Genomic DNA, 56,756 nt, shown 5'->3' on the forward strand with positions numbered 1-56,756 from the left:
GCTGGCCCAGCCGACCCGGGAGGCGGCCCGTACGGGCTTCGTCACCACGTTCGCCAGCCTCTACCTCACCTGGAACCTGACCACGCTGGCCGGCGCCTACGGCGCGTCGTTCCTGGGCGACCCCGGCGTGCTGGGGCTGGACGTGGTGGGCCCGGCGGCGTTCCTGGCCATCCTGTGGCCCCGCCTGACGGCCAGTGCCGAGCTGCGCTGGCTGGCCGGCGCCGCGGCGGCGATCGCCCTGTGCGCCACCCCGCTCCTGCCGCCCGGCGTCCCCGTGCTGCTGTCGGCCCTGCCGGTGCTCGGCGTGGTGCTGGTGGTGAACGCCCGATGACGCTGTGGTGGGCCATCGCCGCGGTCTGCGCGGGCTGCTACGCGCTCAAGCTGGCCGGGCTGGCGGCGCCGCGCCGGGTGCTGGAGCATCCGGCGATCCGCAGGTTCGCCGAACTCGTGCCGGTGACGCTGCTGGCGGCCCTGATCGCGGTGCAGGTGTTCACGGAGGAGGGCGGGCTGCGCTTCGACCCGGCGCGCACGGCCGGGCTGGGCGCCGCAGTCGTCGCGCTGCTGTTGCGGGCGCCGTTCCTGGTCGTCCTGGCCTCGGCGGCCGTCGTCACCGCGCTTGCCCGGTGGTTTCTCGGGTAGTCGCCGTGCATGTCCGATTCAGCGGGGATGGTCGGTGGGCGTTACCGGCTGCTCAGGACGATCGGCCGGGGCGGGATGGGCACCGTATGGCAGGCCCATGACGAGGTCCTGGGGCGGGACGTGGCGGTCAAGGAGATCCTGCCGCCGCCCGATCTGACGGATCCCGAACGCGAGGTGTTCGGCGTACGCACGCTCAGGGAGGCCAGGGCGGCCGGCCGGGTGGCGCATCCGGGCGTGGCCACCGTGTACGACGTCCTGGAGGAGCACGGTCACCCCTGGATCGTCATGCAGCTCGTACACTCTCGCACCTTGGGCGAGCTGGTCCGCGAGGACGGCCCCATGTCCCCGTGGAAGGCCGCGAAGATCGGGCTGCAGCTCCTCGAGGCGCTGCGCGCGGCGCACGCGGCGGGCGTGCTGCACCGGGACGTCAAACCGGACAACGTGCTGCTGGCCGAGGACGGCCGGGCGGTGCTCACCGACTTCGGCATCGCCACGACGGAGAACGAGGCGCCCGTGACGACCACGGGCGTCCTGCTCGGCACCCCCGCGTTCATGGCGCCGGAACGCGCGGCGGGCGGCCAGGCCAGGCCCGCCTCCGACCTGTGGTCGCTGGGCGTGACGCTCTACCTGGCGGTCGAGGGGCGCTCGCCCTTCCAGCGGGACAACGCCCTGGCCACGCTGGGCGCGGTCCTGCACGCCGAACCGGAGCCGCCGGCCCGCGCGGGCGTGCTCGGCCCCGTACTGCTCGGTCTGCTGCGCAAGAACCCGGCCGAGCGCATGTCGCTGGAGGAGGCCGAGCGGCGGCTGGCCGCGATCCTGACCGGCGGCGCCCCCGAGCGGACGGGACCCGTCACCGAGCCGGCCGCGGCTCCCCCGCGGCGACGGCGACGGCGCGCGCCGCCCCTGGCCGTGATCGCGGGCGGCGCCCTGGTCGTCGCGATCGTCACGGGCGGGGCGGCCTGGTGGGCCGGCCGGGCGCGCGACCTGCCCCGCGACCCCGGCCCGGCCCCGGCCGTCGTGACGGCCTCCACCTCGGTCGCTTCCTCTTCCACTGTGCCGTCCTCCGTCGCGCCCTCCCCTGTCACGCCCTCCTCGGTCGCCCCCCGGCCGTCCCCCGCGTCCTCCCCGCCCGCCGGGGAGGACCGGCGCGGGACGCCGTCCGCCGACCGCAAGAACCCCAGCCGGACGCCGGCCCCGAGCGAGAGCGGCACGAAGGACCGGGACAACATCCCCTCCCGCACCCCGGGCTCGGTCGAGCCGTCGGACCAGGGGCGCTGATCGCGCGACCCCCGTGGCGTCCGTCGCCGGTCAACGGCCGGCCCGCGATCCGGCGCAGGCGGCAGGCGGGGGCGTTCAGGACTCGGCGCGGACGATGTCCAGCGCCTTCTGCAGGTCGTGCGGATAGTCCGTGCTGAACGACATCCAGTCCCCCGTGGTGGGGTGCTCGAACCCGAGCGCCACCGCGTGCAGCCACTGCCGCGTGACCCCCAGCCGGGCCGCCAGCGTCGGGTCCGCGCCGTAGAGCAGGTCCCCGACGCAGGGGTGGCGCAGCGCCGCCATGTGCACCCGGATCTGGTGCGTACGCCCGGTCTCCAGCTTGATGTCCAGCAGCGAGGCCGCGCGGAACGCCTCGACGGTGTCGTAGTGGGTGACCGACGGCTTCCCCCCGGCCACCACCGCGAAGCGCCCGTCGCCGGACGGGTGGCGGTCGATGGGCGCGTCCACCGTGCCCCTGAACGGGTCGGGATGCCCCTGCACCAGCGCGTGGTAGCGCTTGTCGACCGTGCGCTCCTTGAAGGCCCGCTTGAGCCGCGAGTACGCGATCTCGCTCTTGGCCACCACCATCGCCCCCGTGGTGTTGGCGTCGAGGCGGTGCACGATGCCCTGGCGCTCGGCCGCCCCGCTGGTGGCGATCGTGTGGCCGGCCCCGAGCAGCCCGCCGATCACGGTCGGCCCGGTCCAGCCGACGGTCGGGTGGGCGGCCACGCCGATCGGCTTGTTGATCACGACGATGTCGTCGTCCTCGTACACGATCGTCATGCCCGGCACCGGCTCGGCGACCGGCATCGGCGTGGTGACCGGCGGCGGCATCGTCACGTCGAGCCACGCGCCCGCGTGCACCCGGTCGGACTTGGCCGGCTGGCGCCCGTCGACCAGCACCTCGCCCGCGCCGATCAGCTCGGCCGCGCGGGTGCGGGAGAAGCCGAACAGCCGCGAGAGGGCGGCGTCGAGCCGCTCGCCCTCCAGCCCGTCGGGAACGGGCAGGCTCCGCTGCTCAGTCATCTTCACGCGCCTCCTTGGCCCCCTTGGTCTCCGGGATCTCCTTGGAGCCGTCGATCTGCACGTTGCGCCAGGCCAGGAGCACCGCCAGGATGCCGCCGCAGACGATGGCGGAGTCGGCGATGTTGAACACGGGGAAGTAGTCGATGATGGGGAAATGCCCGGGGAGCACCTCGATGAAGTCGACGACGTGCCCCTGGAGCTGCGTGGAGCGCCCGATCCCCGAGGGATAGCGCAGCAGCCGGTCGGTCAGGTTGCCGAGCGCGCCGCCGAGCAGCAGCCCGAGCGTGACCGCCCAGGCCCGGCTGCCGAGCTTGCGGGCGGTGCGCACGATGGCGACGACCACGCCCGCGGCGATGAAGGTGAAGATGAACGTCATTCCGGTGCCGATGCTGAACGCGGCACCGGAATTGAAGATCACCCGGAACTGCAGGACGTCCGGGATCACGACGAGTGGCGCCCGGCCCTCAAGTGTGCGCAACACCACCGTCTTGGTGATGAGGTCGGCCGTGTAGATCACGGCCGCCAGCACGACGAGGACGGCGAACAGGCGCCCGCGGGGGCCGCCTACCGACGCTCCTCCTTCTGCTTGCAGGCCACGCACAGCGTCGCCCTCGGGAACGCCTGAAGGCGTTCCTTGCCGATCGGCTTGTGGCACGATTCGCACACTCCATAGGTCCCTGCGTCGATCCTGGCGATCGCACGTTCGTTCTGCGCGACCAGATCGCGCGCATTCAGGGTAAGGGCGATCTCGCGTTCGCGCTCGTACGTCTTCGCGCCCGCGTCCGCCTGGTCGTCTCCCGCCCCCTGGGTGACGTCTCCAGAGGCTATCTCCGTCTCGTGGCGGAGGATGTCCGCGTTGAGCTGGTCGATCTCGCTCTGGAGCCTGCCGCGTACCTCGGCCAGCTCCTCTTGCGACCACATCGAAGGTGTAGCGGTCTGCGTGACTGCCGCCATGGCTGCCTCCATTGCTGATCAAGGCCGTGAATGGTGCGGGCAGCTTAGGATCCACATAACGGAACGGCAAACGACCCGCCGGACGGTTTACCTCCCCCGTACTATCCCGCCTCGCGGATTAAACTCCCCCACAGGGGCGTCCATTCCCACAACTTTGTCGGCCGCGTACCAACGGCGCCGCGGCCGGCCGCCCTGGGAAACCAGGAAGCCTTCTGCTCCACTCTGCGTTATGGTTTGAGACTGCAAGGCGCTGATGGGGCCCGACTGTGAGGGATATCACCCCGGAGCCGCCGGAAGAACGGCTCGTCAGAGCTCATTAGACCCGGCAGCAGCAAATGAAGAGGGCCTCGCCTCTGTGCGAGGTCAAGAAGGGTGGTACCGCGGGGCCGCATGGCTTCGTCCCTTCACGCTCGCCCTACCGGCCGATGAAGCGTGGAGGTCACGCCCGAAATGTCTTCCCCATCTTTCCGCTCTCTTCCCGCGCAGGTCGACCTGCCCGCGCTCGAGCGCGAGGTCCTCGACCGCTGGCGGGACGGGAAGATCTTCGAGCGGTCCGTGGAGCAGAACTCCGGAAACCCGTCCTGGGTCTTCTACGAGGGTCCGCCCACCGCGAACGGCCTGCCCGGCGTGCACCACGTCGAAGCCCGGGTGTTCAAGGACCTGTTCCCGCGCTACAAGTCGATGCGCGGATTCAGCGTCCCGCGTAAGGCCGGATGGGACTGCCACGGCCTGCCCGTCGAGGTCGGCGTGGAGCGCGAGCTGGGCCTGACCGGCAAGAAGGACATCGAGGAATACGGCATCGCCGAGTTCAACGCCAAGTGCCGCGATTCGGTGCTGCGCCACGTCGACGCCTTCGAGCAGCTGACCGAGCGCATGGGCTACTGGATCGACCTGTCCCAGGCGTACCGGACGATGGACCCGTCCTACATCGAGTCGGTGTGGTGGTCGCTGAAGGTCGTGTGGGACAAGGGGCTGCTGTTCCGCGACTTCCGCATCACGCCGTACTGCCCGCGCTGCGGCACCGGGCTGTCCGACCACGAGCTGGGCCAGCCCGGCGGCTACGAGACCGTCTCCAGCCCGTCGGTCTACGTCCGCATGCCGGTGACCTCCGGGCCGCTGGCGGAGCTGGGCGCCGCGCTGCTGGTGTGGACGACCACGCCGTGGACCCTCGTGTCCAACACGGCCGTCGCCGTGCACCCCGACGTCACGTACGTCGCGGCCCGCACCGCCGACGGCGAGGTCCTGGTGGTCGCCGAGCCGCTGCTGTCGGTCCTCGGCGAGGGCGCGACCGAGGTGGCCCGCTACACCGGGCGCGAGCTGGAGCACGCCGCGTACGCCCGCCCGTTCGACCTGGTCGACATCCCCGGCGCGCACTACGTCGTGCTCGGCGACTACGTCACCGTCGAGGACGGCACCGGCCTGGTCCACCAGGCCCCGGCCTTCGGCGCCGACGACATGGCCGTGACCAAGCGGTACGACATGCCCGTCGTCAACCCGATCGGCCCCGACGGCCGCTTCCTCGACGACGTGCCCATGGTCGGCGGCCGGTTCTTCAAGGACGCCGACGAGGAGCTGACCGACGACCTGCGCGCCCGCGGGCTGCTGTTCCGCGGCGGCCACTTCGAGCACAGCTACCCCCACTGCTGGCGCTGCCACACCCCGCTGCTCTACTACGCGCTCCCGTCGTGGTACATCCGCACCACCGCGGTCAAGGACAAGATGCTGGCGGAGAACGCCGGCACCAACTGGTACCCCGAGACGATCAAGTGGGGCCGGTTCGGCGAGTGGCTGCGCAACAACGTCGACTGGTCGCTGTCGCGCTCGCGCTACTGGGGCACGCCGCTGCCGCTGTGGGTGTGCTCGGCGGACGAGTCCCACGTGACCTGCGTCGGCTCACTGGAAGAGCTGGGCCGGCTGGCGGGCCGGGACATCTCGGCCCTCGACCCGCACCGCCCGTACGTGGACGACGTGACCTTCGACTGCCCGTCGTGCGGCGCCCTCGCCCGCCGCGTGCCGGACGTCATCGACGCCTGGTACGACTCCGGCTCCATGCCGTTCGCCCAGTGGGGCGAGCGCGGCAAGCCGGAGGGCGTCTACCCGGCGCAGTTCATCTGCGAGGCCACCGACCAGACGCGCGGCTGGTTCTACTCGCTGATGGCCGTCGGCACGCTGGTCTTCGGCCAGTCCTCCTACGAGAACGTCCTGTGCCTCGGCCTCATCCTGGCCGAGGACGGCCGCAAGATGAGCAAGCACCTGGGCAACATCCTCGAGCCGATCCCGCTCATGGACCAGCACGGGGCCGACGCCCTGCGGTGGTTCATGGCCTGCTCGGGCTCGCCCTGGGCGTCCCGCCGGGTGGGGCACAACACCCTCGAGGAGATCGTCCGCAAGGTCCTGCTGACCCTCTGGAACACCTCCTCGTTCTTCACCCTCTACGCCAACGCCGAGTCCTGGTCGCCCGCCAAGCTCGCGGAGGCCACGCCGGCCGCCGAGCGCCCGCTGCTCGACCGCTGGGTGCTGGCCGAGCTGCACAGGACGGTGGCCGAGGTCACGGCGTCGCTGGACGAGTACGACACCCAGCGGGCCGGGCGCCGCCTGGCGGACTTCCTCGACGACCTGTCCAACTGGTACGTGCGCCGCTCGCGCCGCCGGTTCTGGCAGGGGTCGCCGGAGGCGTTCGCGACGCTCTACGAGTGCCTGGAGACGGTGACGCGGCTGATGGCCCCCGTCACGCCGTTCATCACCGACTACCTCTGGGACGTCCTGCGCTCCTCCGAGGCGCCCTCCTCGGTGCACCTGGCCCCCTGGCCGGGGGTGCGCGAGGACCTGCTGAACCCGGTGCTGTCCGACCAGATGGCCCTCGTGCGCCGTCTGGTGGAGCTGGGCCGCTCGGCCCGCGCCTCGTCGGGCGTCAAGACCCGCCAGCCGCTCCGCCGCGCGCTGGTGGGGGCGCACGGCTGGCCGGCGCTGCCCGGGGAGCTCCGGGGGCTGGTGGCGGACGAGCTGAACGTCCACACCCTGGAAGACATGTCCGGATTTAGCGCCGATCTCGTGACTTATTCGGTGAAGCCCAACTTCCGGGCCCTGGGCAAGCGCTTCGGCTCCCAGACCAAGCTCGTGGCCGCCGCGGTGGCCGCCGCCGACGCCACCCGCGTGGCCCGCGCCCTCCGCTCGGGATCCACGGTCATGGTGGAGGCGGACGAGCTGGGCGAGATCATGCTCGGCCCGGACGACGTGATCGTCAACGAGCAGCCCCGCTCGGGCTGGGCGGTGGAGACGGGTGCCATCGGCACCGGCACCGGCGAGACGGTGGCCCTGGACCTGGAGCTCACCGACGAGCTGCGCCGGGCCGGCCTCCTGCGCGAGGTCATCCGCCTGGTCCAGGACGCCCGCAAGTCGACCGGCCTGTCGATCACGGACCGCATCGACCTGTGGTGGACCACGTCCTCCCCCGAGCTCGCCGCGGCCCTGCGCACCGAGGGGCACGTGGTGGCGGAGGAGGTCCTGGCGACGACGGTCACGGAGGGCACGGCGCCGGACCTCCCGTCCCACACGGACGAGGACCTGTCCCTGACCTTCCAGCTCCGCCGCGCCTGACGACGTCTCCCGGTGGGGCGCGCCACTCAAGGCCCGCCCCACCACCCTCCCCTCGAACCACCCTCTTCGACCTCCACCCCAACGGAGCCGAAGACCACCGGCACCCAACCCGGTAGAGCCACACCACCAACGGCCGACGCCGTAAACGCTCGCCACCAACGGCCCACATCGCAGAGCCACACGGCCAACGGCCGGCACCGCAAAGGCTCGCCACCAACCCGACGCCGCAGGGCCACACCGCCAACCCCCGACATCACATGGCCGCACACCACCCCCGACGCCACAGAGGCTCGCCACCAACGGCCGACGCCATAAGGGGTGCCACTACGGCCAACGCCACAGAGCCGCACCACCAGCGCCTGACGTAGCGGGGCCCGCTGCCCATCTGGGGGAGCGTGCAGCCCCGTGGAATGCGCCGCTAAAGGGGGCGCACCGCGCGACACCGGGGGCGGTGTGGCGCATCACCCGGGGCCGGACCGCCAATTGCCGTAGACGCGCAGGGGCACAGCCACGGGCCGGACCGGCAACCGCCTCAAACGCGCAGAGCGCATTGCCCGGGTCGTTGTGGCAGGTGTCGAGGCGGCCCGCAGGGTCTTGCTCGGGTCAGGCCGGGAGGTGGTGGGCGCTCAGCTCACCGTCTCGCGATCGTGCTGGCACACCGAGCAGCTCGTCAGCCCGGCCGCCTCGGCCGCGGCGAGCGTCATCGTCTCCACGCCCGAATCCCCCGCACCCCGGATCAACGGGCAGGCGGTGCTGTGGTAGCGGCGGGTGCCGATGATGACCTTCACCGTGCCGGTGCCCTCGCCCTTGCCCTCAGCGCCGCCACCCGACGAATCGGACCCCGTGGAGCCGGACTTGGCCGCGCCGGCAGTCTCGAACGTGGTGGTCTTGGACGCCGCGCCCGCGTCTCCCTTGGGAGCACCAGGCTTGGTGGAAGCGGCCTCGCCCTTGGAGCCCGGAGAGCCTGGGGAGCCCGTGCCGGAGGACCCCGGCGTCGAGCCCGCGCCGGGCGTGCCGGGCTTCGTACCCGAGCCGGCAGGCCCGCCGGAGGTCCCGGGCTTCGGGCTCGCACCGCCGGAAGCGCCCGGCTTGGCCGTGGCGGACGGACGCTCGGAGCCGGCTGTGGCGGACGGGCGTTCAGAGGCCGCCGTGGCAGGCGGGCGTTCAGAGGCCGCCGGAGTGGACGGGCGTTCGGGGCCGGGCTTTCCCGTCGTCGAAGGCTTGGCGGCCGGACCCGTGCCCGAGGGGCGTGCGGCGCTCGCGCCGGGGCCAGGGGGCAGCGGGCCCTTGGGCTTGGCCTCCGACTCGGCGGAGGACGCGGGCCGCTCCGGCACCGTCGCGCCCTCCCCCGCCGTGGCAGGCGTCTTGGCGGCCCCAGAAGGACGCTGTGACGGCCCGGAAGCCCCACCCGAGGCTCCTGGGCGGGCCGGCGCCGCCGACGAGGGCACGCGCGGCTGCGGCGCCGTGGCAGGACCCGAGGAGTCGTCCTCGTCGGTCACGCTCGAAGACGGCCCGGCGGCGGACTGCCCGGGCCGGACACCGGCCGATCCCGGCTTGCCACCCGACGACGCGCCACCGGACTGGCCGGGCTTGGCGCCGGGCTGACCGGGCTTCGACTCGGACGGCCGGGACGCGCCGCTCGGCTGACCGGGCTTCGACTCGGACGAGGACGCGCCACCGGACTGACCCGGCCCGGACTGGCCGGGCTTGGTGCCGAGCCGGCCGGGCTCCGACGTCTGGGACGTGCCGGCGGGCCGGGCGGACTTGGTGCCGGGCTGCTCGGGCGTGCCCGTGCGCTGCGAAGGCTTGCCCGCGGGCGCTCCTGCCTTGCCCGGGGCCCCCGTGGCGGACCCTGCGGAGGGCGCGGCGGGCGAGGGTGTGCCGGCCCCGGAGGCGCTGGGCGCGGAAGCACTGGGTCCGGACGTGGTGGGCCTGCGCGCGGAAGACGGCGGCCGGAAATATGAGGTCTCCGCGTCCGCCTGATCGTCATCCGAATCGGCGGAGGAGGCGGAGGAAGCAGAGGGGCTGCCGAACCACCCGGCGGCGCCTTCCTCGCGGGAGGCGGCGGACTCCGAGGTGGGGGTGGAAGCCTTCGCTGCAGGCTTCGGCGGGACGACCGGCGGACGTACGTCGCGGGTCTCCGCGGAGTCTTCGGCCCGGCTCACCGCCGTGACGGCGGCACCGGGGGCGACGACGGGCTCGGGGTCGGCGGCAGGCGGCAGCTGCCGTCCGCCGAGCGCGGCGTCAGGCAGGCACGTCGTGCAGGGCGTGAAGCCCTCCTCGCGTGCCTCCTCGTACGTGAGCTCCTCGTTGTCCCGGCCGCCCAGCTGCCGGCACCCGGGCGCGTGGTAGCGCTTGCGTCCCGGGACCACCAGCACGATCGCATCCGGCGAGATACCGCTCGCCGCGGGGCGGCGGGGTGCGGCGGCGGGTGCGGTCGCCGTCCGCTGCGGAGTCTGCGGATGCGGTTGGGGCCGGGGTGGGGGCTGGTGACCCATGGGGCCGGTCTGGTTGTACGGCGTGCCGGGCCCTGGCGGCATGAGCCCTTTCGGGGGGGTGGCCGGCGCAGCGGCCTGCCCACCACCGGGAAAAAGCTCGTTTCGCCGCAGGAATGCCCCGATCACGAGGAACAGCGCGGACAACACGCTGACCACGATGGACCACATGATCAGGAACGGCTTGGCCAGTACGAAGCCCGCGATCAGCAACACGACTGCCGCGAGCACCAAACCAGCGCTGATAAGGATCACAGGGGGCTCTTTCGAGTGACAGGTCCTAGTGACCCGCTACTTTACCGGCGGTCGTTGTGAGGACCGTCAGCGCCGGGGAAAACGCCCTGCGGAGCCTCGCCGCCGACACCGAACGGGCTGGGACCACCGGGGAGAGGCGGCTGGCCCTGCGACACGGCGTGCGACATGGCGGGAGCCTGACCCGACGGACCACCGGACATCACCGGGAACCCACCGCTGCCCTCGGCGGAGACGTTGAGCTCGGCGAGCTGGTTTTCCAGGTAGAGCTTGAGCCTGCTGCGGTATTCGCGCTCGAAGCTGCGCAGCTCCTCGACCTTGCGCTCGAGCTCGTCGCGGGTCTGCACCAGCGAGCCCATCGCCTGGCGGTGGCGCTCCTGCGCGTCGCGCTCGAGCGTCTCAGCGCGGGCGCGGGCGTCGCCGATGACCTGCTCGGCCTGGCGGCGCGCCTTGGTGAGGATCTCGTCGGCCTCGCGGCGGGCGCGGGTGACCGTCTCGTCCGCCTCCCGGCGGGCGTCGGAGATCGCCTGGTCGGCGGTCTGCTGGGCGAGCGCGAGCACGCGGGCCGCGGTGTCCATGTTGTCCTCGGGGGGAGGCATGCTCATGGCGACGGGGACCGGCTGCTGCACAGGCGGCGGCTCGGGGGCGCGCATGGGCTCCGGCTGGGGCGGCGGAGCCATCATCTCGGGCTTGGGCTGCTCCTGGACCGGGGCGGAGGCCATGGGCATGTTCATGCCGCCCGGCACCTTCCCACGCAGGCACTCGGCCAGCTTGGCGCGGAGCTCCTCGTTCTCTTGGATCAGACGGTCGAGCTCAGCCTCCACCTCGTCGAGGAAGGCGTCGACCTCTTCCTCGTCGTAGCCCGGCCGCAGCCGGGTGGTACTGAACTGCTTGTTCCGCACATCAGCGGGCGTCAGCGGCATTTTTTGGTCTCCTTGGCGCGCTTTGGAGTCTGTCCGGAGGGACGGTAACCCGAATCACTTCAGCGCGGACACGAGTTGGATCACGACCTGCGCCACACTGCCCCCGTCATCGCAGCATCCCCACGATCTGGATCAGCAGCAGCACGGCGATGAACAGGACAGTGAAGCTTAGGTCAAAGGCCACCGTACCCAACCGGAGCGGGGGAATGAAACGGCGGAGGAACTTGAGGGGTGGGTCAGTTGCGGTGTAAGTGGCCTCGGCCAGCACCAGGACGATGCCGGACGGGTGCCACTGACGGGCGAAAGACTGCACCATCTCGAAGATCATTCTGCCGATGAGCAGCACCAGATAGAGGGACAGAACGATGACCAAGATCTGACTGACGATCCCCACGGCCCGGCCGCGCCTCCACTTCTGATGCGCCCACCCGGTCTCTGCGAGACCCGGTTGGGAGCGATAGACATACAGAGACTCTAACTCTGGTTGAAGAACCCGCGTTCCGCGATTCGGGCCTTGTCCTCGGCGGTCACCTCGACATTGGCAGGGGACAACAGGAACACCTTGTTGGTAACACGTTCAATGCTGCCATGTAGCCCAAAGACCAGACCTGCCGCGAAATCGACAAGACGCTTGGCGTCGCTGTCAACCATCTCCGTCAGGTTCATGATGACCGGGGTGCCGTCACGGAAGTGCTCTCCGATGGTACGCGCCTCGTTGTACGTCCGGGGGTGAAGCGTCGTGATGCGGGCCAGATCCGTCGTGCGGCGCTCCAGGATCGTCGTGGCGGGCCTGGGCGCGGGCACCCCCGTCTCGGGTTCCTCGTCGCGCTCCTGGACCGCTACGGGCCGCTCGTCACCGGTACGCTGCACCTCGTCGTCGTAGGCGTAGTCGTCCGGGTAGGTTTCGTACCTCTCGTAGCGGTCGTCCTCCACGAGACCGAGGTAGACCGCCATCTTGCGCATCGCGCCGGCCATCGCTACGTCGTCCTCCTGCTCATGGTCGCACTCGCTCGAGCCCGTCGCCGGATCCCGAGGCGGTAGCCGTACCCCCCTGGAGCTCACCGCTGATCGACCTCTACTTGGTCATGGGCCTGGAGACCCACTTGAGGGGACATTACCTGACGAAGGGCTTGCGACGACCGAGCAACGCCGTACCGACGCGCACGTGTGTCGCGCCGTACGCGATGGCCTCCGCGAGGTCCTCGCTCATGCCGGCCGAGATCATCGTGGCGCGCGGGTGCTGCTCCTCCAGGCGCGTGGCCACCTCGCGCAACCTGGCGAACGCCTTGGCGGGCTCCTCCCCCAGCGGCGCCACGGCCATGACGCCGCCCAGCCACAGCCCCTCGGCCAGCGCCACCTCGTCGGCCAGCTCCGGCACGTCCGCGGCGCGGGCGCCGCCCCTTTCCGGGTCGTCGTCGAGCGCGACCTGGATGAGACAGCCGACCCTGCGGCCCTGGCGCACGGCCTCCTTGCTGATCGCCTCCACCAGCCGGAGCCGGTCGACGGAGTGGATCACGTCGGCGTACGAGACGACGGAGCGGACCTTGTTCGTCTGGAGCTGGCCGACGAAATGCCACGTCAGCGGCAGGTCGGCGAGCTCGTGCGCCTTGGGCGCGGCCTCCTGGTCCCGGTTCTCGCCGACGTCGCGCACGCCCAGCTCGGCCAGGATCCGCACGTCCTCGGCCGGGCGGGTCTTGGTGACGGCGACCAGCGTGACCTCGCCCCGGTCGCGCCCAACCGCGCGGCAGGCCGCCGCGACGCGCGTGTCGACCTCGGCGAGCCCGGCCGCGATCTCGTCCCGTCTCACGTCGCTCTCCCTTTCACTACACGCCCGTGCGGTACGCCCAGCGCACGACGGCGCCGCTCCCGGACCCCTGCCGGGGAGCGGCGTCAGGCTACCCGGGCTATTTGAGGAAATCGGGGACGTCGAGTTCCTCTTCCTGCTCCTCGAAGATCACCCGAGGACGTTTGGCGGGCTCCGACATGCGGGAGGTGATGGGCGTGGGCGGGTTGGCGGGCTCGGGCGTGGGCCGGGGAATGGAGACGGGGCCGGACGGCTCGTCGGCCAGCGGCTCGTCGTCGACGGGCCCGAGGGCCTGCGCCGGCTCCACCGGGCGCACCGGCTCGGGGCGCGGCGGCTCGGGGCGGAGCTCGGGCCGGGGATCGGCCCTGAACTCCGAGCGGGGCGGCTCGGCCCTGAACTCGGCCCGCGGCTCCGGACGGGGCTCAGGACGGAATTCGGGACGCGCCTCGGGGCGGAAGTCGCCACGAGGCTCCGGACGCACCTCAGCGCGCGGCTCAGGGCGCAGCGCGGGCTGCTCCGACTTCACGCTCGGGGACGCCATGCTCGGCCGCACAGGCGACGACACGGGCGGCGCGGGCGGCGGGGCGGCGGGGCGGCTCGCCGGGCGCGGCAGCGGCTTCTCCACCGGCGGCGGCACGTCGTCGAAGCCGGCCGCGATCACCGTCACGCGGACCTCGTCGCCGAGCGCGTCGTCGATGACCGTACCGAAGATGATGTTGGCGTCGGGCGCGGCCGCCATGGAGACGAGCTGCGCGGCCTCGTTGATCTCGAACAGACCGAGGTCCGAGCCGCCCGCGATCGACAGCAGCACGCCGTGGGCGCCGTCGATGCTGGCCTCCAGCAGCGGGCTGGAGACCGCCATCTCGGCCGCCGCCACCGAACGGTCGTCGCCGCGGGCGTGGCCGATGCCCATGAGGGCCGAACCGGCGCCCGACATGACCGACTTGACGTCGGCGAAGTCGAGGTTGATCAGACCGGGGGTGGTGATCAGGTCGGTGATGCCCTGGACACCCGACAGCAGCACCTGGTCCGCCGCCTTGAACGCGTCGAGCACGCTCACCTGCCGGTCGGAGATCGACAGGAGCCGGTCGTTGGGGATCACGATCAGCGTGTCGACCTCGTCGCGCAGCGTCTCGATGCCGGCCTCGGCCTGCATGGCCCTGCGCCGTCCCTCGAAGCTGAACGGTCTGGTCACGACACCGATGGTGAGCGCGCCGAGCGACCGGGCGATGTTCGCCACGACGGGCGCGCCGCCCGTGCCGGTGCCGCCACCCTCGCCGGCCGTGACGAAGACCATGTCGGCCCCCTTGAGGACCTCCTCGATCTCCTCGCGGTGGTCCTCGGCCGCCTTGCGCCCCACGTCGGGGTTGGCGCCCGCGCCCAGTCCGCGCGTGAGCTCACGGCCCACGTCGAGTTTCACATCGGCGTCACTCATCAGCAGCGCCTGGGCGTCGGTGTTTATGGCGATGAACTCGACGCCCTTGAGTCCCTCCTCGATCATCCGGTTGACGGCGTTTACTCCGCCGCCGCCGATGCCGACGACCTTGATGACCGCGAGGTAGTTCTGCGGTGCTGCCACGACGAGGGGCCTTTCCGCTCGTTGACTTGCCATTTCGGTGCGGATTGTCTCCGCTTTTTGTCACTTCGGGTAACTCTCAACCTCAGGTTGAGATTTAGATTTATGTCAACCTGAGGATTGATACGGACAGTAGGAGTCCCCTACCTGGCGGGTCAACTAACCGCGCCGCAAGCACGTCCGGCGTGTCGCGGGCTGTCCGTTTCGCTCCGAAGTCGTGCCTGGTCGGGGGCTCCTCTTCCCGACGTACGACTTAAGGCTCTCACGCCGCGACCCCCACCTCGCACAAGCTGGGCGATGCCGTTGCCGCGCACTTGCCCAGTCTTGATCACTTCAGCGTCACCACGTCGGGCGAGCTGACGTCGTACACCGTCGCCTTTTCACGCTTGAGCAGCGATGTGAGGATGCGCGCCTTTTCTTTGGGCCGGTCGGCACCGCCCCAAATGACGGTCCGCCCGTCGGACAGCAGCAGGGTCACGCCCTCGGCCGTGCCCGCGCGCACTTCCCGCACCTTGGGCGCCAGTACGTCCGGGACCGCCTGGATGACCTGCAGCGCCGCCGTCATGGCCGGGTCGCCGACGGCGGGGTTGTCGACCTTGAGCACCGGCAGCATGGGCGGCGCCGCGGACTTGACCTCGATCACCACGCCCTGCTTGTCGACGATCGCCACCTTGCCGCCCGCGGGGATCGCGGCGACGGGCTCGCGCTCGACCACTTCGATCTTGAGCGTGCCCGGCCAGATCCGGTCCACCTTCGCCTTGGCGAGCTGTCTGATGCCCAGGACGCGGCCCTCGACGTCGGCGAGGTTCACGGTGGCGAGCGGATGGAGGTCCGGCACGCCGGCCTGCTGCTTGATACGCTCGCTCGGCACTGTGAGATTTCCCACGATCTCGATCGAACGCACGCCCAGCACGGGCGAGAAGAACACCAGCCACGCGGCCGTGCCCACCACTCCCGCCGTGAGCAGCACCAGGAACGCGGTTCTCGCCTTCATCGCCCTCCCCATGTCGGCCGCCCATATCGGCCACGGATGCCGGCCGCGAGCGTCGGCACAGAACCTACGCCGACGGGCGCCCCGGCACCGCGCGCCACGCCCAAAGGCCGCCACTCCGACGTTCCGCACTTCCCAGACGCGCGGTCGCTCCCCGAGGGGCCCGCCCCGGCGCGCCGTCAGACGTCACGTTCCTCCTGGAGAAGCGGCCGGACGCTCAGGAGAGGCGGGCCACGATCTGCGGGCCGAGCTCCGTGACGTCGCCCGCGCCCATGGTGAGCACGATGTCGCCGGGCCGCGCCCGTTCGGCCACCATCGCGGGCACCAGGGCCCGGTCGGGCGCGTACGCGACCCGCTCCGGAGGCAGCGGCACCTTGCCCGCCACCATCGCGCCCGAGACACCCGGCTCGGGATCCTCGCGCGCCCCGTAGACGTCGAGCACGATGGCCTCGTCGGCCAGCCCGAGCGCCGCCCCGAACTCGTCGGCGAAGAAGCGCGTGCGCGAGTAGAGGTGCGGCTGGAAGATCGCGATGACCCGGCCGTGGCCGGAGTAGGAGGCGACCACGTCGCGGGCGGCCTTCAGATCGGCGGTGAGCTCGGTCGGGTGGTGCGCGTAGCTGTCGAAGACCGCGATGCCGCCGGCCTCGCCCTTGGCCTCGAAGCGCCGCTTGGCCCCCGTGAAGGCCCCCAGCCCGTCTCTGATCTCCTCGAAGGGCAGCCCCAGCTCGTCGGCCACGGCGATCACCGCGGTGGCGTTGAGCGCGTTGTGCGCCCCGGGGACGGCCAGGCGGACCTCGCCCCTGCCCTCGATGCCGAAGACGGTGCCGAACCCGTCGGGCCTGACCCCGCTCACGCGGTAGTCCTCGCCCTCGGCCCCGTACGTCTTGACCCGCAGCCCCCGCTCGCGCGCCCGGTCCGCCAGCTCGGCCGCGCCCGGGTCGTCGGCGCACACGATCAGCAGCGAGCCCACCCGCTCGGCGAAGCGGGCGAAGCTGGCGTAGACGGCGTCCGGGTCGCCGTAGTTGTCGAGGTGGTCGGCCTCGACGTTGGTCACCACGGCGATGTCGGGCGCGAGCATGAGGAAGGAGCCGTCGCTCTCGTCGGCCTCGGCCACGAACACCTGGCCCTGCCCCTCGTCGGCGCCGAGCCCGGTGGTGACGAGCTGCCCGCCCACGCAGTAGGACGGGTCGGCGCCGCACTTCTGCAGCGCCACGGTCAGCATCGAGGTGGTGGTGGTCTTGCCGTGGGTGCCCGCGATGGCCACGGCGGTGCGCCCGGCCATCACCGAGGCCAGCGCGGCGGCCCGCGGGATGATCCGCAGCCCCTGCTTGAGCGCCTCGCCCAGCTCGGGGTTGGAGTCGCGGATGGCGGTCGAGACGACCACGGTGTCGACGTCCTTGATGTGCGAGGCGGCGTGGCCGATGTGGACCGTGGCGCCCAGCTCGCGCAGCTCGGTGATCAGCTCGGAGCTGCGCGCGTCGCTGCCCGACACCCGCACCCCGCGCTTGAGGAGGATGCGGGCGATGCCCGACATGCCCGCGCCGCCGATGCCGATGAAGTGCACCCGCCCCAGCTCCTCTACGGCGACGGGATCGACCAGCTTGACGAGACTCATCGGGCTATCTCCAACACTTTCCGGGCAAGCATGATATCGGCGTCCTTCCGGCCAAGTCTGGAGGCGGCCTCCGACATGGCGGCGACCCGCTCGGGGTCACGGAGGATGGGCAGCACGTTGTGGATGATCCATTCGGGTGACAGCTGGGCGTCGTCGACCATCAGGCCGCCGCCGCCCCGGGCGATGCGCCCGGCGTTGATGGCCTGCTCGCCGTTGCCGTGCGGCAGCGGCACGTACGCGGCGGGCAGCCCCACCGCGGTCAGCTCCGCGCACGACAGCGCGCCGGCGCGGCACAGCGCGAAGTCGGCGGCCGCGTAGGCGACGTCCATGCGGTCGACGTAGGGCAGCAGCACGTACTGCGGGTCGCCCGGCGGGGGCTCGTGCTCGACGGTGTTGTTCGGGCCGAGCACGTGGAGCACCTGCACGCCCGCCCTGCGCAACATGGGCGCGGCGGCGAGCGCGGCCTGGTTGAGCGACCTGGCGCCCTGCGAGCCGCCGAAGACCAGCAGCGTCGGCCGGTCGTTCTCCAGCCCGAACCAGGAGCGCGCCTTGTCGCCCGCCGACAGCCGGTCGAGCGTGACGATCTCGCGGCGCAGCGGGGTGCCGATGTATTCGGCCTTGGGCATCACGGCGTCGGGGAAGCCGGTGAAGACGTGCTCGGTGAGCCTGGCGCCCAGCCGGTTGGCCAGCCCGGGCCGGGGGTTGGCCTCGTGCACGACGATCGGCACGCCGCGCCGCTTGGCCGCCAGGTAGGCGGGGGTCGCGACGTAGCCGCCGAAGCCCACCAGGACGTCGGCCTGGACCCGGTCGAGTATGCCGACCGCGGCGTTGATCGCCCCGGCCAGCCTGCCGGGCACGGTGAGCAGGCTCGGAGTGATCGCCCTTGGCAGCGGCACGGCCGGCACCAGTGCCAGCTCGTAGCCCCTGGCGGGCACCAGCCGCGTCTCCAAACCGCGCTCGGTGCCCATGCAGGTGATGCCTACGCTCCGGTCAAGATGGCGCAGCGCGTCCGCAAGGGCGAGCGCGGGCTCGATGTGCCCGGCCGCCCCGCCACCGGCGAGGACCACCCTCATCTCGGTCACTCCCTAACGTTTCACTCGGCCTCTGGTCGTACCCCCCAGGCCAAGCCAGCTTAGGGCCCGGGCGGCCGGCCCGGGGCCACGAGCTTTCAAGGCCTCCCGCGCACCCGGCTCGCGTTTGGCGAACGACAGCAGCATGCCGAGCGCGGCGAGGGTGGGCAGCAGCGAGGAGCCGCCGTACGAGACCAGCGGCAGGGGGATACCGGTGATCGGCAGCACTCCGAGCACGGCGCCCATGTTGACGGTCGCCTGCCCGACGATCCAGGCCACCATGGCGGCGGCGGCGAGCCTGGTGAAGGCGTCGTTGACGCGGACGGCCACGCGCAGCCCCGCATATCCGAGCAGCCCGAACAGCGCCACCACCATCAGCGTGCCCATCAGCCCGAGCTCCTCGCCGAGGATGGCGAAGATGAAGTCGCTCTCGCCGTGGGGCAGCCAGTTCCACTTCTGGCGGCTGCTGCCGAGCCCGAGCCCGAACCAGCTGCCCGACCCCATCGCGATCTGCCCCTGCACGGCCTGGTAGCCGTCGCCCTGCGCGTCGGCCCACGGGTTGAGGTAGGCCCCGATGCGCGCCATCCGGTACGGCTCCACCTTGATCATGATGACCGCGGCGAGCACCGCCAGCGACAGGATGCCGCCGAACAGCTTGATCGGCGCCCCCACCACCCACAGCAGCGCCAGGAAGATCATGAACAGCACCAGCGTGGTGCCCAGGTCGCGCCCGAGCATGACCATGACGGCCAGGATCGCGGTGCCGGGCATGAGCGGGATCAGCAGCTGCCGCCACTCGATGCGGCCCTGCCGCGCCCGCCTGGCCAGCAGGTCGGCCCCCCACAGCACGAGCCCGAGCTTGGCCGGCTCGGACGGCTGGAGGGTGAACGGGCCGACGTAGATCCACCGCTGCGCGCCCAGCTCGGCCGAGCCGATGAACAGCACCATGACCAGCGCCAGGATCGACAGCGCCATCATGGGATAGCCGGCCCAGCGGAAGAACTTGACCGGCAGCCGCGAGCAGGCCCACATCACCGGCACGCCCACCGCGGCCGACAGCGACTGCCTGAAGAACCACGAGAACGGGCTGCCGGTCTTCTGCAGCGCCTCGACGCTGGAGGCCGACAGCACCATCATCAGGCCGAGCGCGAGCAGCAGCGCGCTGCACATGATGATCAGGTAGTACGTCGTCAGCGGCTTGTCGAGCAGCTCCTTCAGCGCGCCGAGCTGCTCCCGCGCCCAGCCGCCCGGCCCCTCGACGGCGCGCGGCTCCTCAGCGCTCGCGCTCACGTCGCAGCCTCAGCTCGCCAACGGCGCGCGCGAAGGCCTCCCCCCGCGCCGGGTAGTTGGCGAACATGTCGAGCGAGGCCCCCGCCGGGGAGAGCAGCACGGTGTCCCCGGGCGAGGCCAGCCGGGCGGCTTCGGTGACGACTCTTTCCATCGCACCAGTGTCCCGATCGGCGATGTCCACGACGGGGACATTCGGCGCGTGTCGCGCGATGGCTTCGGCGATCCTGGCGCGATCGGCCCCGAGCAGCACCGCCCCGCGCAGCCTGGGGGCCGCCTGGCGCACCAGGTCGTCGACGTCCGCGCCCTTGAGCTGCCCGCCCGCCACCCACACGATCGACGGGTACGAGGCCAGCGCCGCGGCGGCGGCGTGCGGGTTCGTCGCCTTGGAGTCGTCGATGTAGTCGACCTCGCCGACCCGGTCCACGTGGGCGAGGCGGTGGGGGTCGGGCACGAAGTCGCGCAGCCCCTGCCGCACCGCCTCCGACGGGACGCCGAGCGAGCGGGCCAGGGCAGCGGCGGCCAGCGCGTTGGCCACGTTGTGGGGCGCGAAGGGCCGTACGTCCTCCAGCGTCGCCAGCTCCTCGGCCGCCTCCACGGGGTCGGCCACGAACGCCCGGTCGACCAGCAGGTCCTCCACGACGCCGATCTCGCCGCGCTTGGGCACCCGCAGCGTGAACCCGACCGCCCCCGGATAGGGCGCGGCCAGCCTCGTGGCCTCGGGGTCGTCGGCGTTGTAGATCACGTGCGCGGCCCGCTCGAAGATGCGGCCCTTGGCGGCGGCGTACTCCTCCATGGAGCCGTGCCAGTCGAGGTGGTCGGGGGCCACGTTCAGGACGGCCGCGGCGTGCGGGGCCAGCGTGCTGGACCAGTGGAGCTGGAAGCTGCTCAGCTCGACGGCCAGCGCGTCGTACGGCTCGGCGACGGCCCGCACCACGGGGACGCCCACGTTCCCGACGGCCAGGGCCTTGTGCCCGGCGGCCAGCAGGATCGAGGTCAGCATGCGCACGGCGGTGGTCTTGCCGTTGGTGCCGGTCAGCGCGAGCCACGGGGCCGCCTGCGCGGGGCGCAGCCGCCAGGCCAGCTCCACCTCGCCCACCACCTCGACGCCCGCCTCCAGCGCGGCGGCGATCAGCGGGTGGTGCGGCGCCCAGCCGGTGGTCACCAGGCGGGTCGCGCCCTCCGGCACCTCCAGCGCGCCGAAGCGCGTCTCCACGCCGACCGCGGCCAGCTCGGCGGCGGCGGCGAGCTGGCGCTCGCCCTCCACCGCCTCCACGACCACGACGCGCTCGCCGCGCTCGGCCAGCACCCGCGCCACGGCGGTGCCGGACACGCCGAGCCCGGCCACACACGTGACACTCATGCCTTCGGCATCCACTCGACGTAGAACAGCCCGAGCCCGAGGGCCGAGCAGAGCATCGCGATCAGCCAGAACCTGACCACGATCGTGGTCTCGGCCCAGCCCTTCAGCTCGAAGTGGTGCTGCAACGGAGCCATCCTGAACACCCGTTTCCCGGTCATCTTGAAGAACCCGACCTGGATGATGACCGACAGGGTGATGATCACACACAGGCCGGCCAGGATGATCAGCAGGAGCTGGGTGCGGGTGGCGATGGCCAGGCCGGCCAGCACACCGCCCAGGGCCAGCGAGCCGGTGTCGCCCATGAAGATGCGGGCGGGCGGGGCGTTCCACCACAGGAACCCGATCAGCGACCCCAGCACGGCCGCGGCCACCACGGCCAGGTCGAGCGGGTCGCGCACCCAGTAGCAGTTGGGGCCGAGCTGGTCGATGCAGTTGTTGCGCAGCTGCCAGTTGCCGATCAGCACGTACGCGGCGAGCACGACGCCGGTCGCGCCGCTGGCCAGGCCGTCGAGACCGTCGGTGAGGTTCACCGCGTTGGAGAACCCGACGATCATGAAGAGCACCCAGATGGTGAAGCCGACGATGCCGATCGACGGGCCGATGTCCCGCAGGAACGACACCCGGGTCTCGGCCGGGGTGATGCCGTAGACATTCGGCTGGCGGACCACCAGGAACGCGAAGACGGCGCCGATGACGAGCTGGCCGAGCGCCTTGGCGCCGCTGCGGAGGCCGAGGCTGCGCTGCTTGTAGATCTTGATGAAGTCGTCGAGGAAGCCGACCGCGCCGAGCCCGGTCATCAGGAACAGCACCAGCATGCCCGACACGGTGGGGGCGGCGAAGGTGGCCAGGTGGGAGGCGCCGTAGGCGAGCAGCGCGGCCAGCACGAACACGATGCCGCCCATCGTGGGGGTGCCCCGCTTGCCGAGGTGGGCCTGCACGCCGTCCTCACGGATCTCCTGGCCGTAGCCGCGCCGCGACAACAGCCTGATCGCCAGCGGGGTGCCCAGCATCGAGAGGACCAGGCCCACCGCACCGGCGATGATGATCTCGGTCACTGGGCGGCACCTCCGAGCACGAGCTCGGCCGTCCGTTCCAGCCCCATGGCTCTCGGTCCCTTCACCAGCACCGCGTCGCCCGGCCGCAGCCAGCCGGCCAGCTCGGCCGCGGCCGCCTCGGCATCGGGCACGTGCACAATTCGCATCGCCTGCGCAGGATACGCCGCTCCGCCACCGGGCGGCGCCCCGGCCACCGGGCCACCCATGTGCGGCCCTCCGGGGTGCGAAATACCGGCGGGAGCCCCGCCCATGGGCGGCTGCCCGGGCACGGGACCGCCGACGGGGGGCGCCTGCCACCCCTGCGGCGCGCCACCGGCGTCCGGCGCCTGCCAGCCGGGCTGCGGGGCCACCTGCTCGGGGGCCGGCCCGTGCCAGCCCTGGTCGGGAGCGGGGCCGTTCCAGCCTTGGTCGAGGGCCGGTCCTTGCCAGCCTTGATCAGGGGCGGGGCCGTGCCAGCCCTGAGGCGCGCCATGGTGAGGGACGGGCGCCTGCGGGACTGCGGCCGCGGCCTGGGCCGCCAGCTGGGCGTCCAGGGCCGCCTGAGCGGCCGCCTGGGCCTCCGCCGCGGCGGCGCCCGCGCCCTCCAGCACCGGGCCCGCGTCGGGACCGGCCACGATCAGCCCGGCCAGGCCGGAGCCGCCGGCCAGCCGGCCGAGCTCCGCGTTGAGCGCGGGCCCCTCCTCGCCCAGCTCCCGCAGCGCCGCGATGACGGCGAAGCGCCGCCGCCCCCGCCCCAGCACCGCGAACGCCTCGAACGCCGCCCGCATCGAGTCCGGATTGGCGTTGTACGCGTCGTTGACGACCGTCACCCCGTCGGCCCGGTCCGTGACCTCCATCCGCCACCGGCTGACCGGCGTGGCCGCCGACAGCTCGGCGGCGATGGTCGCCACCGGCAGGCCCAGCTCGTAGCCGGCCGCGGCGGCGGCCAGGGCGTTCTCGACGGCGTGCTCCCCGTACAGCTGGAGCGTCACGGGCGCGGCGCCCGACGGCGTGCGCAGCGTGAAGGAGGCCCGCCCGCGGGCGTCGACCAGGACGCCCTCGGCCCGGATGGCGGCCGACTCCCCCCGCCCGAAGAACGTGACCCGCGCGTCCGTGCGCGAGGCCATGGCCCGGACCAGCGGGTCGTCGGCGTTCAGCACCGCCACGCCGGTGCGCGGCAGGGCCTCGACCAGCTCGCCCTTGGCCTTGGCGATGGCCTCCTTGCCGCCGAACACGCCGAGGTGGGCGGTGCCGACGTTGAGCACCACGCCGATCTGCGGCGGCGCGATGCGGGTCAGGTCCTTGATGTGGCCGATGTTGCGCGCGGCCAGCTCCAGCACCATGAAGCGGGTGTCGAGGTCGGCCCGCAGCACGGTCAGCGGGTGTCCGAGCTCGTTGTTGAAGCTGCCGACGGGGGCGATCGTGGGCCCGATGCGGGCGGTGAGGCGCGCCAGCAGGTCCTTGGTGCTGGTCTTGCCGGCCGAGCCGGTCACGCCGATCACGGTGACCTGGGTCAGCGCGGCCGCCTGCGCGGTGGCCAGCTCGGCCAGCGCGGCGGCGGCGTCGGGCACGATCACCGCGGGGCCCTCGACCGGCCTGGTGGCCAGCACGGCGACGGCCCCGGCCCGCATCGCCTGCGCGGCGTAGTCGTGGCCGTCGACGCGCGCGCCCTTGATGGCCACGAACAGCGATCCCGGTTCTACGGCCCGCGAGTCGATCACGACGGGCCCGCGGACGACCGCGCGGGGATCGGCCATGCCCGTCAGGGCGCCCGAGGTTATCTCGGCGATCCTGGCCAGAGGCAACGGGATCATCAGTGCTTCCTGCTTTCCGTGCTTTCCTTGCGTGCCGCGATCGCCTCCGCGACCACCTCTCGGTCGTCGAAGGGGATCACTTCGCCTGAAATGTACTGACCCTGCTCGTGACCCTTGCCTGCCACGACGATCACGTCGCCGTGCCCGGCCCGGGCGATCGCCAGGCCGATGGCGGCCGCGCGGTCGGGCTCAATGATCACATGAGCGCGGTCGTGCTGCGGAACGCGGAGCGCTCCCTCCATCATCGTCACGAGAATGGCCAGCGGATCCTCCGAGCGCGGATTGTCGCTCGTGAAAATGGCCACATCCGCCAGCTGGGCGGCGAGCTCGCCCATGATAGGCCGTTTGCCCTTGTCGCGGTCGCCGCCGCAGCCGAGCACGATCGTCAACTCGCCCGCCGTGACGGACCGCAGCGAGCGCAGCACCGACTCCACGGCGCCGGGCTTGTGGGAGTAGTCCACGACGGCCTGGAACTCGTCTCCGGCGGCCGTGATCCGCTGCATGCGCCCGGGGACCCCGGTGAGGCCGCCCACGCCGTGCACGGCGGTGTGCAGCGGCACCCCGGCCTCGACGAGCGTGACGACGGCGCCGAGCGCGTTGGCGACGTTGAACGGCCCCGGCAGCGCGATCTGCGCGTCCGCCTCGACCCCGCCGGGCCCCACGACCCTGAACGCGCTGCCGTCGGCGCCCAGCCGGGCGTCCAGCGCCCGCCATTCGGCCTCGGGGTCGCCCAGCGCCGAGTAGGTGGTCATCGGCACCTTCGCCAGGTCGAGCAGCTCCCGCCCGTAGCGGTCGTCGATGTTGGTCACGCCGACCCGGCTGAGCTCCGGCTGGAACAGCCGCACCTTGGTCGCGAAGTAGTCCTCGAAGTCCTTGTGGAAGTCGAGGTGGTCCTGGGAGAGGTTGGTGAACAGGGCAACGTCGTAGAAGATCCCGTCGACCCGGCCGAGCGCCAGGGCGTGGCTGGAGACCTCCATGACGGCCGCGCCGACGCCTTCCTCGCGCATGAGGGCGAACAGGCCGTGCAGCTCCGGCGCCTCCGGCGTGGTGAGCGTGGGCTGGAAGCGCACGTCGCCCGCGCGGATCTCCACGCCGCCCACCAGACCGGCCCGGTGCCCTGCCGCCCGCAGGCCCGCCTCGATCATGAACGTGGTCGTGGACTTGCCGCTGGTGCCGGTGACTCCGAGGATCTGGATGTCGTGGGCCGGCTGCCCGTACACCCAGGAGGAGATCTGCCCGAGCAGGGCGCGCGGGTCGGGCACGATCAGCACCGGGAGCCCGGTCGCGACGGCCTCGTCGCGGCCGGCGCGGTCGGTGAGCACCGCCACGGCTCCCTTCGCCATCGCCTCGGCGGCGAAGGCGGCGCCGTGGGCCTGGTTGCCGGGCAACGCCACGTAGAGATCTCCGCGTCTGATGTTGCGGGAGTCGATGGTGACGCCGGTCAGGGCGGCATGGGGCGACCTCGACGTGCCAGAGTCGGCGTCGAGCATGGTCGCGAGCCCGGTCAGCGGGCGGGGCGGACTGGTCGTAGGACGCATAGACGACGGGGGACGCACGGCGAGAGCGTACCTTCCCTGGTCACTGTCCCGCGCGCATCCGCACCGGCGGCGCGGCGGAGCCTGTGGGAGGAATCTTCTTGCTCTTGATGGCGAACGTCATCACATCCTTGAACACGGGGGCCGCCAACTGCCCGCCGAAGTGGCCGTTCTTCGGGTTCTGCAGCACCGACAGCACCACCAGCCGCGGCTTGTCGGCGGGCGCGAACCCGACGAACGAGGCCGTGTAGCCCTCGTAGCGGCCGAGCTTCGCATCGTAGCGGTTGGCCGTGCCCGTCTTGCCCGCCACCCGGTAACCGGGGATGGCCGCGAGGTTTCCCGTACCCTCCGCGCTCACCGCGGTCTCCAGCATCGTCGTGATCTCCTTGGCCGTCGTCGCGCTCACCACCTTGGTCTGCTTACCTGTGGGAGCGGGAACGAACCTGCCCGACGTGTCCGTCGTGCCCGCCACGATGCGCGGCTCGATCTTGACGCCGCCGTTGGCGATGGTCTGGTAGACGCTGGCCATCTGCAGCGCGGTCACCGACACGCCCTGCCCGTAGGCGACGGTGCAGTTCTGGCTGCCCGACCAGTTCTTGTAGTCGGGCAGCAGCCCCGCCTCCGCGCTCGGCACGCCGCCGCCGGGCCGCGTGCCGAACCCGAACTCCTTCAGCATCCGGTAGAGGCGCTCGCTGCCCACCTTGCGCGCGGCCATGATCGTGGCCACGTTGCTGGACTCGGCCACGGCCTGGCGGAACGTCATCGACTCGGTCTTGTGCGGGTGCGCGTCGCGCAGCACCTGGTCGGCGCACTTGATCCGGTCGGGGACCTCGAACACCGTGTCGGGCGTCACCGCGCCGGCCTCGATCGCGGCGGCGGCCGTGATCACCTTGTTGGTGCTGCCGGGCTCGAACACGTCGGCGGCGGCCTTGTTGACGTACGTGGCCGCGGGGGCCTTGCGCCAGTTGTTCAGGTCGAGCTCGGGGGCGTTGGCCATGGCGATGATCTGGGCCGTCTGCACGTCCATGACGATCACGGTGCCGCTGTCGGCGCCGGCCTTCTTGACCTGCTCGGCGATCGACTGCTGGGCGGCCCACTGGATGTCGCGGTCGATCGTCAGCCGCACGTCCTGGCCGTTCACGGGAGCGGTGTGCTGGCTGCTGGTCATCGGGATGCGCAGGCCGTCGCGGCCCGTCTCGACGCGCTGCTCGCCGTCGCGGCCGGCCAGCAGCGTGTTCCTGGCCTGCTCGATGCCGCCGAGCCCGCCGCCCTCGTCGCCCACGAACCCGATGAGGCTGCCCGCCAGGTCGCCCGCCGGGTAGAGCCTGCGGTAGGTCTTCCGCGCCGACAGCGCGGGCACGCCTGCCTGCTGCAGGCGGGTGGCCACGACCGGGTCGACGTCGGTGGCCAGGCGCTGGTAGCGGGTGTTCGTCCTGGCCAGCTTCCCGGCGATCTCCTGCTCGTTCTTGCCGAGCTGCTGCGCCAGGAGGGTGGCCCACTTCGCGCGGGTCTGGGGAGTGACCTTGGACGGGTCGATCGACACCTCGCGCGCCTCGACCGTGATGGCCAGCCCGTGGCCGTTGACGTCGGTGATCGAGCCGCGCTTGGCGGGGATCTCCTCGGTGTGCTGGCGCTGGCCCACCGCCGCGGCCTCGTACACCTTGGAGTCGAGGCCCTGCATCTGGATCAGCCGCCCGGCGAAGATGGACAGCACGAACGTCATGCCGATCAGGCCGATGTTGATGCGCCTGCGCGGGTTGCCCAGCCGCAGCACCAGCGGCGGCCTGGGCGGGCGCGGCGGCGGGCGGCGCGGCCCTCTGGGCGGGGGCACCTCTCCGCCGCGGCGCGCGGCGCCCACCCGCTCACGGCCCCGTGCCGCCTCCGGCCTGGCGGCCTGCGGCCTGGGGCCGCCCGCCTGGGGCCGCCGCAGCGCGCCGTCCTCCCTGTCCCGGCTCCGGAGGTCGTCCTCCGGCCGGCCGCGGCGGGGCGCGTCGTCGTCCTGCCTGCCGCGGGCCCGCTCGTCGCCTCCCTGGACGCGCCCGCGGAGCCGGTCGGCCTCGTCGCGGCCCTGGGGCGCGCGCCCTCTGGGCCGATCGCCCTCGTCGCGCCCCTGCCCGGCACGCCCCCTGGGGCGCGAGTCGTCCCGCCCGCGCACGGCACCGCCCCTGGGGCGCTCGTCCTCATCACGGCCGCGCCCCGCGCCACTCCTGGGGCGCTCGTCCTCGTCACGACTGCGTCCCGAGCCGCTCCTGGGGCGGTCGTCCCCGTCGCGGCCACGTCCCGAGCCGCCTCTCGGGCGCTCGTCCTCGTCACGACCGCGCGCGGCACCGCCCCTGGGGCGCTCGTCCTCGTCACGACCGCGTCCCGAGCCGTTCCTCGGGCGGTCGGCCTCGTCGCGCGGGCGTCTGCGGGTGCCGTCGGGGGCGGCGTCGCCGCGCGAGCGGGCGCGCCCCGAGCCCCCTGCACGGCCCCGGTCGGAGCCACTCTGGCGGGTGCCGTCGCGACGGGCACGGTCGGCGCCGCCCTGGCGGGTGCCGCCGGAGCGGGGACGGCCGGGCTCGCCCGTGTCGGAACGGTCCGTGCGGTCGGCGCGGTCGGCGCGGTCGGCGTCGTCGCGGCGGGAACGGCCGGGCGGCTCGTCGCCTGAGTCGCGCGGCGGACGCCCCCGTGGCGGGTCGTCGGGGCCGAACGGCAGGTCCAGCGGGTCCGGCGGCCGCTTGCGCGGCTGGCGCGGCGGGTTCTCCGGCGACGCCGGGCGGCCCGACCCCTCCGAACGGCCCCCATCGGAACGTGCGGGGCCGCCCTGCCGCCCCGCCCGGCCCGGACCGCCCGGCGTACGACGAGCGGCGCCGGGCCCTCCTTGAGAGCCGGCGCCGCCAGCGCCGCGGCCGGGACCCTGCCCCCTGCCGCCCGAGTTGCTCACCGTTCCCTGTCCGCCTGACCGCTCTGGCCGTCGGTGCCCGCGCCGTTCCAGCTGTCGACGTTGTCCCAGTTACGGTGCTGGCCCTGGCCCTCGGCCATCGTGGCGATGACGTCGGGCTGCGTCTTGAGCTGGTAGTCCAGCTCGATCTTCTCCTTCTCCTGACGCGCCACCGCGATCTCGTCGCGCAGGTTGGCGTCGGTGATGGCGTCCTTGGCGAGCATCGTGTTGAGCAGCAGCAGGCTCACCAGGCCGCCGCAGAGCAGCCCGACGACGAGCAGCACGAACGGCGCGCGCTGCATGCGCGCCTGCCGGCGGCGCGGCGCCGGCCGCCTGGCCTGCGCGCCCGCCGAGGCGATCCGCTTGACGCCGATGCCCAGGCCGGTGCCCGTACGCGTGCCGGTGCCCGTACGCGTGCCCGTGCCTGTACCCGTGCCGGTCTCCGGACGGCCGTCAGGGCGCACGCGGGTGGCACCACCGGCACCTGCCCGCTCAGCACCGGACCGCTCGGCACCGGACCGCTTGCCGTCGAGGTCGAGGCGCGCCCGCTCGGCGGCCGACAGCTTGCTCTCGACGTCAGGGCGGGGCCGCGGCTTGGACTGGTGCGGCGCCCCGAGCCGGCGCGTGCCCGTCTTGGGGGTCGCGCGGCGGACGGGCGCACCCCGGCCGGTCTCCTGCTCAGTCGTCAACACGGATCCTCTCTGCCGCCCGTAGCCGGGCCGAGGCCGCCCGCGGGTTGCGGGCGAGCTCTTCTTCGCTTGGGAGCTCGGCTCCCTTCGTCAGGAGGCGGAACCTCGGCTGGTGAGCCGGCAGTGGGACGGGCAGCCCGGGGGGGCTGGTGTCCCTGGTTCGCGCCGTGAGGGCCTGCTTGGTGAGCCGGTCCTCGAGCGAGTGGTACGAGAGCACGACGACTCGTCCACCCAGCGCCAGCGCGTCGAGCGCCGCGGGCAGGGCCGCCTCCAGGGCGGACAGCTCCGCGTTCACCTCGATGCGCAGCGCTTGGAAAGTCCTCTTGGCGGGGTTGCCCCCAGTGCGCCGGGTCGCGGCGGGAATCGCGTCGCGCACGATCTCCGCAAGCCGCTTAGTCGAGGTTATGGCCTCTTTGGCCCGTTCCTTGATGATCAGGCTTGCGACACGCGGGGCGAATCGTTCTTCTCCGTAGTCACGCAGGATGCGGATCAGCTCTGGGGCGGAGTAGGTGTTGACCACCTGCTCCGCCGTCAGCTCCTGACTGGTGTCCATCCGCATGTCGAGCGGCGCGTCGTACGAGTAGGCGAACCCGCGCTCCGCCTCGTCGAGCTGCGGCGAGGAGACCCCCAGGTCGAACAGCGCTCCGTCGACCGTGGTGCGGCCCGCTCGGGCGAGCACCTCGGCCAGGTCACCGGAGGAGGCGTGGACCAGGGTGATCCTGTCCGCGTACGGGCTCAGCCTGCGGGTCGAGAAGTCGATCGCGAAAGGGTCGCGGTCGATCCCGATCAGCCGCAGTGACGGAAAGGCGGCGAGCAGGGCCTCCGAGTGGCCGCCGAGGCCGAGGTTGGCGTCGACGACGACCGGCTCGGCACCGGTCAGCGCGGGCCCGAGCAGCTCCAGAACGCGCTCGAGCATCACCGGAACGTGACCGCCCGTGCCAACGTTGTCGTGCATCTCCAACCCCCCTCTCGCGCCCATGCTCGCGGATGACGCGTATTGATCGATCGTCGGCCACCTCAGAGTCCCCACCCGGCGCCGCCCGGCCAGGTCCCCATCCGCACCCTCTTCGTGGACGCCTGTCATCTGACACCGGGGAAGGTGCATCAGCTGACCGGCAGTGGTTGCGGGTGGAGACCTCGCCGAACGACAACACCGACGGATCGACCGTGGTCACTACAAGATCCCTGGCAGCACCTCCTCCGACAGATCGGCGAACGCCTGCTCCTGCGCGCTGAGATAGGTGTCCCAGGCCTGCGCGTCCCAGATCTCCAGCCGGGTGTTGGCCCCGATGACGACGCAGTCACGGTCCAAACCCGCGTACTGACGCAGGCTCTGCGGGATCGTGATGCGCCCTTGCTTGTCTGGCTTCTCGTCGGACGCACTGGCGAAGAAGACGCGGCTGTAGTCGCGCACCGCCTTGGCGGTGACCGGGGCGGTGCTGAGAGCCTCGGTAATGCGCTGGAACTCCTCCACGGGAAAGACGTAGAGGCATCGCTCCTGGCCTTTGGTGATCACAAGACCCTCCGCCAGCTCCTCACGGTACTTAGCCGGCAGGAACAGCCGTCCCTTGTCGTCCAGACGCGGTTGATGGGTGCCGAGAAACACCGGCCCCACCTCCCGTGCCTCGTGAAGCGCTCAGCGCTGGTGCACCGGGCCCTCCACTGCGCACCACCATACTCCACTTCTCCCCACCGTCAACTGATTCGAACCGTCTTCATCATCGGTTTCCGTTGCGTTACCGCAGGTCAGAGCGATGGGGTGGGGTGGAGGGGGGTGACCGGGCGGTCAACCCTCATGGGCGTGTCGAGGGTTCAAAAGACCGCGGAAATAGGGGCTCGGCTCGATCGGGGAGCCCGCGGTGGAGGAAAGTGGAGCGCCCTGCGGGGGTGCCGTGTCACGGGATTCGGACCGCTATGCGACAAGAACAGGAACTTCAGCAGGGTTCCCTGGAATATCCACAAATGTCGCCCGAGAACCCACAGCGTCGTAGGGTCGTACACACAATGGAAAAGGAATGGCATGGCTCCCGCAAAGGCACCCTACGGGACAGCCGTCGCACTTCTCTCATGGAGGCCCGGTGGCAGTAACCCATGATGTCCCTCCCCAGCTCGACGAGCTGGTCACCACAGCACATCGGATTCGGAACGCCATCGAATCGGTGATCGAGGGCAAGGGCGACGCCGTCCGCGTCACGCTCACCGTCCTGCTCGCGGAGGGTCACCTCCTGATCGAGGACGTCCCCGGGGTCGGCAAGACCATGCTGGCCAAGGCACTGGCGCGCTCCATCGACTGCCCGGTGCGCCGCGTGCAGTTCACTCCCGACCTGCTGCCCAGTGACATCACCGGGGTCAGCGCGTACAACCAGCAGACCCGGGAGTTCGAGTTCAAGCCCGGCCCGGTGTTCGCGAACATCGTGGTCGGCGACGAGATCAACCGCGCCTCCCCCAAGACGCAGTCCGCGCTGCTGGAGTGCATGGAAGAGCACCAGGTGACGGTGGACGGCGAGACGTACCGGCTCGACGCGCCGTTCATGGTGATCGCCACCCAGAACCCCATCGAGATGGAAGGCACCTATCCCCTTCCCGAGGCGCAGCGCGACCGCTTCACCGCGCGCATCGCGATGGGCTACCCCGAGCCGAACGCCGAGCTGGAGATGCTCGACGTGCACGGCGGCACCTCGCCGCTCGACAAGCTGGAGCCGGTGGCGACGACGGCCGAGGTGCGCGCGCTGATCGAGGCCGTACGCGGCGTCTACGTCTCGCAGGCGATCAAGAAGTACGCCATCGACCTCGTCGTGGCCACCCGCCACTCCCCCGACCTCCGGCTGGGCGCCTCCCCCAGGTCCACGCTGCAACTCGTACGGGCCGCAAGGGCGCACGCCGCGCTGTCCGGCCGCGACTACGTCATCCCCGACGACCTGCAGGACCTGGCCATCCCCGTGCTGGCGCACCGGCTGCTGCCCAGCGTCGAGGCCCAGGGCCAGCGCCGCCTGCCCGAGCAGGTGGTGACCGATCTGGTCAGGCGCGTGCCGGTGCCGGAGACGCGGGGCCGCTAATGGGATCGCGGCGCAGCGAGGACATCCATCGACGGCACGGATCGAGTGAGGCACAGTGAGAGCCGGACTTCGGGCGCTGACCTCCAGGGGCAGGTCGTTCCTCGCCTCCGGCGTCGCGGCGCTGCTGATGGCGGTCATCCTGGGCGAGAACGACCTGTTCAGGATCGGGGTGCTGGTGACGGCGCTGCCGCTGCTGGCGGCCATGGTGGTGGCGCGCACGCGCTACCGGTTGAGCTGCGCCAGGCGCCTCGACCCGCCGAGGGCGGAGGTGGGCGGCGAGGCCACCGTGACCCTTCGGCTGGAGAACGTCACCAGGCTGCCGACCGGCCTGCTGCTCATCGAGGACACCGTTCCTTATGCGCTGGGCGTGCGGCCCAGGTTCGTGCTGGACCGGGTCGAGTCGCGGGGCGTGCGGGAGATCGACTACCGGGTGCGCTCCGACCTGCGCGGCCGCTACACGATCGGCCCGCTGTCCGTCCGCATCGCAGACCCGTTCGGGCTCGTCGAGCTGACCCGCTCGTTCACGATCAGCGACACGCTCGTGGTGACGCCGCACGTGGCGGCGCTTCCGCACGTGCGGCTGTCGGGCGAGTGGACGGGCGGGGGCGACAGCCGTACCAGGAGTGTGGCCGCGGCCGGCGACGACGACGTGGCGCCGCGCGAGTACCGGCAGGGCGACGACCTGCGCCGGGTGCACTGGCGCTCGACGGCCCGCCACGGCGAGCTGATGGTGCGCCGCGAGGAGCAGCAGTGGCAGAGCCGCGGCGCGCTCCTGCTGGACACCCGCAGGTACGCGCACCGGGGCGAGGGCCCGCGCTCGTCGTTCGAGGTGGCGGTCTCGGCCGCGGCGTCGATCGGCGTGCACCTGGCCCGCGAGGGCCTCGGCCTGCGCCTGGTGACCGACCAGGGCGCCGAGCACCTGACGGACACCGGGCTGAGCTGGTCGCTGCTCGACACCCTCGCCGTGGTGCGGCACAGTCCGGCCCGTTCCCTGGAGATGGGCGTCTCGGCCCTGCGCCAGGGCGGGGGCGACGGGCTGATCGTGGCCGTGCTCGGCGATCTCGACCCCGAGGAGGCGAGAGAGCTGGCCAGGCTGAGGCACAGCGGCATCACCGCGGTGGCGGTGATGCTCGACGTGAGCACGTGGGACGGCGGTGACCGGGTGGCCGCGGAGAACCACCAGGCCGTGCAGACGGTCCTGGCCGGGTACGGCTGGCGCATCGTGCGCCTGCCGGCGGGCACCTCGATCGCCTCCGTCTGGCAGAACGCGGCCAACCGTGACAGGTTCGCGTTCAACTCGGCGGGAGGCGCGGCATGAGGCTGACCGCCGCCTCGGGCGTGGCCGCCTTCGCCGCGGCGTTCCTGCTCTACCCGCTCTTCCAGGGCGGCGCCTGGTTCTGGACGTCGCTGGGCGCCGTGCTCGCCGTGATGGCCGCGGGCGTGCTGAGCAGCCGCCTGTCGCTGCCCGCGTGGGCGGCGCCGCTGGTCGCGCTGCTCGCGGTGTGGGTCTACCTGACCGCGTCGTTCGCCTCCGCCAAGGCGTGGGCGCTGGTGGTGCCGACGCGGGAGTCGGTGGTGGAGCTGGGCCGGCTGCTGGGGGTCGGCTGGACCGACATCCAGCGCTTCGCCGCCCCCGTGCCGGAGACCACCGGCATCACGCTGCTGACCGCGGGCGGCGTCGCGCTGATCGCGATCTTCGTGGACCTGCTGGCCGCGCGGCTGCGCAAAGCGGCGCTGGCCGGGCTGCCGCTGCTGGCGCTGGCCACCGTGCCGGCGACGATCCTGCCCGACCCGATCAGCTGGCCGGCGTTCATCCTGGCCGCTCTCGGGTTCATCGGCCTGCTGATCGCCGACGGGCGCGAGCGGGTGGGCCACTGGGGCAGGGCGGTGCTGGTACGGCGGACGACCCGCGCCACGGCCGCCCGGCCCGACGGCCGCGCCACGGCGGACACCAGCGGGCTGCGGCTGTCGGGCAAGCGCATCGGATTCGCCGCGATCCTGCTGGCGGTGCTGGTGCCCGCCCTGCTGCCGGCGATGGAGCCGGTGTCGTTCTTCACGTTCGGCGTCGGCGGCAGCGGACCGGGCAGGGGCAACTCGATCAGCATCCCCAACCCCATCGCGAACCTGAGGGGCCAGCTGGACCTGCCGGAGCGCCGGGTGGTGCTCACCTACGCGAACACCGACGACAAACCGCGATATCTGCGGATCTACGCGCTCGACACGTTCGACGGCCAGCAGTTCGGCATGACGGAGCCGAAGGGGGCGCCGCAGAACAGGACGGACAACGGTCCCCTCCCCGCGCCGCCCGGCCTCGGCTCCGAGCCGAAGATCCAGAACGTGACCACGAACATCCAGATCAGCGACGAGATCGTGAAGGTGCAGTTCCTGCCGCTGCCGTACCCGCCGAGACAGATCCAGATCGACGGCGACTGGCGGGCGGACGTGGACACGCTCATGGTCTTCTCCACGCGCGACGAGGCCGCCGGCGTCGAGTACGACGTGACGACCAGCGAGCCGGAGCCCACGCCGGACCTGCTGGACTCGCTCAGCGGAAGCCGGCCGGACGTCGATCCCCGCTTCCTGAGGCTGCCGGACAACCTGCCGCCCGAGATCGCCCAGCTGGCGAACAAGCTGACCGCGAACGCCAAGACGGACTACGAGGCGGCGGTGAAGCTGCAGCAGTTCTTCACGAACGGCAACTTCACTTACAACCTGCGCACGCAGGGACACGGCAACTCGGCGCTGCGGGACTTCCTGCTGCGCGACCGGGCGGGCTACTGCGAGCAGTTCGCCGCGTCGATGGCGGTGCTGGCCAGGCTGGTGGGCATCCCGTCGCGGGTGGCGATCGGCTACACCGGCGGCACGAAGGTCGGCGACCGCTGGCAGGTCGGCACGAACGACTCCCACTCCTGGCCCGAGCTGTATTTCGAGGGCGTGGGCTGGCTGCCGTTCGAGCCCACCCCCTCGGGCTCGCTCGGCCAGGGCAGCGCGCGGGTGCCCGAGTACACGCAGCCCAGGCCGGAGGCGACCGGGGAGGCGGCGACGCCGACGCCGGGTTCGACCAGTTCGTCCGCTGACGATCCGGTCGACCCGCAGGCCCGGCGCAACCCTCGCGAGCTGGACCGCGAGGGCGTGGTCACTCCCGGTGGGCTGCCGCCGGACGACTCCATGCCGCTGGTCGCCCAGATCGGCATCGGCGCGGCGGCGCTGCTCCTGGTGCTGCTGATCCCCGCGGGTCTGCGGCTGATCACCAGGAACCGCCGCGTGCGCACCCTGGGCTGGAAGGTCTCGGAGCCGTCGGACGAGCTGACGGCCTCGATCGCGTCGGGGCCGGGGGCCGGCCATCCGTCGGTGGCCGCCGCCTGGGCGGAGCTCGACGACGTGCTGTACGACTACGGCATGGCCCGCCAGCTCAGCGAGACGCCGCGGGCGCTGGCCCGGCGGCTGACCCAGCAGTACGAGTTCGACGCGGAATCGGCGGCGGCCATCACGGCCATCGCGTCGGCGGTGGAGCGGGCGCTGTTCGCCAGGGACCCGGGCCGGGTCGAGCCGCTGCGCAAGGACCTGCGCAAGGTGCGTCAGGCGCTGGCGGCAACGGTGTCACGCGGGCGCCGGGTGCGGGCGGTGCTGCTGCCGCCGTCCACGCTGCGGCGGTTGCGGGGGCTGGGCGAGCGGCTGCTCGACGGGTTCGACCTGCTGGAGAACATCAGGCTCCGGCGGACGGCCGCCCCGAAGGGCTCCTGACCCGGCGACCGACGCGTCCGGCCGTTCCCCTCAAGCAGGGGGACGGCCGGTTCGCTTTCCGGGGGGCCGGGACGGACACCCGGCGCCCGCCGGGTGAGGGCATGGCGAGGACCGGTGGGGCCGCCTCCAACACGAGGGCCGCCCGGACGTGAGTCCGAGCGGCTCTGCAGGTCAGGGCGGTCAGCGCTCGTCGTTACGGCGGCGCCAGCGCTCTTCCATGCGCTCCATGAAGGTCCCTCGGCGACCCCGTCGGGCCTGCTTGCCCGGAGGAGGAGCGGTGCCCGAGGCGGGCGCGGAGTCACCGAACCCATTCATACGTTTCCAGCTGGACAGGCCCCACAGACACGCGGCGAGCATGACCACGAAACCGCCGACGCCGAGAGGGATCAGGGCACTGCCACTCATCACCACGCCGACCATCATGACGACGACGCCGAGAGCAAAGCCGATGGAGGCTTTGATCAGACGACGCTTGTAATGGCTGCGCGGGTCACTGATCCTTACGGTGTTGGCCCACTTCGGGTCCTCGGCGTAGAGGGCCTGCTCGATCTGGTCGAGCAAGCGCTGCTCGTGCTCAGAGAGCGGCACGGCGCCTCCCAAGGACAGCCCCAGGACGGGGAAGACGGCAACGGACGACACGGGGTGTCCGAACCTCGCGGTCGGTTATCCCCAGAATACGAGGCTGTAGACGTAGGCGAAAGCAAACGTCCAACGCAGACCAAACCGGAGGTGTCGCCATGGCTCCATTGTGGCCCATCTCGCCCCCCTTCCCCCAAAATCGCGACACTGACGCCCCACAAAATCCAGACATCGACGTCATGTCTCTACATCATCAAGCTTGCCACGTACGAGCGATGCTGGGACCACCGCATCGGGACCGAATCGCCGAATCGCCTTGTCCATCGCCTGTTCGGCCTCGCGCCAGCCGGTCTCCCGCTCGCCGAGGCCGAGTTGGTGGGTGGCCTCGGCGGCGGGCCGCAGGTTTTCCATCCGGACCCCGACCAGGCGCAGCCGCACGCGCTGGAGGCCGGCCGCCTCGAACAGCTCGCAGGCTGTGGCGTATATCACCTGAGCTACGTCGGTCGGCTCGCGCAGCGTGCGCGAGCGGTTGATCGTGGTGAAATCGGCGCGGCGGAGCTTCACACTTACAGTCCTTCCCACGTGTCCGCCCTTACGCATCCTGGCGGCCACCCGCTCGGACAGGCGCAGCAGCTCCCGCTTGATCACCTCGGGATCGTCCACGTCGGCCGCGAACGTCTCCTCGTTGCCGATGCTCTTGTCGGGCACGTGGGAGCTGACCGCGCGCTCGTCGCGGCCCCAGGCCAGTGCCGCCAGGTGGCCGCCCACGGCCTGGCCGAGCTCGCGCTGGAGGGTGGCGGGCGGCACCCTGGCCAGGTCGCCGACCGTGCGGATGCCGAGGCGTACGAGAGACTGCTCGGTGCGCTCGCCGACGCCCCACAGCGCCGAGACCGGCAGCGGGTGAAGGAAGGCGACGACCTGGTCGGCGGGCACCACCAGCATCCCGTCGGGCTTGCACTGCTTGCTGGCCAGCTTCGCCACGAACTTGCTGGCGGCCACGCCGACCGAGCACGTGATGCCGTAGCGGTCGAGGACCTGCTCCCTGATCATGGCGGCGATGGCGGCCGGCGGGCCGAGCCGGCGTCTGGCGCCCCCGACGTCGAGGAACGCCTCGTCGGAGGCGATGGGCTCGACCAGCGGGGTGATCGTGTGGAAGATCTCCATGACGCCCTTGGAGACCTCGGAGTATTTGCCGTGGCTGGGCGGGATGATCGTGGCCTGCGGGCAGAGCCTGCGTGCCCTGCTCATCGGCATCGCGGAGTGCACGCCGTGCGCCCTGGCCTCGTACGTGGCGCTGAGCACGACGCCGCGCCCCGCGGGCGAGCCCACGATCACCGGGCGGCCGCGCAGCTCCGGGCGCTCCAGCAGCTCGACGCTCGCGAAGAAGGCGTCCATGTCGACGTGCAGGATCGGGCAGCCGCTGTCATCGGCCCCGGTGCGTGGAGCGGGGCCGATGCCGGTGATCTGCTTGCGAGACACGCCGCCGATTCTATCCGAACATGCGTTCTATACCCAGTGCCGACACCTCAGGCCCTGTGGCCGAGCACGTGCAGCTGCGTCGCGATGTCCCTCAGCACCGGGTGGGTGGCGGCGACCTGCTCAAGGGCGACGAGCGCCTCGGCGGCGCCGGGCTCGCCGTCGACGAGCCTGCTCGGGACCAGGTCGGTGAAGACCCGCACGCCGTGGACGGCGCCGACGGAGAACCCGGTCGCGGCCAGCAGCTCGGCCAGCGTCTCGGCGGCGAAGCGCCTCGGGATGGGGTCGCGGTCGCCCCACGTGCCGCTGGGGTCGTCGAGCACGGCCCGCGCCTCGTCGAACTGGCCCGCGAGCGCCCGGTGGATGGCGCTGCCGACGGGGTTGGCGGTCAGCACGCTCACCGCGCCGCCCCTGCGCAGCACGCCCGCGACGGCGGTCAGCGCGCTGATCGGGTCTTCGACGTATTCGAGCACGCTGTGGCAGAGCACCAGGTCGGCGCTGTCGCGGCTGAGCAGCTCGCCCAGGTCCGCGGCGTCGCCCTGCAGGCCCCGCACGCTCACGCGCTTCTCCTTGGTGCGGCGTTCGAGCGCGGCCAGCGAGTCGGGGCTCGGGTCGACGACGGTGACGGTGTGACCCAGCGCCGCCAGCGGCACGGCGAACCCGCCGGTGCCGCCCCCGGCGTCGACGATGTCGAGCGACTCACGCCTGGTCGCCCCCGTCCGTTCGGCCAGCACGGACCGCAACGCGTCCCAGACGACGGCGGTCCGCACCGCCGGGGTCCTCGTGACGCCTTCAGCACGCAACGTCGGCTCGCCTCCCTCTCCCCCCGCGACGGGCCCGAGCTCCGGCCCATCGCGATCACGCACTTCATGAACTGCGCTTCTCCGCGGACGGGCCCAGCCTACGCCGTGCGCCGACCCCCCGCTCGCCGTCACCGGCATCCCCCGGTCCACCGGGGTCAGGCGTCGAACCGGGCGACCAGCCGCTTCGGCGCCCGCAGCCGCCACGCGTCCGTCAGCAGCTCGCCCATCTCCTCGGCGTCCACGGCCCCGAACCGCACGAGCACGGCGGCGTACCCGTCGTAGTGCGGCGTGGTGAAGAACGCGGCCGGCTCGGCCGCGATGAGCCCCGCCTTCTCCTCCTCGGAGCCGACCGGCAGCACCAGCACGTCGCCCTCCTCCCGCATCCGGGCGAACCACTTGCCGCGGACGTAGAAGGCGGGCGTGCCGTACATGGTCTTCTCGACGGTCTCGGGCAGCGCCAGCGCGAGCCGGCGCACGTCGTCCTCGGTCACCATGGCCACACGATATTGCCGGAAAAACGGAAAAGGGGCGCGTCGCGGCTGGTGACGCGCCACTTGTCCGCACGCTCCCTGGCCACACGGCCAGGCCTCGCACAAAGGCGCGCCTTCGCGAGCCGTGCAGGCCGGCGTGGTTGGAACGTACCCCGAAGTCGGGCTTTTGACGGTGTCTAAAGGGTGAGGCTTGGCTTGAGCTGCTTGAAGCGAGCCAGCAGACCGTTCACGAACTGCGGCGACTCGTCGGTGGACAGCTCGGCCGCCAGATGAACCCACTCGCTGATCACCACGCCCTCGGGCACGCCGGGGATCCACAGCAGCTCGTACGTGCCCCCGCGCAGCAGGTTGCGGTCGACGGCGGGCATCCGGTCGAGGGTCCAGCCCTCGGCGTACGTGGTGATCAGCTCGTCGATGCGCGCGTGGTGCCTGGCGACGCCCTCGACGATCGTCGAGGTGTATTCGTTGACCGGGGGCTCCTGCCGCTCCACGCGTTCGGCGAGGATCTTCAGCGGATCCTCGCCCCGCAGCTCGGCCTCGAAGAGGATGTCAAGCGCCCGCCGGCGTGCTTTGCCGCGTGCCGACACCTCAGGCCCGGCCGAGGTATTCGCCGCTGCGGGTGTCGACCTTGACCTTCTCGCCGGTGGTGATGAACAGCGGCACCTTGATCTCGGCGCCGGTCTCCAGCGTGGCGGGCTTGGTGCCGCCGGTGGAGCGGTCGCCCTGCAGGCCGGGCTCGGTGCTGGCGATGGTCAGCTCGGCCGCGGCGGGCAGGTCGACGTAGAGGGCCGAGCCCTCGTTGAACGCGATCGTGGCCAGAGTGTTCTCCAGCATGTAGTTGGCGGCGGTGCCGACGGTGCCGCTGGGCACGTTGACCATGTCGTAGGTCTCGGTGTCCATGAACACGAAGTCGTCGCCGTCCTTGTACGAGTACTGCATCTCGCGCTTGTCGACGTTGGCCACGTCGACCTTCACGCCGGCGTTGAAGGTCTTGTCGACGACCTTGCCGGAGAGGACGTTCTTGAGCTTGGTGCGCACGAACGCGCCACCCTTGCCCGGCTTGACGTGCTGGAACTCGACCACGGCCCAGAGCTCACCGCCCTCGAGCTTCAGCACCATGCCGTTCTTGAGGTCGTTGGTCGTCGCCACTCGTTCTCTCCCGCGTGCGGCCGCTCTAAAGAACGAGCAGCTCCTTTGTCGTCTTGGTGAAAAGTTCCGGCCCGCCCACACGTGTCACGAGGGTGTCCTCGATGCGAACCCCGCCCCGGCCCGGGAGATAGACCCCGGGCTCGACGGTGATCGGAACTCGATCCTCTAGTCTACCGGTCCGAGAGGGGCCCAGGAACGGCTCCTCGTGGATCTCCAGGCCGACTCCGTGTCCCAGGCCGTGCCGGAAGCGGCTGCCGTAACCCGCGTCCTCGATGACCGTACGGGCCGCCGCGTCCACCTCCCTGGCCCCCGCGCCCGGCGCGAGCGCGTGCCTGCCGGCCCGCTGCGCCTCGGCGACCAGGTCGTAGATCTCGCGCTGCCAGTCCGTCGGCGGGCCCAGGCAGACCGTTCTGGTCATGTCGGCGTGGTAGCCCTCGTAGCGGGCGCCGAAGTCGACGGTGACCAGGTCGCCGGCGCGCAGCTCCCTGCCGGAGGGGGCGTGGTGCGGGATCGCGCCGTTCTCGCCTGCGGCCACGATCGTGTCGAACGCGGGCTTGTCGGCGCCCAGCTCGGTCATGCGGTGGTCGAGGAGGCGGGCGAGGTCTCGCTCGGTGATCCCCGGGACGATTTTCCCGGAAATATCGGCAAAAGCCTGATCGGTGATCGCGCAGGCGGTACGCAGGAGCTCCAGCTCGCCCTCGTCCTTTACCGCCCGCAGCAGCTCCACCACCGGCTCCAGCGGCACCAGCCCCTCGCCCAGGCGCCGGTACGTGGCCACGCTCATCCACGCCGCCTCGATCCCGGTGCCCGGCTCCACCAGCGCGCTCTCCACGTCGTACGCCTCGACCGTCGGCACGTCCAGCGCGCGGGCCACCTCGATGTAGCGGTTGTCGGTCGCCAGCAGCGCCGTGCCGTCGGCCCTGACCAGGACGGCGGCGTTCGAGCTGACCAGCCCGGTGAGGTAGCGGACGTTCACGGGGGAGGTGACGAGCAGGGCGGGGACCTCACGGGCGGGCAGCAACTCGGCGAGGCGCGCCCGGCGCTTCGCGTAATCGACGGTCATTGCGCCAATGTACGTGTTCCGGCCCTTCTAGTCGCCGGGCAACCGCCAGTCCTGGAGGACCTGCGCGGCCGGCCCGGACGTTTCCATCTCGCCCTTGGCCTGCGCCCGCCTGAGGTCGCGGTAGACGCCGGCGATCTGGCTCATCCCGTCGTCGATGCGGCCCTTCTCGAACCTCTCGGCCGCCTTCCTGATCTTGTCGCGCGCCTTGCCCGCGACCTTGGGATCGATCGCGCCCATGGCCTGCTGGGCATTCAGCGCGTTGTCGAACTCCGACAGCCACTTGCGGTAGCCGCCCGGCGGGATCGCGTCGCCCAGGGTGGCCTTCGGCTGGACCGAGGACGGCTCCTCCGGCCCCAGGGTGCTCACCAGACCAGGCGTGGGCTCCTTGGTGGGGAGCGTCTCCACGGTCGGGAGAGCGGTGGGCAGCGTCGTCGGCTGGGTCGTCGGCTGGGTCGTCGACTGCGTGGTCGGGGTGGACGCCGTCACCGGCTCCTCCTTCCTCGATCCCGCCCACGTCACCATGACCACGGTCACCACCGCGATGACCAGCACGGCGGCGCCGATCTGGAGGATGAGCCGGCGGTTCGACGGCGGCTCGGGCTCGATGTCGCCCGCCTGGTAGATGGCGGTGTCGCCGGCCCTGGGACCCCTGCCGGGCCCCGCGACCTGGAAGACCTCGGTCGCGCCGCCCCCGGGCGCGCCCGGCGTCAGCCCACCGTCCCGGAGCGAGACGCCCGTCACGGGCATGCCGGGTCCGGGGGGAGCCGTCACGGGCAGGCCGGGCCCTGGAGGAGCCGCCGCGGGCGGTGCGGCCGGGTTGGCGCGCGGCCGCGCGATGGCGGCCAGCGCCCGGCGGATCGCCTCACCGCTGCCGGGCCGCTGCGCGGGATCCTCGGCGATCATGGCCAGTACGAGCCGGTCCAGCTCCGCGGGCACCTCGGCCCGCGCCGCGCTCGGCGGCGTCGCCGCGCCACGGCTGGGGGCACCCTCAGAAGCGCCGGCGGGCGCCTCCCCGAAGGGCGGGCGGCCGCACAGCAGCTCGTAGCAGACGCACCCCAGCCCGTACAGGTCCCCGGCGGCGGCGGCCTCCTGCCCCGCCGCCCGCTCGGGCGCCAGGTACCGCGAGCCGCCCGGCACCCGGTCGTCCATCCCGAACCCGACGACCTTGAGCACCCCGCTCCCGGCCAGCCGGAAGCTGTGCGGGGCGACGTTCCCGTGCACGACCCCGGCCCGGTGCGCGGCGTCGAGCCCGGCGGCGGCCTGCCCGATCAGGTCGCACACCTCGACGACGGGCAGGGGGCCCCGCGCGGCCAGCTCCTCGCCCAGGCTGGGGCCGGTGAGGAACTCCATCACCAGGAACGGCGCGCCGTCGTGGTCGCCGACGTCCAGCACCATGGCCACGTTCGGGTGGATCACCCGGGCGACGGCCTGGGCGTGCTGCCGGAGCACCTCCCGGGTCGTGGCCCCCGCCACGCGGGCGCCGAGCACCTTGACGGCCACGACCCAGTCGGCCCGCGTGTCGTACCCCCGCCAGACCTCGCCCATCGGCCCGCTGCTGATGCGCTCGTCAAGCCGGTACCGGTCAGCGACCAAGGACGGCGTCGAGTCGGACATATCCCCGCCAATTACTTGAATATCAGGATTTCCGACCCACCCTAGGGCCCCGCGGACCCTCCCGCCCCATCATCGGGCCGCGCACGCCCGAGCCGGGCGACCTGCCCGCGTACCGGCAGGCCGCCCGGCGGCGAGGTCAGGCCGCCGCGGGCTGCGGCACGCGGCCCGCCGGCGCGGCGGTGTCGAGCGGCTGCGGCGGCGCGTTGAAGACGGCCTCGTCCAGGCGGCCCTCCGAGCGCGCCACCAGGACGGGGACGACGAGCTGCCCCGCGACGTTGGTGGCGGTGCGGATCATGTCGAGGATCGGGTCGATGGCCAGCAGCAGGCCGACGCCCTCAAGCGGCAGGCCCAGCGTGCTGAGCGTGAGCGTCAGCATGACGGTCGCGCCGGTCAGGCCCGCCGTGGCGGCCGAGCCGACCACCGACACGAACGCGATCAGCAGGTAGTCGCCGAACCCCAGGGGCACGCCGAACACCTGGGCCACGAAGATCGCGGCCAGCGCCGGGTAGACCGAGGCGCATCCGTCCATCTTGGTGGTGGCGCCGAACGGCACCGCGAAGGAGGCGTAGTCGCGGTCCACGCCGTTGCGCTCGATGGAGACCCGCTGCGTCAGCGGCAGCGTGCCGACGGACGAGCGGGAGACGAACGCCAGCTCGATCGCGGGCCACGCGTTGCGGAAGAACTGGACGGGGTTGACCTTGCCCCACACGGCCAGCACCGTCGGGTAGACGGCCAGCAGCACGATGAGGCAGCCGATGTAGACCCCGGCGCTGAACTTGGCCAGCGGCGCCAGCAGGTCCCACCCGTACGTGGACACGGCCTTGCCGATCAGGCCCGCGGTGCCGATCGGGGCCAGGCGGATGACCCACCACAGCGCCTTCTGGACCAGCTCCAGGACGGAGCGGGCGAGGTTCAGGAAAGGCTCGGCCTTCTCGCCGGCCGCCAGGGCAGCCGCGCCGAGCACGACCCCCAGGAAGACGATTTGGAGGACCTTCACCTCGGTGAAGGCGGTGACGATGTTGGTGGGCACGATGCCGGTGACGAAGTCGAGCCAGGTGCCCGCGCCGTCGGTGTCGACGGCCTTGGCGGCGGCGGTGTCGAGGGTGACGCCCTGGCCGGGGTTGATGAGCAGGCCGAGCCCGATCGCCAGCGCCACGGAGACGAACGCGGTGACGAGGAACCACAGCAGCGTCTTGGACGCGAGCCTGGCGGCGCCGTTGACGTTGCGCAGGTTGGCCACGCTGACCAGGACGGCGGTGAAGACCAGGGGCGGCACGGCGAGCTTGAGCAGTTGGACGAAGATCTGCCCGACCCGGGTCAGCGTCTCGGCCAGCCAGGCCACGTCCCAGACCTTGGCGGCGAAGCCCAGCGCGATGCCGGCCGCGAGGCCGAGCAGGAGTTGCAGGGAGAAGGAGAATCTCTTCATGGAGGGGAGTTCCTGAGGTTCAGGGCATGCCGGAACCCGCGGTGTGGCATGCCGGATGAGGATGGGTGATCGAGGCCGAACGCGGTCAGCGACAGAGCGATCCGTGCAACCGGCACAGATCGATGTGCAGCCGCTCGACGAGCCACACGAACACCAGGGAGAACCTCACGAGCTCCCACAACACCCGTTAAATCGGGCATATTCCACTAAAGGGTGTGACTCACCCCACAATGTCCTTGATCTTCTCGATCAGCCGTACCCGGTCCTCGTGGGTCCTGCCGAAGGGCGCCACGTTGAGCGTGGTCACCCCGGACTCCTTCATCGCCTGGACCCGGTCGCGCACGAACCCCTCGCTGCCGATCAGCGACATGCTCTCCAGCAGCTCGCCGGGCACCAGCGCGGCCGCCTCGTCCTTCTTGCCCTCGAGGTAGAGGTCCTGGATCCGCTCCGCCTCCTCCTCGTAGCCGTAGCGCCTGGCCAGGTCGTTGTAGAAGTTGCGGCCCTTGGCGCCCATGCCGCCGATGTAGAGGGCCGCCATCGGCCGCCCGAACTCCAGCAGCCCGGCCACGTCGTCGCCGATCGCCAGCGACGCCTGCGCGATCACGTCCAGCTCGCCCAGCTCGGGGTCACGCTTCTCCTTGCCGGCGGCCAGCGACTGACCCCACACGCCGGCGGCCTTCTCGGGCACGTAGAAGATCGGCTCCCAGCCCTCGGCCAGCTCGGCGGCGAGCTCGACGTTCTTGGGCCCGATGGCGGCGATCACGATCGGGATGCGGGGCCGCACCGGGTGGTTGATCAGCTTCAGCGCCTTGCCCAGGCCCGTGCCCTGGTCGGGCGGGAGCGGCAGCGTGTAGTGCTTGCCCTCGTGCACCAGGCGCTCGCGCCGCCACACCTGGCGGCAGATCTCGATGACCTCCCTGGTGCGCCCGAGCGGCGCGGTGTACGGCACCCCGTGGAAGCCCTCGATCACCTGCGGCCCCGACGCGCCCAGGCCGAGCGTGAAGCGGCCGTCGGAGACGTAGTCGAGGCCCGCGGCGGTCATCGCCAGCAGCGTCGGCGTGCGGGAGTAGATCGGCAGGATGCCGGAGGCGATCTCCAGCCGCTCGGTCCTGGCCGCGATGTATCCCATCTGGCTGACGGCGTCGAAGCTGTAGGCCTCGGCCACGAAGACGATGTCGAGCCCGGCCTTCTCGTAGTCCGCCAGCTCGGCCACCGTCTCCTTGAAGCCGCCCGAGTAGTTGAGTGCCATACCGATGCGCATGCCGGGCTCCCACTGAAACCGAATGATATTCCGTTGCGACGCGAACAGGTTATCGCGTCGGTGCGGGAGGCAGGGAGCCACTAGCCTGGATCAGGTGCTGAGTCGGCTCGTCGTCATCGTGTCCGCCGTGGTCGCCGTGGCCCTGGCCGGGCACCAGCTGGTTCCCGCGTTCGGCGGGTTCACGCCCGTGATGGAGAGCCTGCTGCCCTGGCTGGGCGTGTCCGTGCCGGTGTTGCTCCTGGTCGCCGTGGTGGCACGCTCCAGGGTGGCCGTCGCCGCGGCGCTGGTGCCCGGGTTGGTGTGGGCGGCGATGTTCGGCTCCACGCTGTTCCGCTCGCCGCCGGGCGGCCCGAGCGACCTGGCGGTCGGCACGGTCAACGTGGGCGTGACCAACAACGCCTCCGGCGAGGCCGTCCGCGCGATCGCCAAGGACCTCGACCTGCTCGCCGCCCAGGAGCTGACCAGCGGCGGCCCCGCGGCCAAGCAGCTCAACAAGATGTTCAAGTACCACTATCCGGTCAGCACGGTCGGCCTGTGGAGCCGCTACCCGATCAGCGAGACCAAGCCGCTCGACGTCGGCCTGGGCTGGCCCCGGGCGCTGCGCGCGGTGGTCGCCACCCCCAAGGGCAAGGTGACCGTCTACGTCATGCACCTGGCCTCGGCCCGCCCTGGGGAGACGACCTCGCGCGACGCCTCTCTCGCACACGCGCGCAAGCTCATCGACGCCGACCCGAGCAGGCGCATCCTGCTGCTCGGCGACCTCAACACCGCCACCACCGACCGGGGCATGCAGGGGCTGACCCCGCCGCTGAGCGACGCGCAGATCGTGGCGGGCGACGGGTTCGGGTTCACCTGGCCGTCCGAGTTCCCGATCACCCGGCCCGACCACATCCTGTTCAAGGGCATGACGGCGACCAAGGCGGGCGTCGCCCCCGCGACCGGCAGCGACCACCGCGCCGCCATCGCCTCACTGCGACTCTAGGTGGGGCTCCAGGAGCCGCAGGTCCTGGGGCGTGTCGATGTCGGCCGGGTCCCCGTGCTCGTCGCACGGCACCTCGGTGACCAGCTCGGGGTGGGCCTTCATGAACGGCCGCGCCCCCACGTCCCCCTCGGCCAGCTCCGCCACCCTGGCGAAGTGCTCGCGGGCGATCAGCACCGGGTTCCTGCGCCTGCCCCCGTAGGTGGCGACCGCCAGCCCGGCGCCTGAGGCGATCAGCGCGTGTACCGCGCCCGGGCGGATGAACGGCTGGTCCACCAGCGCGACCACCACGGCCTCCGCCTCCGGCGGCAGCGCGGCGAGCCCGACCCGCAGGGACGAGCCCATGCCGGACGCCCAGCCGGGGTTGCGCACGGTCACCGCGCCGCGCACCTGCACGGTGGCCGCGCCGAGCACGACCACGACGGGGTGGCAGCCGCCCTCCTCCAGCAGCCGCACGCCGCGGTCGACCAGCCGCTCGCCCGCGTACTCGACCAGCGCCTTGGGCGTGCCCAGCCGGGCGCCCTCGCCCGCGGCCAGCAGCAGCCCGGCCACCTTCGCGCTCTTCATGAGACCCCGTCGTGGTGGCCGTCGTGGTGGATGCGGCCCTCGGTGCTGGACAGCGGGCGGCCCGAGCCGCCCCAGCGGAGCTGGATCAGCTCGGCCGCGATCGACACGGCCGTCTCCTCGGGGGTGCGCGCGCCGAGGTCGAGCCCGATGGGCGAGCGCAGCCTGGCCAGCTCGTCGTCGGTGAGCCCGCTCTCGCGCAGCCGGGCGAGCCGGTCGTCGTGGGTGCGGCGCGAGCCCATGGCGCCCACGTACCCGGCGCCGGTGCGCAGCGCCACCTCCAGCAGCGGCACGTCGAACTTGGGGTCGTGGGTGAGCACGCAGATCACCGTACGCTCGTCCACCTGCACCGAGGACAGGTAGTCGTGGGGCCACTTGACCACGACCTCGTCGGCGTCGGGGAAGCGCTTGGCGGTGGCGAAGATCGGGCGGGCGTCGCAGACCGTGACGTGGTAACCGAGGAACTTGCCCACCTTGGCCACGGCCGCCGCGAAGTCGATCGCCCCGAACACCAGCATGCGCGGCGGCGGCGCGAACGACTGCACGAACACCGCCAGGTCGTCCAGCCGCCGCTCCCCCTGGCCGCCGTAGCGCCTGACGCCGGTCAGGCCCTGGGCGAGCATGCCGCGCGCGTCGTCGTCCACGGCCTCGTCGAGCCGGTCGAGGCCGAGCGTGCCGGACGAGCGGTCCGGCCAGATGACCCGGCGGGCGCCGACCTGCCCGGGGCCCGAGATGACGGTGGCGACGGCCACCGGCTCGCGCGCGTCCACGGACACCGCGATCTCCCCCAGCTCGGGGAACGTCTCGATCGAGATCGGCTCGACGAGGATGTCGATGATGCCGCCGCAGGTCAGCCCGACGGCGAACGCGTCGTCGTCGCTCACCCCGTACCGCTGCAGGACGGGCCGGTCGGCCTCGGTGGCCAGCTCGAACACCGCGCCTTCGACGCACCCGCCGGACACGCTGCCGACCACCTCGTCGCCGCACACCGCCATGGCCGCGCCCGGCGGTCTGGGCGCGCTGCTGAACGTGCTCACCACCGTCGCCAGCCCGAACTCGAGCCCCGACTTCCACCACCTGACGATCTCCGGCAGCACGTCACGCATGGGCCAGCCTTTCACTCAGTCGCTCATAGGCGGCCAGGCTATGCCCGGCCACCAGGTCGTCCACGTACGGGAGTGCGGCCCGCATGCCGCCCGTGAGAGGCTGGTAGTCCTCATACCCCTTGTGCGGGTTGACCCAGATCACCCGGTGCGCCTGCCTGGCCAGCCTGGCCATCTGCGCTCCCAGCAGGGCGGGGTCGCCGCGCTCCCACCCGTCGGAGGCGATCACGGCGATCGTCCCCCGCGCGCTGTAACGCGACAGGTATTCCTTGAGCTCGTCGCCCAGCCGGGTCCCGCCGCTCCAGTCGGGGATGGCCTTGGACGCCTCGTTCAGTGCGGTGTCGGGGTCGCGGTGGCGCAGCTCGGCGGTGATCGGGGTGAGCCTGGTGCCGACCGAGTAGACCTTGGTGGCCCGGGGCTCGCTCCTGACCAGCGCGTGGGCGAAGCGCAGCAGAGTCTCGGCGTACGGGGCCATCGAGCCGCTGACGTCCACGAACAGGACGACCGCGCGCGGCCGGCTGCTGTGGCGCTTGCGCCGGAGCCGGGCGATGTCGCCCTTCCTGAGCGCGTCGCGGATGGTGCGGCGCGGGTCGAGCACGCCCCGGTGGGCGCTCTCGAAGCGGCGCGAGCGCCGGCGCTCGCGCCCGCAGCTCAGCATGGCCAGCATCCGGTGCACCTCGGCCCGCTCGGCCTCGGTCAGCCTGGCCACGTCGCGGTGCCGCAGCACCTCGGCGCGGCTCGCCGTGGCCGGGGCCGCCGTCTCGTCGCCGCCGTCCGTGTCGCCGTGGGTCTCCGCCGCCAGGTGCCTGGTGACGCTGGTCGTGCTCGTACGGGCCACGCCCGCCCGCTGCCCGCCGAAGTACGCGGCGAAGCACCGGTCGTAGCGCGGCAGGTCGTCGGGCGTGGCGCAGAGCGTGAACCGCCCGGCCCAGTAGACCTCGCCGGAGTCGGCCACGTCGAGGTGGTCGAGCGCCCTGAGCAGGTTGTGCGTCCGCTCGTGATCGGCGGCGACCCCGGCCGCCCGCAGCGTCCTGGCGAACGCGGTGACGGTGGCGACCAGCTCATCCATGGGGCAGCAGCCCGTTGCCGAGCACGTTCGAGACGTCCTCCCGGTACTTCAGCGCCGCCCCCAGGGTGGCCGCCGCCAGGGCGGGATCGAGCTCCTTGGCGCCCAGCGTCAGCAGCGCCTCGGTCCAGTCGAGCGTCTCGGCCACGCCCGGCGGCTTGACCAGGTCCGCCTGCCGCAGCCGCTCGGCGGCCCGCGCCACCTGCACGGCCAGCGTCTCGGTGCAGTCAGGCAGCCGGCGCAGCAGGATGGCGACCTCGCGGTCGAAGCTGGGGTGTTCGAGCCAGTGGTAGAGGCAGCGCCGCTTGAGCGCGTCGTGCACCTCGCGCGTCCTGTTGGAGGTCACCACGACCACCGGCGGCGTCCTGGCTCTGACGGTGCCGAGCTCGGGGATGGAGATGGTGAAGTCGGAGAGCACTTCGAGCAGGAACGCCTCGAACTCGTCGTCGGCCCGGTCGATCTCGTCCACGAGCAGCACGCTCGGCTGCGTCTCGATGGCCTTGAGCAGGGGCCGCGCGATCAGGAAGCGTCGGTCGTAGATCTCCCCCTCCAGCCGGCCCACGTCGGTGACGCCCGCGGCCTCCGCGGCTTTCAGGTGGAGCAGCTGGCGCGCGAAGTCCCAGTCGTACAGCGCCTGGGCGGCGTCCAGGCCCTCGTAGCACTGGAGCCTGATGAGCGGCGCCTTGAGCAGGCTCGCCAGCGCCTTGGCGAGCTCGGTCTTGCCGACCCCCGCCTCCCCTTCGAGGAAGAGCGGCCGGCCCATCCTCAGCGCCAGGAAGGCGGCCGTGGCCAGCCCTTCGTCGGCCAGATAGGCCTGCCGGTCGAGGAGCTCGATGAGCTTGTCCGGCGACTCGATGTCCATTGCCGTGATTGTCCGCCGCAGCACCCCTTCAGGCTACGTCGACACCCGGCCCGGCGATATTCGTCGGCCGACCCTGACCCCTGGTCACCGGCCGGCTACTTCTCGTGAGCCTCGCCGCGCTCCCGGATCAGGGCGTCCAGCTCCAGCGTGGCCCGGCGGGCGCGGGGCTTCTCCGAGCCCTGGATGCCCATGGCCCCGATGGTGCGCCCGTCAGAGGTGTCGATCCGCGGCCAGGGGTCGCCCACCAGCAGCGTGACCTCCAGGATCTCCGGCCACGTGTAGCGGTGGGTGCGGGCGGCGTTGACGATCGTGACGCCCTCGTCGTCCGCCTCCACCCGCACCCGCCCCAGCATGTGCAGCACGAACGCCACCGCGCACCCGAACACCACGATCGCCACCCGGTCGGGCAGCTTGAACGGCTCGGCGATGAAGACCGCCATGACCACCGACCCGAGCACGATCACGGCGGCTGAGCCGTACGCGACGATCCGCGGTTTGCGGGGACGCCAGGTGATGGGCAGGGGCGGTGGAGTGATCGACTCGGGCACGAAGGAAACCTACCGCAGGCTAATGGAGGTCCCGCAGGAGGAGGGCGGTCTCCAGCGCGGCGATGGCCGACTCGTACCCCTTGTCCTCCTTGCTGCCCGGCAGGCCCGAGCGGTCGAGGGCCTGGTCCATGCTCTCGCAGGTGAGGACGCCGTTGCCGACGGGCGTCTCCTCATCCAGCGAGATCCGGGTCAGGCCCGCGGTCACCGAGTCGCAGACGTAGTCGAAATGGGCGGTCTCGCCCTTGATGACCGCGCCCAGCGCCACCACGGCGTCGCAGCGGCGGGCCAGCGCCTGGGCGACCACCGGGATCTCCAGCGAGCCCGGCACCCGCACCACGGTCGCCGTGGCGCCGCTGTCGTCGCAGGCCTGCAGGGCCCGCGCCACGAGCTGATCGGTGATCTTGGCGTGCCAGCTGGCCGCCACCACCCCCACGCTCAGCCCCGAGGCGTCGGGCGCCGCCACATCCGGCCTTCCCTGTCCGCTCATGATGCCTCCGAGATGTGATGGCCGAGGCGGTCGCGCTTGGCCGTGAGGTAACGCTCGTTGTGCGGGTTCATGGCCACGGGCAGGGGCTCGCGGCCGAGGACCTTGATGCCGTACCCGTCCATGCCCTTGAGCTTGGCCGGGTTGTTGGTGAGCAGCCGCACCGACCTGACGCCCAGGTCGGCCAGGATCTGCCCCGCGTTGGAGAACTCCCGCGCGTCCACCGGCAGCCCCAGCTCCACGTTCGCGTCGACGGTGTCGCTGCCGTTGTCCTGCAGGTTGTACGCCTTGAGCTTGGCCAGCAGGCCGATGCCCCGGCCCTCGTGGCCGCGCAGGTAGACGACCACGCCGCGGCCCTCCTCGGCGATGGCCGCCATGGCGTTGCCGAGCTGCACGCCGCAGTCGCAGCGCAGCGAGCCGAACACATCGCCGGTCAGGCACTCGGAGTGGGCCCTGACCAGGATGTTCTCGCCGTCGGACAGGTCGCCGAAGACGAGGGCGACGTGCTCGCCACCGTCGAGCGCGCTGGCGTAGCCGTAGACCCGCCACATCCCGTACGCGTTCGGCAGCCGCGTCTCGGCCACCCGCGTGACCATGCTCTCGGCCCGGCGGCGATAGTCGACGAGATCCTCGATGGAGACCAGCGCCAGGTCGTGCTCGTCGGCGAAGCGGCGCAGCTCGGGCAGCCTGGCCATGGTGCCGTCGTCGTTGACCACCTCGGCCAGCGCGCCCGCGGGCGACAGCCCGGCGAGCCTGGCCAGGTCCACGGCCGCCTCGGTGTGGCCGCGCCTGGCCAGCACGCCGCCCTCGTGGTAGCGCAGCGGGAAGACGTGCCCGGGGCGCACCAGCTCGTTGGGCTCGGTCGCGGAGTCGGCGAGCGTGCGGATGGTCTGCGCCCGGTCGGCCGCGGAGATGCCCGTGGTGACGCCGTCGCGGGCGTCCACGGTGATCGTGTACGCCGTGCGCATGCGCTCCTTGTTGTGCACGACCATCAGGGGCAGCCCGAGCCGGTCGAGCTCCTTGCCCTCCATGGCCACGCAGATCATCCCGCTGGTGTGCCTGATCGTGAACGTGCACAGGTCGGGCGTGGCCTTGGCCGCGGCGAAGATGAGGTCGCCCTCGTTCTCCCTGCTCTCGTCGTCGACCACGACGACGGGCCGGCCGTTGCGGATGTCGTCGACGGCCCGCTCGATGGGGTCCAGCTTGATGCCGCTCACGGCGCCACCGCCACGCCGACCTCGGCCGTCCGGTATTCACGCAACCACTTCACGAACCCGATCACCACCAGCACGAAGAAGATCCCATAAACCCACCCGGAGACCACCAGCCCCGAGCTGAACGCCAGCGGCACGCCGACCAGGTCGACGGCCACCCACACGATCCAGAAGTCCACCAGCGCCCGGCCCTGCGCCCAGGTCGCCATCGCGCTGCCGACGAAGATGTAGGCGTCGGCGGCCACCAGGAAGGCGCCCTGCGGCAGCGGCACGTGCGCGCCCCACGACAGGCCGGTGACGAAGAACAGCAGCCCGACCAGGGCCGTGCCCAGCAGCATGCCGCCGATCAGCAGCGACCGCTCCCACCACGCGGCGGGGCGGACGCGCAACTGCTTGCCGTCCTGCGTGCCGCGCCGCCACGCCCACCAGCCGTAGACCGCCAAGGCCGCGAACAGGGCCTGCTTGAGCGCGTTACCGGTGATGTGCGCGTTGATCGAGGCGACGAACAACAGCACCGAGCCGGCGAACTGCACCGGCCAGGTCCACATCGACTTGCGCATGGCGAGCAGGACCGTCGACAGGGCGGCGATGTTGCCGATCAGGTCGGTCCAGAGCACATGAGTGCCGAATACGTCGAATCCGGCGTCGGCCCAGTTCACTTCCTGACCACCAGCCTTTCCACATACTTCGCGATCACGTCGACCTCGATGTTCACGGTGTCGCCCACCTGGCGCTCGCCCATGGTCGTGAGCTTGAGCGTGGTGGGGATGAGGCTCACACCGAAGCTGTCGTCGTCAACCGTGGTGACCGTCAGGCTGATTCCGTCGATCGCGATCGAGCCCTTCTCCGCCACGTACGGGCTCAGCGCCTCGGGGAGCGAGAACCGCACGTCGTCCCAGCTCTCGCCGGGCTGCCTGGACAGCAGCACGGCGGTGCCGTCCACGTGGCCCTGCACGATGTGGCCGCCGAGGCGCTGGTCGGCGCGTACGGCGCGTTCCAGGTTCACGGGGGAGCCCTGGACGAGCCCGCCGAGGGAGCTGCGGTCGAGCGACTCCCTCATCACGTCCACGGTGAACACGTCGTCCCCGACCTCCACGACGGTGAGGCACACGCCGTTGACCGCGATCGAGTCGCCGTGCTTGGCGTCGGAGGTGACGACCGGGCCGCGCACCGACAGCACGGCCCCGCCGCCCGCCTGGTCGATGGCCACCACTTCGCCCTTTTCCTCAATGATTCCGGTGAACATCACTGCTCCCTGCCTGGTTGGGTGGCGGGCCGGGCGATCAGCCGTACATCCGGCCCGATGAGGGAAATCTCGTCAAAAGTCAGGCGGTGGATCTCGCCGATCGTCCCCACCCCGGCCGCGCCGAGCGCGGCCCGCCCGGAGCCGAGCAACGCGGGGGCCACGTACGCGACCACGCGGTCCACCAGGCCCCGCCGCAGGAACTCACCGGCCAGCGTGGGGCCGCCCTCCAGGAACACGCTGACGACGTCACGCGCGGCCAGCTCCTTGAGGAGCGCTTCGAGGTCGAGGCCCCGGCCGTCGCTGGGGAGGCGGAGGAGGTCGGCCTTGAGCTCGGTGTCGGTGTCCTCGGCGATGGCGACGAGCGTGGGGGCGCTGTCGTCGAGCACCCGAGCGCCCTGCGGCGTCCTGGCCCGCGCATCCACCACAACCCGCAACGGCTTCCGCCCACCCGCACCCGCGCCGGCGGGACCCGCCGGCGGCGTCGGGCGGGCCGTGAGGTGGGGGTCGTCGGCGAGGACGGTGCCGATGCCCGCGACGATCGCGTCCGCGGCGGCCCGCAGCCGGTGCACGTCGGCCCTGGCCTCGGGCGAGGTGATCCACTGGCTGGTCCCGTCCTCGGCCGCCGACCGCCCGTCGAGCGTGGCCGCGAACTTCCAGGTCACGTGCGACCGCTCGAGCCGTGCGTACGTCAGCCACTCCTCGTTGACCCGCTCCGCCTCGGCGGCCAGCACCCCGGAGGTCACCGAGACCCCGTGCGCCCGCAGCCGCGCCGCGCCCCCGGCCGCCTTGGGGTTGGGGTCCGGCACCGCGATCACCACCCGCGCGACCCCCGCCGCCAGCAGCGCCTGGCTGCACGGCCCCGTCCGGCCCGTGTGGTCGCAGGGCTCGAGCGTCACGTACGCGGTGCCGCCACGCGCCCGCTCCCCCACCTGTGCCAGCGCCACGACCTCGGCGTGCGGCCCGCCCGCGTACGCGTGGAAGCCCTCGCCCACGACCTGACCGCCGGCGTCGAGCACGACGCAGCCCACGACGGGGTTGGGGCTGGTGGTGCCGTGTCCGCGCCCGGCCAGTTCGACGGCGCGGGCCATGTGCGCGGCGTCCTGCGCGGGTATCTCCACCGGGGGTCTCCTACTCGCCAGTAGCTTCAAGCCACGGCGGGCCCCGGGGGATTTCGGCCCTGACGCCGCTGTGCATCAGGGCAGGCGCCCGGCTGGGACACCGGACACCTCGCGCGCTTCCTCCCATCCGGACTTTAACCGTCGGTCCCGGAATTTCACCGGGTCAACCGGCCGATGGCATCGGCCGGGTCGCGGACTATAACCGCCGGTTCGGAATTTCACCGACCCCGGAGCACGCTAGCTCTCGTTCGCTACCAGTGTGCCATGCCCGAATTGCCGTACGCGACCGCCCCGGCATATTTGACCAAGCGCTAGTTAGGCGGCCATGAGGCGGCGCGCCCGCCGGGCGGCCGGGCTGTAGAGGACGTCCCCCGGGACCAGCCCGATCCCGGTGTGCAGGGTGCGCAGGGTCGCCGTGGCCCACAGGTCGCCGACCGGCGTGGCCGGCAGCCCGTACAGCCGTCTCGCCCAGCGCGGCAGCGTGGCGAACGACAGCAGCGTCAAAGCGGGCAGCGCGGGCTTGAGCGGGGTGAGCATGCGCGGGAGCGGGGCGTTCAGCGACAGGCGGAGCGGATGGGCCGCCTCTGGGACGAACCGCAGCCCCGGCCGCTCGGCCTCGATGTAGTCGCGCAGCTCGGCCACCGACCCCGGGACGTCCTCCGCCTTCAGCCCCACCACCTCGGCCGCCCGCCGCCACTCCGCGACGAACGCGTCGGCCTCGGCGTCCGTCAGCCGCACCCCGGCGCGCCGGGCGACCGACAGGTAGGAGTCGACCTCGCCGACGTGGACCCAGCGCAGGGCGTCGGGCTCGTCCAGGCGGAAGGTGACGCCGGTGTCGGGGTCGTAGGCGGTCAGGTGGGCGTGGATCTTGCGGACGCGCCGCCCCGCCCGTTCGACCTCGGCGTCGGACCCGTACGTGCGCACGCGCACGAACTCGGTGGTCCGCACGAACCTCGACCAGGCCTCATGGGGGTCCATGAGCGCGGAGTTCTGCAACACCCCGCGCATCGCCCGCGGATGCAGACCCTGCATCAGCAGCGCCCGGATGCCGCCCACCAGCAGGATCGGCTCGCCCATCACCCGCCACGTCACCGATCGGGGCCCGAAGATCCCATGGTCGCCCATAAGTGAATAATTACCCGGGCGATGCGTGATTTATGCGCTTCTGAACGCGGCAGCCGCCCGGAGCGCGTCGACCGCGGCCCTCGGGTCGGAGGCCCCGTAGACGGCGCTGCCCGCCACGAACACGTCGGCGCCCGCGTCCGCGCACCGCTCGATCGTGCCCGCGTCGACTCCCCCGTCGACCTGCAGCCAGACGCGCCCGCCGTGCCGCTCGATCAGCTGCCGCGCCCGCCGGATCTTGGGCAGCACCCCGTCGAGGAACTTCTGCCCGCCGAAGCCCGGCTCCACCGTCATCAGCAGGAGCATGTCGACCTCGGCCAGCAGGTCTTCGTACGGCTCGACGGGCGTGGCCGGGTTGAGCGCGAGGCCGGCCCTGGCGCCGAGCGAGCGGATCTCGCGCAGCGTCCTGATCGGGCCCTTGGCCGCCTCGGCGTGGATGGTCACGCTGCCCGCCCCCGCCTCCGCGTACTGCGGCGCCCAGCGGTCGGGGTCGTCGATCATGAGGTGGCAGTCGAGCGGCGTCGGGGTCGCCTTACGCAACGCCTCGACCACGGGAAGCCCCAGGGTGAGGTTGGGCACGAAGTGGTAGTCCATGACGTCGACGTGCAGCCAGTCGGCATTGGGCACGGCGGCGGCCTCGTCGGCGAGCCTGGCGAAGTCGGCGGCGAGGATGCTGGGCGAGATCTGTACGGCCATGATTGCCCAAGTCTATTGAACGGCCCGCGCCCGGCCCACCCGGCCCGGCGAACCGCTCACGCGCGGGGGCGCTTGCGGAGCAGGGCCAGGAACATGGCGTCGGTGCCGTGCCGGTGCGGCCAGAACTGGACGTGCGGACCGTCGCCCAGGCTGTCGACCTCGGGCAGGTAGGCGCGGGCGTCGAGCTGCTCGACGTCGTCCCGGCGCGCCAGGACGTCCCCGACCACGACCCGGGTCTCGGCCAGGTGCGG

The 56,756-nt window shown here is 72.0% G+C and carries 53 protein-coding genes and 1 riboswitch (2 of these 54 only partly in view); of the genes, 8 read left to right on the forward strand and 45 right to left on the reverse strand.

Features of this window, described 5'->3' with window-relative positions:
- The 3 genes in view from ABZS69_RS02060 to ABZS69_RS02070 are tightly spaced (at most 9 nt apart) and all read left to right on the forward strand, a layout consistent with a single transcriptional unit that may run on beyond the window.
- Positions 1–331: the final stretch of an AzlC family ABC transporter permease gene (locus tag ABZS69_RS02060; protein WP_355364883.1), read on the forward strand. The gene continues 344 nt to the left of window position 1, outside the view; 331 of the gene's 675 nt are visible here — the last part of the coding sequence; its start codon lies beyond the left edge, outside the window; its stop codon occupies positions 329–331.
- Positions 328–639 carry an AzlD domain-containing protein gene (locus ABZS69_RS02065; RefSeq protein ID WP_355364889.1) on the forward strand — a complete coding sequence of 104 codons (312 nt, stop codon included), beginning with the start codon at positions 328–330 and terminating at the stop codon, positions 637–639. Before ABZS69_RS02060 ends, ABZS69_RS02065 begins: the two co-directional genes overlap by 4 nt.
- 9 nt (positions 640–648) lie before the next feature.
- Entirely contained in the window at positions 649–1,917 is a 1,269-nt protein-coding gene (locus ABZS69_RS02070; protein ID WP_355364892.1) for a serine/threonine-protein kinase, read from the forward strand.
- A gap of 75 nt (positions 1,918–1,992) precedes the next feature.
- On the opposite strand, the gene ABZS69_RS02075 is transcribed toward ABZS69_RS02070, so the two are convergent.
- Genes ABZS69_RS02075 through ABZS69_RS02085 form a run of 3 tightly spaced genes read right to left on the reverse strand, consistent with a single transcriptional unit; the run spans position 1,993 to position 3,876 of the window.
- On the reverse strand, positions 1,993–2,922 hold the full coding sequence (locus tag ABZS69_RS02075) for an RluA family pseudouridine synthase (protein ID WP_355364894.1): 930 nt from the start codon (positions 2,920–2,922) through the stop codon (positions 1,993–1,995).
- Positions 2,915–3,523: a signal peptidase II gene (lspA, locus tag ABZS69_RS02080; RefSeq protein ID WP_355364897.1), complete on the reverse strand. Its 609-nt coding sequence runs from the start codon at positions 3,521–3,523 to the stop codon at positions 2,915–2,917. The genes ABZS69_RS02075 and lspA overlap by 8 nt, the downstream gene beginning before the upstream one ends.
- Positions 3,487–3,876 carry a TraR/DksA C4-type zinc finger protein gene (locus tag ABZS69_RS02085; protein WP_355364900.1) on the reverse strand — a complete coding sequence of 130 codons (390 nt, stop codon included), beginning with the start codon at positions 3,874–3,876 and terminating at the stop codon, positions 3,487–3,489. Before ABZS69_RS02085 ends, lspA begins: the two co-directional genes overlap by 37 nt.
- Before the next feature lie 450 nt (positions 3,877–4,326).
- Here ABZS69_RS02085 and ileS point away from each other — a divergent pair, with 450 nt between their 5' ends.
- Positions 4,327–7,473 (forward strand): isoleucine--tRNA ligase, encoded by a 3,147-nt coding sequence (gene ileS / locus ABZS69_RS02090; protein ID WP_355364903.1) that lies wholly within the window; start codon positions 4,327–4,329, stop codon positions 7,471–7,473.
- Positions 7,474–8,099: 626 nt separating this feature from the next.
- Here ileS and ABZS69_RS02095 read toward each other — a convergent pair.
- From ABZS69_RS02095 to mraZ, 18 genes are all read right to left on the reverse strand, one after another.
- The gene (locus ABZS69_RS02095) at positions 8,100–10,223 is read right to left on the reverse strand and encodes a hypothetical protein (RefSeq protein WP_355364906.1); all 2,124 of its coding nucleotides are present in this window, start codon (positions 10,221–10,223) and stop codon (positions 8,100–8,102) included.
- A gap of 41 nt (positions 10,224–10,264) precedes the next feature.
- The gene (locus tag ABZS69_RS02100) at positions 10,265–11,143 is read right to left on the reverse strand and encodes a DivIVA domain-containing protein (protein WP_355364909.1); all 879 of its coding nucleotides are present in this window, start codon (positions 11,141–11,143) and stop codon (positions 10,265–10,267) included.
- 106 nt (positions 11,144–11,249) lie between these two features.
- On the reverse strand, positions 11,250–11,537 hold the full coding sequence (locus ABZS69_RS02105; RefSeq protein ID WP_355364912.1) for a YggT family protein: 288 nt from the start codon (positions 11,535–11,537) through the stop codon (positions 11,250–11,252).
- 80 nt (positions 11,538–11,617) lie between these two features.
- Positions 11,618–12,118 carry a cell division protein SepF gene (gene sepF, locus ABZS69_RS02110; RefSeq protein ID WP_355364915.1) on the reverse strand — a complete coding sequence of 167 codons (501 nt, stop codon included), beginning with the start codon at positions 12,116–12,118 and terminating at the stop codon, positions 11,618–11,620.
- A 139-nt stretch (positions 12,119–12,257) separates the two neighbouring features.
- Complete coding sequence (locus ABZS69_RS02115) at positions 12,258–12,950, reverse strand: YggS family pyridoxal phosphate-dependent enzyme (RefSeq protein WP_355364918.1); 693 nt, start codon at positions 12,948–12,950, stop codon at positions 12,258–12,260.
- Between the two features lie 97 nt (positions 12,951–13,047).
- Positions 13,048–14,526, reverse strand: coding sequence for a cell division protein FtsZ (gene ftsZ, locus ABZS69_RS02120; RefSeq protein WP_355364921.1), 1,479 nt, complete (start codon positions 14,524–14,526; stop codon positions 13,048–13,050).
- A 325-nt stretch (positions 14,527–14,851) separates the two neighbouring features.
- A complete protein-coding gene (locus tag ABZS69_RS02125) occupies positions 14,852–15,517 on the reverse strand; it encodes an FtsQ-type POTRA domain-containing protein (RefSeq protein WP_355364924.1) in 666 nt (221 codons plus the stop codon).
- 214 nt (positions 15,518–15,731) lie between these two features.
- Positions 15,732–17,129: a UDP-N-acetylmuramate--L-alanine ligase gene (gene murC, locus ABZS69_RS02130; protein ID WP_355364927.1), complete on the reverse strand. Its 1,398-nt coding sequence runs from the start codon at positions 17,127–17,129 to the stop codon at positions 15,732–15,734.
- Entirely contained in the window at positions 17,126–18,202 is a 1,077-nt protein-coding gene (gene murG, locus ABZS69_RS02135) for an undecaprenyldiphospho-muramoylpentapeptide beta-N-acetylglucosaminyltransferase (protein ID WP_355364930.1), read from the reverse strand. The genes murC and murG overlap by 4 nt, the downstream gene beginning before the upstream one ends.
- Positions 18,203–18,214: 12 nt before the next feature.
- Entirely contained in the window at positions 18,215–19,489 is a 1,275-nt protein-coding gene (gene ftsW / locus ABZS69_RS02140) for a putative lipid II flippase FtsW (RefSeq protein ID WP_355364933.1), read from the reverse strand.
- Positions 19,473–20,849, reverse strand: coding sequence for a UDP-N-acetylmuramoyl-L-alanine--D-glutamate ligase (murD, locus tag ABZS69_RS02145; RefSeq protein ID WP_355364936.1), 1,377 nt, complete (start codon positions 20,847–20,849; stop codon positions 19,473–19,475). The genes ftsW and murD overlap by 17 nt, the downstream gene beginning before the upstream one ends.
- A complete protein-coding gene (gene mraY, locus ABZS69_RS02150) occupies positions 20,846–21,904 on the reverse strand; it encodes a phospho-N-acetylmuramoyl-pentapeptide-transferase (protein ID WP_355364939.1) in 1,059 nt (352 codons plus the stop codon). Before mraY ends, murD begins: the two co-directional genes overlap by 4 nt.
- On the reverse strand, positions 21,901–23,697 hold the full coding sequence (murF, locus tag ABZS69_RS02155; protein WP_355364942.1) for a UDP-N-acetylmuramoyl-tripeptide--D-alanyl-D-alanine ligase: 1,797 nt from the start codon (positions 23,695–23,697) through the stop codon (positions 21,901–21,903). Before murF ends, mraY begins: the two co-directional genes overlap by 4 nt.
- Positions 23,697–25,235, reverse strand: a complete 1,539-nt coding sequence (locus ABZS69_RS02160; protein ID WP_355364945.1) for a UDP-N-acetylmuramoyl-L-alanyl-D-glutamate--2,6-diaminopimelate ligase — start codon at positions 25,233–25,235, stop codon at positions 23,697–23,699. Before ABZS69_RS02160 ends, murF begins: the two co-directional genes overlap by 1 nt.
- A 40-nt stretch (positions 25,236–25,275) precedes the next feature.
- A complete protein-coding gene (locus tag ABZS69_RS02165; RefSeq protein ID WP_355364948.1) occupies positions 25,276–28,155 on the reverse strand; it encodes a penicillin-binding transpeptidase domain-containing protein in 2,880 nt (959 codons plus the stop codon).
- Entirely contained in the window at positions 28,152–28,841 is a 690-nt protein-coding gene (locus ABZS69_RS02170; RefSeq protein WP_355364951.1) for a hypothetical protein, read from the reverse strand. The genes ABZS69_RS02165 and ABZS69_RS02170 overlap by 4 nt, the downstream gene beginning before the upstream one ends.
- Positions 28,831–29,820 carry a 16S rRNA (cytosine(1402)-N(4))-methyltransferase RsmH gene (rsmH, locus tag ABZS69_RS02175; RefSeq protein ID WP_355364954.1) on the reverse strand — a complete coding sequence of 330 codons (990 nt, stop codon included), beginning with the start codon at positions 29,818–29,820 and terminating at the stop codon, positions 28,831–28,833. Before rsmH ends, ABZS69_RS02170 begins: the two co-directional genes overlap by 11 nt.
- Before the next feature lie 195 nt (positions 29,821–30,015).
- The gene (gene mraZ, locus ABZS69_RS02180; protein ID WP_355364957.1) at positions 30,016–30,447 is read right to left on the reverse strand and encodes a division/cell wall cluster transcriptional repressor MraZ; all 432 of its coding nucleotides are present in this window, start codon (positions 30,445–30,447) and stop codon (positions 30,016–30,018) included.
- A 472-nt stretch (positions 30,448–30,919) separates the two neighbouring features.
- On the opposite strand from mraZ, the gene ABZS69_RS02185 reads away from it, so the two are divergent.
- Genes ABZS69_RS02185 through ABZS69_RS02195 form a run of 3 tightly spaced genes read left to right on the forward strand, consistent with a single transcriptional unit; the run spans position 30,920 to position 35,641 of the window.
- Positions 30,920–31,897 (forward strand): MoxR family ATPase, encoded by a 978-nt coding sequence (locus tag ABZS69_RS02185; protein ID WP_355364960.1) that lies wholly within the window; start codon positions 30,920–30,922, stop codon positions 31,895–31,897.
- Positions 31,898–31,952: 55 nt separating this feature from the next.
- Complete coding sequence (locus tag ABZS69_RS02190; protein WP_355364963.1) at positions 31,953–33,215, forward strand: DUF58 domain-containing protein; 1,263 nt, start codon at positions 31,953–31,955, stop codon at positions 33,213–33,215.
- Positions 33,212–35,641, forward strand: a complete 2,430-nt coding sequence (locus ABZS69_RS02195; RefSeq protein WP_355364966.1) for a DUF3488 and transglutaminase-like domain-containing protein — start codon at positions 33,212–33,214, stop codon at positions 35,639–35,641. Before ABZS69_RS02190 ends, ABZS69_RS02195 begins: the two co-directional genes overlap by 4 nt.
- Before the next feature lie 180 nt (positions 35,642–35,821).
- Here the strand turns inward: ABZS69_RS02195 and ABZS69_RS02200 are convergent, their stop codons facing one another.
- The 11 genes from ABZS69_RS02200 to ABZS69_RS02250 all read right to left on the reverse strand — a co-directional run bounded on the left by ABZS69_RS02200 (position 35,822) and on the right by ABZS69_RS02250 (position 45,503).
- Complete coding sequence (locus tag ABZS69_RS02200) at positions 35,822–36,229, reverse strand: DUF3040 domain-containing protein (RefSeq protein ID WP_355364969.1); 408 nt, start codon at positions 36,227–36,229, stop codon at positions 35,822–35,824.
- A gap of 228 nt (positions 36,230–36,457) precedes the next feature.
- Positions 36,458–37,699 carry a DNA polymerase IV gene (dinB, locus tag ABZS69_RS02205; protein ID WP_355364972.1) on the reverse strand — a complete coding sequence of 414 codons (1,242 nt, stop codon included), beginning with the start codon at positions 37,697–37,699 and terminating at the stop codon, positions 36,458–36,460.
- A gap of 47 nt (positions 37,700–37,746) precedes the next feature.
- A complete protein-coding gene (locus ABZS69_RS02210; RefSeq protein ID WP_355364975.1) occupies positions 37,747–38,499 on the reverse strand; it encodes a methyltransferase domain-containing protein in 753 nt (250 codons plus the stop codon).
- Between the two features lie 155 nt (positions 38,500–38,654).
- On the reverse strand, positions 38,655–38,993 hold the full coding sequence (locus ABZS69_RS02215; protein ID WP_355364978.1) for an MmcQ/YjbR family DNA-binding protein: 339 nt from the start codon (positions 38,991–38,993) through the stop codon (positions 38,655–38,657).
- 173 nt (positions 38,994–39,166) lie between these two features.
- The gene (nusB, locus tag ABZS69_RS02220) at positions 39,167–39,577 is read right to left on the reverse strand and encodes a transcription antitermination factor NusB (RefSeq protein WP_355364981.1); all 411 of its coding nucleotides are present in this window, start codon (positions 39,575–39,577) and stop codon (positions 39,167–39,169) included.
- Between the two features lies 1 nt (position 39,578).
- Positions 39,579–40,139 carry an elongation factor P gene (gene efp, locus ABZS69_RS02225; RefSeq protein WP_355364984.1) on the reverse strand — a complete coding sequence of 187 codons (561 nt, stop codon included), beginning with the start codon at positions 40,137–40,139 and terminating at the stop codon, positions 39,579–39,581.
- A gap of 25 nt (positions 40,140–40,164) precedes the next feature.
- The gene (locus ABZS69_RS02230) at positions 40,165–41,202 is read right to left on the reverse strand and encodes an aminopeptidase P family protein (protein WP_355364987.1); all 1,038 of its coding nucleotides are present in this window, start codon (positions 41,200–41,202) and stop codon (positions 40,165–40,167) included.
- 27 nt (positions 41,203–41,229) lie between these two features.
- Positions 41,230–42,816 carry a serine/threonine-protein kinase gene (locus tag ABZS69_RS02235; protein ID WP_355364990.1) on the reverse strand — a complete coding sequence of 529 codons (1,587 nt, stop codon included), beginning with the start codon at positions 42,814–42,816 and terminating at the stop codon, positions 41,230–41,232.
- A gap of 136 nt (positions 42,817–42,952) precedes the next feature.
- Positions 42,953–44,242 carry a dicarboxylate/amino acid:cation symporter gene (locus tag ABZS69_RS02240; RefSeq protein ID WP_355364993.1) on the reverse strand — a complete coding sequence of 430 codons (1,290 nt, stop codon included), beginning with the start codon at positions 44,240–44,242 and terminating at the stop codon, positions 42,953–42,955.
- An 85-nt stretch (positions 44,243–44,327) separates the two neighbouring features.
- Positions 44,328–44,426 (reverse strand): putative leader peptide, encoded by a 99-nt coding sequence (locus ABZS69_RS02245; RefSeq protein ID WP_355364996.1) that lies wholly within the window; start codon positions 44,424–44,426, stop codon positions 44,328–44,330.
- Between the two features lie 36 nt (positions 44,427–44,462).
- Positions 44,463–45,503, reverse strand: coding sequence for an LLM class F420-dependent oxidoreductase (locus ABZS69_RS02250; RefSeq protein ID WP_355364999.1), 1,041 nt, complete (start codon positions 45,501–45,503; stop codon positions 44,463–44,465).
- A gap of 94 nt (positions 45,504–45,597) precedes the next feature.
- On the opposite strand from ABZS69_RS02250, the gene ABZS69_RS02255 reads away from it, so the two are divergent.
- On the forward strand, positions 45,598–46,485 hold the full coding sequence (locus tag ABZS69_RS02255) for an endonuclease/exonuclease/phosphatase family protein (RefSeq protein ID WP_355365002.1): 888 nt from the start codon (positions 45,598–45,600) through the stop codon (positions 46,483–46,485).
- Here the strand turns inward: ABZS69_RS02255 and ABZS69_RS02260 are convergent.
- The 13 genes from ABZS69_RS02260 to ABZS69_RS02320 all read right to left on the reverse strand — a co-directional run.
- Positions 46,471–47,049 (reverse strand): nucleotidyltransferase family protein, encoded by a 579-nt coding sequence (locus ABZS69_RS02260; protein WP_355365005.1) that lies wholly within the window; start codon positions 47,047–47,049, stop codon positions 46,471–46,473. The two genes, ABZS69_RS02255 and ABZS69_RS02260, sit on opposite strands and share 15 nt — an antisense overlap.
- Complete coding sequence (locus ABZS69_RS02265; protein ID WP_355365008.1) at positions 47,046–48,152, reverse strand: XdhC/CoxI family protein; 1,107 nt, start codon at positions 48,150–48,152, stop codon at positions 47,046–47,048. Before ABZS69_RS02265 ends, ABZS69_RS02260 begins: the two co-directional genes overlap by 4 nt.
- Positions 48,145–49,218 (reverse strand): VWA domain-containing protein, encoded by a 1,074-nt coding sequence (locus tag ABZS69_RS02270; protein ID WP_355365011.1) that lies wholly within the window; start codon positions 49,216–49,218, stop codon positions 48,145–48,147. The genes ABZS69_RS02265 and ABZS69_RS02270 overlap by 8 nt, the downstream gene beginning before the upstream one ends.
- Positions 49,211–50,077, reverse strand: coding sequence for a MoxR family ATPase (locus ABZS69_RS02275; RefSeq protein WP_355365014.1), 867 nt, complete (start codon positions 50,075–50,077; stop codon positions 49,211–49,213). The genes ABZS69_RS02270 and ABZS69_RS02275 overlap by 8 nt, the downstream gene beginning before the upstream one ends.
- A 95-nt stretch (positions 50,078–50,172) precedes the next feature.
- Complete coding sequence (locus ABZS69_RS02280) at positions 50,173–50,625, reverse strand: PH domain-containing protein (RefSeq protein WP_355365016.1); 453 nt, start codon at positions 50,623–50,625, stop codon at positions 50,173–50,175.
- 19 nt (positions 50,626–50,644) lie between these two features.
- The gene (gene ribH / locus ABZS69_RS02285; protein WP_355365019.1) at positions 50,645–51,112 is read right to left on the reverse strand and encodes a 6,7-dimethyl-8-ribityllumazine synthase; all 468 of its coding nucleotides are present in this window, start codon (positions 51,110–51,112) and stop codon (positions 50,645–50,647) included.
- Entirely contained in the window at positions 51,109–52,326 is a 1,218-nt protein-coding gene (locus ABZS69_RS02290; protein ID WP_355365022.1) for a bifunctional 3,4-dihydroxy-2-butanone-4-phosphate synthase/GTP cyclohydrolase II, read from the reverse strand. The genes ribH and ABZS69_RS02290 overlap by 4 nt, the downstream gene beginning before the upstream one ends.
- Positions 52,323–52,982, reverse strand: coding sequence for a nicotinamide mononucleotide transporter family protein (locus tag ABZS69_RS02295; protein ID WP_355365025.1), 660 nt, complete (start codon positions 52,980–52,982; stop codon positions 52,323–52,325). The genes ABZS69_RS02290 and ABZS69_RS02295 overlap by 4 nt, the downstream gene beginning before the upstream one ends.
- A complete protein-coding gene (locus ABZS69_RS02300; protein ID WP_355365028.1) occupies positions 52,979–53,569 on the reverse strand; it encodes a riboflavin synthase in 591 nt (196 codons plus the stop codon). Before ABZS69_RS02300 ends, ABZS69_RS02295 begins: the two co-directional genes overlap by 4 nt.
- Entirely contained in the window at positions 53,569–54,687 is a 1,119-nt protein-coding gene (ribD, locus tag ABZS69_RS02305; RefSeq protein ID WP_355365031.1) for a bifunctional diaminohydroxyphosphoribosylaminopyrimidine deaminase/5-amino-6-(5-phosphoribosylamino)uracil reductase RibD, read from the reverse strand. The genes ABZS69_RS02300 and ribD overlap by 1 nt, the downstream gene beginning before the upstream one ends.
- 109 nt (positions 54,688–54,796) lie before the next feature.
- Positions 54,797–54,927: riboswitch (FMN riboswitch) on the reverse strand.
- Positions 54,928–55,002: 75 nt separating this feature from the next.
- Positions 55,003–55,812, reverse strand: coding sequence for an oxygenase MpaB family protein (locus ABZS69_RS02310; protein WP_355365034.1), 810 nt, complete (start codon positions 55,810–55,812; stop codon positions 55,003–55,005).
- Positions 55,813–55,842: 30 nt separating this feature from the next.
- Entirely contained in the window at positions 55,843–56,505 is a 663-nt protein-coding gene (gene rpe, locus ABZS69_RS02315) for a ribulose-phosphate 3-epimerase (RefSeq protein ID WP_355365037.1), read from the reverse strand.
- Positions 56,506–56,561: 56 nt separating this feature from the next.
- Positions 56,562–56,756, reverse strand: partial view of a transcription antitermination factor NusB gene (locus ABZS69_RS02320; RefSeq protein ID WP_355365039.1) — the end only. The gene runs 1,290 nt beyond the window's last position; only the last 195 of its 1,485 coding nucleotides appear in the window; its start codon lies off the right edge, out of view — the gene reads right to left on this strand; it ends in the stop codon at positions 56,562–56,564.

Source organism: Nonomuraea sp. NPDC005650 (genome assembly GCF_040605375.1).
Lineage (GTDB): Bacteria > Actinomycetota > Actinomycetes > Streptosporangiales > Streptosporangiaceae > Nonomuraea.

Excerpts from the sequence above, each read along its gene's own strand:
- ABZS69_RS02065 (WP_355364889.1), top strand. The coding sequence starts at position 328 with ATGACGCTGTGGTGGGCCATCGCCGCGGTCTGCGCGGGCTGCTACGCG.
- ABZS69_RS02070 (WP_355364892.1), top strand. The coding sequence starts at position 649 with ATGTCCGATTCAGCGGGGATGGTCGGTGGGCGTTACCGGCTGCTCAGG.
- ABZS69_RS02075 (WP_355364894.1), bottom strand. The coding sequence starts at position 2,922 with ATGACTGAGCAGCGGAGCCTGCCCGTTCCCGACGGGCTGGAGGGCGAG.
- ABZS69_RS02085 (WP_355364900.1), bottom strand. The coding sequence starts at position 3,876 with ATGGCGGCAGTCACGCAGACCGCTACACCTTCGATGTGGTCGCAAGAG.
- ileS (WP_355364903.1), top strand. The coding sequence starts at position 4,327 with ATGTCTTCCCCATCTTTCCGCTCTCTTCCCGCGCAGGTCGACCTGCCC.
- ABZS69_RS02100 (WP_355364909.1), bottom strand. The coding sequence starts at position 11,143 with ATGCCGCTGACGCCCGCTGATGTGCGGAACAAGCAGTTCAGTACCACC.
- sepF (WP_355364915.1), bottom strand. The coding sequence starts at position 12,118 with ATGGCCGGCGCGATGCGCAAGATGGCGGTCTACCTCGGTCTCGTGGAG.
- ABZS69_RS02125 (WP_355364924.1), bottom strand. The coding sequence starts at position 15,517 with ATGAAGGCGAGAACCGCGTTCCTGGTGCTGCTCACGGCGGGAGTGGTG.
- murC (WP_355364927.1), bottom strand. The coding sequence starts at position 17,129 with ATGAGTCTCGTCAAGCTGGTCGATCCCGTCGCCGTAGAGGAGCTGGGG.
- murG (WP_355364930.1), bottom strand. The coding sequence starts at position 18,202 with ATGAGGGTGGTCCTCGCCGGTGGCGGGGCGGCCGGGCACATCGAGCCC.
- murD (WP_355364936.1), bottom strand. The coding sequence starts at position 20,849 with ATGAGTGTCACGTGTGTGGCCGGGCTCGGCGTGTCCGGCACCGCCGTG.
- murF (WP_355364942.1), bottom strand. The coding sequence starts at position 23,697 with ATGATCCCGTTGCCTCTGGCCAGGATCGCCGAGATAACCTCGGGCGCC.
- ABZS69_RS02160 (WP_355364945.1), bottom strand. The coding sequence starts at position 25,235 with ATGCGTCCTACGACCAGTCCGCCCCGCCCGCTGACCGGGCTCGCGACC.
- rsmH (WP_355364954.1), bottom strand. The coding sequence starts at position 29,820 with ATGGGCGCGAGAGGGGGGTTGGAGATGCACGACAACGTTGGCACGGGC.
- ABZS69_RS02195 (WP_355364966.1), top strand. The coding sequence starts at position 33,212 with ATGAGGCTGACCGCCGCCTCGGGCGTGGCCGCCTTCGCCGCGGCGTTC.
- ABZS69_RS02215 (WP_355364978.1), bottom strand. The coding sequence starts at position 38,993 with ATGGTGACCGAGGACGACGTGCGCCGGCTCGCGCTGGCGCTGCCCGAG.
- ABZS69_RS02230 (WP_355364987.1), bottom strand. The coding sequence starts at position 41,202 with ATGACCGTCGATTACGCGAAGCGCCGGGCGCGCCTCGCCGAGTTGCTG.
- ABZS69_RS02235 (WP_355364990.1), bottom strand. The coding sequence starts at position 42,816 with ATGTCCGACTCGACGCCGTCCTTGGTCGCTGACCGGTACCGGCTTGAC.
- ABZS69_RS02240 (WP_355364993.1), bottom strand. The coding sequence starts at position 44,242 with ATGAAGAGATTCTCCTTCTCCCTGCAACTCCTGCTCGGCCTCGCGGCC.
- ABZS69_RS02250 (WP_355364999.1), bottom strand. The coding sequence starts at position 45,503 with ATGCGCATCGGTATGGCACTCAACTACTCGGGCGGCTTCAAGGAGACG.
- ABZS69_RS02260 (WP_355365005.1), bottom strand. The coding sequence starts at position 47,049 with ATGAAGAGCGCGAAGGTGGCCGGGCTGCTGCTGGCCGCGGGCGAGGGC.
- ABZS69_RS02265 (WP_355365008.1), bottom strand. The coding sequence starts at position 48,152 with ATGCGTGACGTGCTGCCGGAGATCGTCAGGTGGTGGAAGTCGGGGCTC.
- ABZS69_RS02270 (WP_355365011.1), bottom strand. The coding sequence starts at position 49,218 with ATGGATGAGCTGGTCGCCACCGTCACCGCGTTCGCCAGGACGCTGCGG.
- ABZS69_RS02275 (WP_355365014.1), bottom strand. The coding sequence starts at position 50,077 with ATGGACATCGAGTCGCCGGACAAGCTCATCGAGCTCCTCGACCGGCAG.
- ribH (WP_355365019.1), bottom strand. The coding sequence starts at position 51,112 with ATGAGCGGACAGGGAAGGCCGGATGTGGCGGCGCCCGACGCCTCGGGG.
- ABZS69_RS02300 (WP_355365028.1), bottom strand. The coding sequence starts at position 53,569 with ATGTTCACCGGAATCATTGAGGAAAAGGGCGAAGTGGTGGCCATCGAC.
- ABZS69_RS02310 (WP_355365034.1), bottom strand. The coding sequence starts at position 55,812 with ATGGGCGACCATGGGATCTTCGGGCCCCGATCGGTGACGTGGCGGGTG.
- rpe (WP_355365037.1), bottom strand. The coding sequence starts at position 56,505 with ATGGCCGTACAGATCTCGCCCAGCATCCTCGCCGCCGACTTCGCCAGG.